This window comes from Kitasatospora sp. NPDC058478 (genome assembly GCF_042720345.1).
In the GTDB taxonomy this organism is placed as follows: Bacteria; Actinomycetota; Actinomycetes; order Streptomycetales; family Streptomycetaceae; genus Kitasatospora.
The window spans coordinates 1-41,631 of the sequence record NZ_JBHXML010000002.1 but is presented as its reverse complement, the minus strand read 5'-3'; the positions used below and the strand labels follow the sequence as shown (position 1 = coordinate 41,631).

20 protein-coding genes are annotated in these 41,631 nt (G+C 71.7%); 13 read left to right on the top strand and 7 right to left on the bottom strand.

Annotated features, from left to right (window positions below):
* Together ACFWPT_RS01280 and ACFWPT_RS01275 are read right to left on the bottom strand one after the other, a co-directional pair.
* Positions 1–1,120 (bottom strand): trypsin-like serine protease (locus ACFWPT_RS01280; RefSeq protein WP_380478590.1); only part of this gene is annotated, 1,120 nt, incomplete at its 3' end.
* Positions 1,121–1,209: 89 nt separating this feature from the next.
* The gene (locus ACFWPT_RS01275) at positions 1,210–1,728 is read right to left on the bottom strand and encodes a hypothetical protein (protein ID WP_380478588.1); all 519 of its coding nucleotides are present in this window, start codon (positions 1,726–1,728) and stop codon (positions 1,210–1,212) included.
* A gap of 535 nt (positions 1,729–2,263) precedes the next feature.
* Between ACFWPT_RS01275 and ACFWPT_RS01270 the strand changes: the two genes are divergently transcribed.
* Positions 2,264–6,301 carry a polymorphic toxin-type HINT domain-containing protein gene (locus tag ACFWPT_RS01270; protein ID WP_380478586.1) on the top strand — a complete coding sequence of 1,346 codons (4,038 nt, stop codon included), beginning with the start codon at positions 2,264–2,266 and terminating at the stop codon, positions 6,299–6,301.
* A 35-nt stretch (positions 6,302–6,336) separates the two neighbouring features.
* Complete coding sequence (locus ACFWPT_RS01265) at positions 6,337–6,630, top strand: hypothetical protein (protein WP_380478584.1); 294 nt, start codon at positions 6,337–6,339, stop codon at positions 6,628–6,630.
* A gap of 989 nt (positions 6,631–7,619) precedes the next feature.
* On the opposite strand, the gene ACFWPT_RS01260 is transcribed toward ACFWPT_RS01265, so the two are convergent.
* The 3 genes from ACFWPT_RS01260 to ACFWPT_RS01250 form a co-directional block, all read right to left on the bottom strand.
* Positions 7,620–8,000: a nuclear transport factor 2 family protein gene (locus tag ACFWPT_RS01260; protein ID WP_380478582.1), complete on the bottom strand. Its 381-nt coding sequence runs from the start codon at positions 7,998–8,000 to the stop codon at positions 7,620–7,622.
* Between the two features lie 85 nt (positions 8,001–8,085).
* The gene (locus ACFWPT_RS01255; RefSeq protein ID WP_380478580.1) at positions 8,086–8,781 is read right to left on the bottom strand and encodes a type 1 glutamine amidotransferase domain-containing protein; all 696 of its coding nucleotides are present in this window, start codon (positions 8,779–8,781) and stop codon (positions 8,086–8,088) included.
* A 166-nt stretch (positions 8,782–8,947) separates the two neighbouring features.
* A complete protein-coding gene (locus tag ACFWPT_RS01250) occupies positions 8,948–10,717 on the bottom strand; it encodes an MOSC domain-containing protein (RefSeq protein ID WP_380478577.1) in 1,770 nt (589 codons plus the stop codon).
* A 304-nt stretch (positions 10,718–11,021) separates the two neighbouring features.
* On the opposite strand from ACFWPT_RS01250, the gene ACFWPT_RS01245 reads away from it, so the two are divergent.
* The 4 genes from ACFWPT_RS01245 to ACFWPT_RS01230 all read left to right on the top strand — a co-directional run bounded on the left by ACFWPT_RS01245 (position 11,022) and on the right by ACFWPT_RS01230 (position 15,245).
* On the top strand, positions 11,022–11,561 hold the full coding sequence (locus tag ACFWPT_RS01245) for a hypothetical protein (protein ID WP_380478575.1): 540 nt from the start codon (positions 11,022–11,024) through the stop codon (positions 11,559–11,561).
* 241 nt (positions 11,562–11,802) lie between these two features.
* Complete coding sequence (locus ACFWPT_RS01240; RefSeq protein WP_380478573.1) at positions 11,803–12,591, top strand: ABC transporter permease; 789 nt, start codon at positions 11,803–11,805, stop codon at positions 12,589–12,591.
* 54 nt (positions 12,592–12,645) lie between these two features.
* Positions 12,646–14,607: a D-glycero-beta-D-manno-heptose 1-phosphate adenylyltransferase gene (rfaE2, locus tag ACFWPT_RS01235; protein ID WP_380478571.1), complete on the top strand. Its 1,962-nt coding sequence runs from the start codon at positions 12,646–12,648 to the stop codon at positions 14,605–14,607.
* Positions 14,604–15,245, top strand: a complete 642-nt coding sequence (locus tag ACFWPT_RS01230; RefSeq protein ID WP_380478569.1) for a D-glycero-alpha-D-manno-heptose-1,7-bisphosphate 7-phosphatase — start codon at positions 14,604–14,606, stop codon at positions 15,243–15,245. The genes rfaE2 and ACFWPT_RS01230 overlap by 4 nt, the downstream gene beginning before the upstream one ends.
* Positions 15,246–15,296: 51 nt before the next feature.
* Here ACFWPT_RS01230 and ACFWPT_RS01225 read toward each other — a convergent pair whose 3' ends face one another.
* Positions 15,297–15,788 (bottom strand): CAP domain-containing protein, encoded by a 492-nt coding sequence (locus ACFWPT_RS01225; RefSeq protein WP_380478817.1) that lies wholly within the window; start codon positions 15,786–15,788, stop codon positions 15,297–15,299.
* A 785-nt stretch (positions 15,789–16,573) separates the two neighbouring features.
* Between ACFWPT_RS01225 and ACFWPT_RS01220 the strand changes: the two genes are divergently transcribed.
* The 4 genes from ACFWPT_RS01220 (at position 16,574) to ACFWPT_RS01205 (ending at position 21,114) form a co-directional block, all read left to right on the top strand.
* Positions 16,574–18,169 (top strand): hypothetical protein, encoded by a 1,596-nt coding sequence (locus ACFWPT_RS01220; protein ID WP_380478567.1) that lies wholly within the window; start codon positions 16,574–16,576, stop codon positions 18,167–18,169.
* A gap of 458 nt (positions 18,170–18,627) precedes the next feature.
* The gene (locus ACFWPT_RS01215) at positions 18,628–19,209 is read left to right on the top strand and encodes a hypothetical protein (RefSeq protein ID WP_380478565.1); all 582 of its coding nucleotides are present in this window, start codon (positions 18,628–18,630) and stop codon (positions 19,207–19,209) included.
* Positions 19,210–19,532: 323 nt separating this feature from the next.
* Positions 19,533–20,024, top strand: coding sequence for a signal peptide protein (locus ACFWPT_RS01210; RefSeq protein WP_380379116.1), 492 nt, complete (start codon positions 19,533–19,535; stop codon positions 20,022–20,024).
* Between the two features lie 715 nt (positions 20,025–20,739).
* Entirely contained in the window at positions 20,740–21,114 is a 375-nt protein-coding gene (locus ACFWPT_RS01205) for a transglycosylase SLT domain-containing protein (RefSeq protein ID WP_244293774.1), read from the top strand.
* A gap of 111 nt (positions 21,115–21,225) precedes the next feature.
* Here the strand turns inward: ACFWPT_RS01205 and ACFWPT_RS01200 are convergent, their stop codons facing one another.
* Positions 21,226–22,509, bottom strand: coding sequence for an amidohydrolase family protein (locus ACFWPT_RS01200; RefSeq protein ID WP_380478563.1), 1,284 nt, complete (start codon positions 22,507–22,509; stop codon positions 21,226–21,228).
* A 534-nt stretch (positions 22,510–23,043) separates the two neighbouring features.
* Here ACFWPT_RS01200 and ACFWPT_RS01195 point away from each other — a divergent pair.
* The 3 genes from ACFWPT_RS01195 to ACFWPT_RS01185 form a co-directional block, all read left to right on the top strand.
* A complete protein-coding gene (locus ACFWPT_RS01195; RefSeq protein ID WP_380380623.1) occupies positions 23,044–23,379 on the top strand; it encodes a DUF5132 domain-containing protein in 336 nt (111 codons plus the stop codon).
* Positions 23,380–23,568: 189 nt separating this feature from the next.
* Entirely contained in the window at positions 23,569–25,866 is a 2,298-nt protein-coding gene (locus ACFWPT_RS01190) for an ATP-binding cassette domain-containing protein (protein ID WP_380478560.1), read from the top strand.
* 103 nt (positions 25,867–25,969) lie between these two features.
* On the top strand, positions 25,970–41,631 hold a 15,662-nt coding region (locus ACFWPT_RS01185), incomplete at its 3' end, for an amino acid adenylation domain-containing protein (RefSeq protein WP_380478558.1).

The following is a 41,631-nucleotide window of genomic DNA, read 5'->3' as shown; positions in this document are numbered from 1 at the left end:
TGGTGTCCGGGTTGTAGACGGTGGTGGGGCTGTCGGTGAACTTCCAGTCGCCGGTCATCGTCCAGGACCCCCAACCGGTGGCACGGGTCCAGGTGGTGCGGTACAGCGATCGGTCCGTACCGATCGCAAAGAGCTCAAGGGCGTTGGTGACCGGGTTGTAGACCACGGCGGGGGTGCCCGTGAAGTGCCCCCCGGCGCCGATCGTGAACCAGCCGGACCAGTCTTTGCCGTCGGTGTTGTAGTGGGCGTTGGTCATGGTGCCGTCGGCGGTCAGCGTGAAGATCTCTGCGGTCTTGGTGTCCGGGTTGTAGACGGTGTTGCGGCCCCCGGTCCGACTGGCCATCACAGCGGACCAGGCGGAGGTGGTCTGTTGGATCCAGGTGTTGAGGTCGTCGGTGCGGGTGTTGTAGGCGCCGGTGTGGGTAGTTTCGGTGGAGCCGAGGCAGTTGTTCTGCCAGGAGCGGCTGTTGAGGGCGGCGAGTTCGTAGTGGTCGCCGACTTGTCGTAGTGCGGGGCCGCCGGTGTCGCCCTTGCAGACGGCGGCGTCTGTGGGGGTTTTGGCGGTGATGGTGAGGCCGGTCGGGTCGACGGCGCCGACGGTGAAGGCGGCGTTGTGGAGCTGGTCGGGCACCCATTCGGTCTTGGTGCGGCCGTAGCCCGCCACCCGTAGTTCCTCACCGGCGGTGGGGGCGGTGGTGGACAGGGTGAGCGGGGTGATGTCGGTGACGGGGTTGGCCAGGCGTGCCATGACCAGGTCGCGGTCGGTGCGGGGGACGAGTTCGGCGACGTCGCGGACCTGGCCCGTGGTGGTGGGGTCGGTGCGGCCGATGGTGGCGGTGGTCTTGAGCGCGGGTGGGCCGGCGGGGACGGTTGCCGGTTGGGCGGGGTTGTCGGCGAAGCAGGAGGCGGCGGTGATGATCCAGTACGGGTCGATCAGGGCGCCGGAGCAGGCGCGTCTGCCATCGCCGATGTCGATCTTGGCGGTGAACGCGTAGGAGCCGGTCGGCGCGGTGTCACCGCTGACGGCGGGCGCGGGCGTGCCGGTGAGCAGGGCACCCGTCAGGGCGGCGGCCGTGACGGCCCCGGTCGTCCAGGCGGTACGTGAGCGTGAGCGAAACATGGGATGACGTTCCTTCGTTGCCGTTGCGACCGGTGGGTGACTCTGTAACGGGTCGGTGCCCGCCCGGCAGTGGCCCGGCGGGCGCGGGGTCAGCCGGTGACGCGGAGTTCGACGAGCATGGTCGACTTCTGGCCGGCGCCCTCGCCGACGCCGGTGATCCCGCCCTTGGGGATGTCCACGGTCTGGGCGACGCCGTCGGCGGTGAGGTTGGCGCGAACCGCGCGGTCGTTGGTCTGGATGAGGAACGTCTGCGGCAGTTCGAGGGTGAGCTGGCCGACGGTGCCGTTCACCCGGAAGCAGACCGAGGGGCCGCCGGCCGGGACGGGGACGGCCCGGCTCCAGAGCTGGATCTGGGTGGCGGTGTTGCAGTCGGCGAGGAGGATGTGACCGTCTCCTCGCAGGAGCTTCAGGCTCGGGAAGGGGCTGGCGCCCGGGTAGCTGAAGTCCTCGACCGCCGGCGGCGGGGTCGGGTCGGCGGCCGCGGCAGCCGGGGCGGCGGCGGGCCGGGTGGCGGAGGAGGAGTCGGCCGAGGCGGCGGCCACGGCGGTGAAGGTGACAACGGCGGCAAAAGCGGCAGCCGTCAGCCGGCTGAGCGTGCGGCGGCTCATCCGATTCCCTTTCTGGGCTGATCATGCAGACAGGTCTGCAGATGCCAAAAGTATCGAGGATACGTCCGTTTTCGCCTGGAAACTCAGGGCGCCGGGACGCGAAGAACGCACCGTCCACCCTGAGGGGATCATCAAGGGAAAGTCAAGAGTCGCTATTGCGCCTCGACCCTGAATATCGCCGGCACGTGCGGAAATCCGCGCATGGCGCCCCATAAGGCCCGATGTCCGGCAAGGTGTGGCCGCCTACCTCATCCGTCCCACCAGGAGAAGTGGCCCCAGTTCTCTGAATCCGGAACTCCTGTCATCGGCCCGGGGGCTGGAGCGGGGAACTCCACTTTCGGGCCCTGGTTCCGGCCGCTCGAAATACTTCTGCCAGGGGTGGACCGGGCCCATGAATTCGTGCTCTTCTTTCACGTAATGCCAATAGCCAGGCCGTGCTCGAACGAGGCCTGAGTGAGATCCGGGGGGTTTTCTCGTGACGCAGGGGTGGGGTGGCTATGCCATGCGCAGAAGGCGACGCCGAGTACTGGCGGGCATGAGCCGGGTGTGGTTGGGGATGTTGCCGCTGGCCCTCGTCGCGGGGCTGCTGGGGACGAACCCCGCCTCGGCGGCCGACGGCGACGGGCAGCCGGTGCCGCTGACGGACCGCGCCCGGGTGGTGATCTTCTGGCAGGAGGGCGGCCCCGGGGTCCAGGCCGCGGCGGAGGCCGCACTCACCGGCTCGGATGCCGACGTGCGCCGCTTCCTGGACAGCGAGCGGGTACTCGCCCAGATTCAGGACGACCAGGTCAGCGCGGCCCAGATCCACTCCGTGGGCGGGAAGGGTGTGCAGGAGGCGGCACGCCGGGCGCTGGCCGGCACGCCCCAGGAACTCGCCGCATTCCTCGACGGGGGATGGCGTGAACCGCTGAAGGCCGATCAGCAGGTCCGGGTCGCCCAGCTGATGAACGGCGCCGGACCGGGCGTTATGCAGGCCGGGCAGGCCGCGCTGAACGGCACCGAGGATGACGTCGACGCGTTCCTGAACAACGGCCAGTACACGGCGCGGGAGGCCGACGACCGCGTACAGCTGGTCCAGATCCTCAGCCAGGGCGGACCCAACACGGTGGCCGCCGCCCGCCTGGCGATCAACGGCACGGCCGACGACGTCCGCGAGTTCCTCGCCGTCGGCCAGCACGTCGCCCGCGCCCGCGACGTGGAGCGCACCACCGTGGCGCAGCTGGCCCAACAGGCCCAGGAGGCCGGGGCCCAGGCGGTCCGTGAGACGGAGGCGGCGAAGGCGTCCGCCGCGCAGGCAGTGGCCGCTTCCGCCCTGGCCAAGGAGGCGACGGCGAGGGCGGCCGCCGAAACGGAGGCCGCGCGCAACGACAGCGTCAAAGCCGGGGCGGCCGCCGCACGGGCGGCCGATGCCGCGGAGCGGGCCGGTCGGGCCGCGCAGACGGCGGTGCAGGCCTCGCGGGCGGCGACGAACTCGGCGCGCGCCGCCGCCAGTGCCGCCTCCCAGGCCGCGTACGCTGCGGCTGGCGCCGCGCAGGCCGCCTCCGCCGCACGGTCGTCCGCGGCAGCAGCCGTCTCCGACCGCTTGCGCGCGGGTGACGCGGCCAAGGCGGCGGCGGACGCGGCTACCGCGGCAGCCGCCGCGGACGTCTCGGCACAAGCGCTGACCCTGACCAAGGCTGCGGCCTCCGCCAGCAAGGACGCGGCAGACGCCGCGGAGAGCGCCAGCGGCAACGCGATGGCCGCCGCCGCCTCGGCCGACCAGGCCGGCGACTTCGCGGGCCAGGCCGGCGCGCAGTCCTCCCGGGCGAAGGCCGCCGCCGCGTCCACCCGCCGCCACGCCCAAGAGGCCGCCCGTGCCGCCGGCGCCGCCAGGTCCCTGGCGGGGGACGCGGCAAAGGCTGCGGCCAGTGCCTGGACGCTGGCCGCATCCGCCGCCGCCCACGCCCGCGCCGCAGCAACGGCCGCCGACGAAGCGGCGCAGCACGCGACCGAGGCGTCCCAGGCCGCCCAGGTGGCCACCGCGCATGCGGACGCCGCGCAGGTGGCCGCCCAGGAATCGAGCGACGCCGTCGAGGCGGCCAGTACGATCCAGGACCTCGCGCGGCGCGCGGAGGCGGAAGACCTCAACTCCCGTACCGCCGCCGCCGTGGAGAAGGCACGGGATGCCAAGGCTTTCTACGAGGACAAGCAGACCGCTGCGGGCGAGGCCGTCCAGCAGGTGCGCCGGGTCAAGGACGAGGCGGATCGTCTGGCCGGCGCTCTCGCGCAGCCGGGCCCCGACACGACGCGCATCGTCACGGACGGGCGCAAGCTGGCCCTGCTGTCGATGCGGATCTCGGACGCCTGGGGCACGGCCGCCGCCGGCGCCGCACTCTCTGGCCCCGACAGTGCCGTCCTGGAGTACCTCACGACCGGACGCCACCGCGCCAGCGAGATGGACGACCGTGAACGCGCGAGTGCCCTTGCCATCGGCTCCGAACTGCCGGCCGTGCGCGCCGCCGCCGCCCATGCCCTCGCCGACGGGCCGAGCGCGGTCACCGCGTTCCTGAACACCGGCCAGTACCAGGTGGCCGCGCCCGACCTCCAAATCAGTGTCGCCCAGCTCGTCGCGAGCAGCGGCCCCGGAGTGCAACAGGCCGCACGCGCGGCCTTGAACGGCCCGGTGAGCGCCCTGCGCGACTTCCTCACCCGCGGCCGCTACACGGCGCAGATCAGCGACGACCAGGTCCAGGCCGCCCTACTGGCCGGCACCGGCGGCCCCGAAGTCCAGGCCGCGGCACACATCGCCCTCGAAGGGCCGCCGACAGTCCTGCGCGCCTTCGTCGAGACCGGGCAGTACACCGCGCAACGCAAGGACCGGCTGACCGCCACCCATGTCGCCGAGATCCAGCGCTTCATCGCCGAAGCCTCCGCCGTCGCCGCCTACGCCCAACAGAGCGCCGCCGAGGCCGCACAGGTCGCGGCCATCGCCCGCCAGGCGGCGGCCGATGCCAACGGCTACGCCGTCCAGGCCCGCCAATACGCCGACCGTGCCGCAGGCTACGCCGCCGACGCCCGTACGAAGGCCCAGCAGGCCGAGGCCAGCGCCAACCGGGCGGCCGCCGCGGCCCAGACGGCGACGGCCGCCGAGGGCACCGCCCGCAAGGCAGAGGCGTCGGCGGCGTACTCGGCCCGGCAGGCCCAGGTCTCGGCTTCGTGGGCGAACACGTCCGCCCACGATGCGTACGAGTCCGCAGCAACGGCCCAGACTGCGGCGCTGGAGGCTGGTCAGGATGCCCAGAGTGCCGGAAAGGCCTGGGCCCGGGCTTTCCAGTCGTACACCGACATGGTTGCGGCCGAACAGGAGGCCGAGCGCCGCGCTGTCGAGAACGCGGGCGCTGAAGCGAAACAGCGGGCCGAACAGAAGAAACAGGACGCCCTCGCCGCCATCGAGGCGGAGCTGCGCAAGCAGGCCAAGAACGACAGCTCAGGGTGGCTCGGCGGCCTGGTCGACAAGATCCTCGACGGTGGACTCGACGGACTTCACAAGTTCCTCGAGGCCGTCGGAGGGGTAGGCGGCTTCTTCTTCCCCGGGTTCGCGGACATCGCCGACCTGATCAACTGTGGCCTCTACGGCCTCCAGAAGGATGTCGAGAACGCGCTGCTGGCCTGCGCCGGTGCTATACCTCTCGCCGGCGACGCGGCAGCCATTGCCAAACTGGCCAAATGGGCCGAGAAAATACCCGGATCAGGGAAAGTCGTCAACTTCCTCAAAAAGCTGTTCGCCAAAGTCCCAGGATCATGCCTGAAGAAGAACAGCTTCCCAGCCGGTACTCGCGTCCTTATGGCCGACGGGACCGGTGAGCCGATCGAACGAGTGTCTGTCGGGGAGCAGGTCCTCGCCACTGATCCACTTACGGGCAAAACCGGCGGACGCCCCATTGACGCAGTCATCTACACACCCGACGACAGGGCGTTCACCGACCTTCAGATCCAAGGCGAGGACGGCACTGCCCACAACGTCACCGCCACCGACAACCACCCCTTCCGGTCGGAAACCGCGAAGGCCTGGGTCGACGCAGCCGAACTCAAAACCGGGGAGCGACTGCGTACCCCGTCCGCCGGCGCAGTGGAGATCGTTGCCACCGACCACCAAGCAACCCTCCAGGCCGCTTACAACCTCACGGTGCGGGATCTCCACACGTACTATGTGCTCGCGGGAGCAACGCCAGTCCTAGTGCACAATGGCAATGGCTGGCGGGTGCCAGACGACTACATTGTCATTCGCGGAGGGCAGAGTCCGATGTCGGGAGCTGGTGTCGAATTCTCTGGCTCAATGGGAACCACAATTGATGAAGCCGGGGCCGGAGTCCCGCATGGCAGCCTTCGCACAACGACGGCAGGGGCAATTCGCGCAGCCGGCGGCATTGTGGAGTATGCGCCCGAGCCGATTGCTGGCGAGGGTTCTCCGCTCAACTACAACCATGTAAACGTCACGCTTGGAAGTAGCAATCCGTTCGGCGCTGTCGAGTCGAATCCTGTGCCGAAGGCTGGTCGATTGGCCCCTGGCGCACTCGGATCGCCGCATTGCTGACCAGCAGGCATGCTAATGGAGAGGACGTCGATTCGGTGGCCAAGACCGTATCGTGGGGGCCGAATGATAATACTGGCGGGCCGGTAGACGAGATATTTGCTGCTCTGAGAGAGGCTTTTCTCGGCCTCCGAATCGAGCGGCTCTCTGTCAGTCGTGCCAGCGATGACGACAATATCTGGTTTATTTCCCGCGAGGACGGCATGGAATTGCAGCTGGATTCTGCATCAAATGGCGAGCCGCCATTTCTGCTTGAATCTGACGTTGCGAGAGAACGGGTGGACGAAGTTGGCACTGCCGTCGAAACTCTGACTGAGTGGTTGCGTGGCTGAATTACGCTCAGGGCCCCGCTGCGAACTCTCGCGATGTCGTTGGCGAATGTGAATGATCGACTGCGGTGAGTGACTCCGGTCTCCGAGACTTGTTCTCGGAGACCGGAGTTCTGTTGTTGTGGGGGTGCGGGGTGTCGATGCGTGCGAGCGAGCCTGGCGGGGTTCCGTTGGAGACGGTGCGGGTGGCGAGGGCCGCCTTCCCGAAGGGCAGTCTGGCGATCCGGATCCGGGACGAGCTGGGCGTGTTGTTCACCGACGGGCAGTTCGTCGATTTGTATCCGTCCAGGGGCAAGCCGGCCGGGCCGCCGGGTCGGCTGGCGTTGGTCTCGGTGTTGCAGTTTGCGAGGGCCTGCCGGACTGGCAGGCGGCTCAGGCCGTCCGGGCCCGTATCGATTCCACCCGTGTGCTGGCCGCGATCCGGTCGCTGAACCAGCTGGAGTTCGTCATCGAGACGCTGCGGACGGCATTCAACGCGCTGGCGGCTTCCGCACCTGCCTGGCTGACGGGTCATGCCGGCCCCGCCTGGTTCGAGCGGTACGTCTCCCGCGCCCCGCTGCCCGGCGAGCACCTGCTCGACACCGGTTACATCGACGGCCCTCGCATCGTTACCGCTCGCCAGCGGCACGGCATCACCCTGACCGGCCCGATCGCGGGCAACACCACCGCCCAAGCGGCCGGCGCCTACAGCCAGGACACCTTCGCCGTGGACTGGGACGACAAGACGGTGACCTGCCCCAACGGGCGTACCACCGGCCAGTGGCGCGACGCGCTGTCCCATCGAGGCACCCCGGTCGTCCGCGTGAAGTTCTCCCAGACCGACGGCCGCCCATGTCAGGCTCGCCCTGAGTGCATCAGCTCGACCGCCGCCAAACATTGGTCGGAACTGGGAGTTCCAGGGACTGCCGGGGGCCGACCTTGCTTGCCGACCAGCGCCAGGGTCAGCCAGATCACGAACTGCAACTGCCGTGACCGTTGGTCCCGGTGGCGGATCACTCCTCGGGTTCGACCCACTGGGACCGCCAGGCCGGCGGGTCGAACGGGTCGGCGAAGTACTGCGTCTCCCGCACCACCCGCCCTGCCGAGAACTCCATGATGCTCACCGTCTGCGTGGGTTTGCCGTCATAGGTGAGCACGAATTCGGTGACCCAGAGGTCGCCGGCTCCGAGGATCCTGCGCACGGTGAAGGTCCGGACCGCGGGATGTTGGGTGCGCAGTGCCTGGATGTTGCTCCTGCCGCGGATGACCTCGCCGGACTGCGGGTACTCGACGATGACGTCGTCGGCGTAGATGTCGTGTTCCGCGTCCGCGTCGCCGCTGTTCGATGCGGCCCAGTGCCGGTCCAGCAGGGCCCGGGCAACCGTCGCTTCCACCGTTATGGCCCTTTCGCTCGGAACACCACGTGCCCGACGTCCTGTGACGCGGGCGCGTGTCTGGGCGGGATCGCTCCCGGGCTGGTCACTTGAGGATCTCCAGCATCCGGTTCCCGAGGACCGCGGCCGAGGCCGGGTTCTGTCCGGTCACCAGGTTGCGGTCCTCGACCATGTAGGGCTCCCAGACCGGACCGCGGCTGAAGTTGACCCCGACCTTCGCTTTCACGTCGGTCTCCAGCAGCCACGGCGCCCTGGAGGCGAGTCCGACGCCGTCCTCCTCCTCGTCGGTGAAGCAGGTGATGTGGTAGCCCTTGAACGGCGACTCGCCGTGGATCCTGGTGGCCAGCATCGCGGCGGGGCCGTGACAGACGATGAACAGCGGCTTGCCCGAGGCCAGTTGCCGGGTCAGCAGCCGCCCCACGTCGGCGTCCCACGCCAGGTCCGCCATCGGACCGTGACCGCCCGGCAGGTAGACCGCGTCGTAGTCCTCCAGGCGCACGTCCGACAACTGCAGCGGTCGACGCAGCACCTCCGCGGAACGGATGACGGCCTCCAGTTCCAGGGCGCTGTCGTTTCCGCCGACCATCTCGGGGCGCAGGCTCATCATGTCGACGGTCGGCGTCACACCGCTGGGCGTCGCGACGACGACCTCGTGACCGGCGTCCGTGAGGATCTTGTACGGGTTCGCGAACTCCTCGGCCCAGTAGCCGGTCGCGTGCCGCGTGCCGTCCTTCAACACCCAGTAGGTGGCTCCGCTGACGATGAAAAGCACCTTTGCCATGGCAGAGATCCCCTCTCGGACGCATGCCAGGAGCGGGTTCGGCGGGATGCCCCACGCAACCACGCTAGGCAGCTGCGCCGACCGCGCGCAACCCGGTGCTCCGTCGGCGCTCTGGCACACGTATCGCGCCGCCGACGGTGGCGCCCCCGGCCACGGACGCATCCGGTCACATGTCGAGGACCACGTCGGCCGGGGGTGTCGAGCAGCAGATGAGCGCGCTTCCCGCGGCGGGGGGCTCCAGGGGCTGCGGGGCGTAGTCGACGTGGCCGGAGAGGAGCGCGGTCTCGCAGGTGTGGCAGATTCCGGTGCGGCAGGACCAGCGCACGGGCACGTCGCACGCCTCGGCGAGTCCGAGCAGCGTCCCGTAGTCAGGGTGCCAGGGGACGATCAGCCCGCTGCGCGCGAAGGCTACGGACGGCCCCGGGCGGCCGCCGGGAGGAGCGGCCGGCTGGTGCGGTGCCCGGGCGGGTCCGGTCACCACGCCGGGGGTGACGGCGGACGTGGCCCCGAAGACCTCGGTGTGGATCCGGGAGGGCGGCAGGCCGCAGGCCTGAAGGGCTCCGGTCATGTCCCGCATGAACGCGTTCGGCCCGCAGATGTAGGCGTCGGCGTCCGGAGGCGGCTCCAGGCCGCGGATCCGTTCGGGACTGAACCGCCCGCTGACGGTGTAGTCGACACCTGGGCGGTCGACGCCGGACGGGCGGCTGTAGGAGATGAACGACCGGCCTGCGGGCAGCTGGGAGAGCAGTGCACGTACTTCGCCGGCGAACGGGTGGTTCTCGCCGTCCCGGGCCGCGTGCAGCCACCACACCGCGCGCTGCGAGCGCTCCGCGGCCAGGGCGTGCAGCATGGCCAGGACCGGGGTGGCGCCGACACCGGCGGACAGCAGCAGGACCGGAGTGTCCGCGTCCGCGAGCAGGAACGTGCCGCGCGGAGCGGCGACATCGAGGACGTCACCCACCTTCACGTGCTGGCGCAGGTAGGTGCTGGCGACGCCGTTCGGCTCCTGCTTGACACTGATGCGGTACGTCTCGGCGCCCGGTCGGCCGGAGAGCGAGTAGTTGCGGATGACCGGGGAGGCCTGTGGGTCCGGCCGCAGGCGGACCGTGAGGAACTGCCCCGGCAGGGCGGCGGGGAGCGGCTCACCGTCGACCGCCGCCAGAGTGAGCGAGAAGATGTCCGCGCTCTCCGGTTCGATGCGGGCGGCTTCGAGCCGACGGAACCCGGGCCAGGCCGGCGGCGGGCTGCTGGTGGTCAGCCCGCGGTTTCCACCCGCGGCGCCGGGGCCGCGGTCCGCGTCGTCGAGCAGGGCTCGCAGCGACGTCTTCCAGCCGGGGCTCAACGCGGTGATGCGCAGGGCCCGTTCGAGCTGCGGCCGGGCGTGGCCGGGCAGGTAGAGCAGCGCGTCGATCTCCGCGACGGTCATCTCCTCGGGGCCCGGGGCGATCTTCACGATCTCGTCGCCGGCCCGCACCGGCCCTTCGGTCAGCACCCGCATGTAGAAGCCCGGGCGGCGATGGGACACCAGCAGGGCGGCCATCTGCGGCTCGCCGAGCCGCAGCCCCACGCGGTAGCACGTCACGCGGGGTTGGGTGACCTCGAAGACCGCACCGCCGATCCCGTAGCGGTCACCGATGCACACCTCGTCGTCGGCGAGTCCGTCCACGGTGAGGTTCTCGCCGAACTGGCCGTACGTGAAGTCGTCCCGCTCCAGGTGCTCCTGCCAGTGGCAGTAGGAGCTCAACTGGTAGACCAGAACTGCTCGTTGCTCGCCGCCGTGCCCGGCGAGGTCACCCTGCCCGTCGCCGTCCAGGTAGAGCCGGCGCGCCATCACGGGACCGGCGACGGGGTACTTCCAGATGCCGGTGCGGGTGGTCCTGCCCTGCCAGGGGACGTCCTTGGGCATGCCGACGTTCACGGCGATCAGAACGGCCATGACCTGTGCTCCTCCCGCACTCGACAGGCCGGTGCCTGCCTCCAGCGTCGTACGGTCGGCCGCCGACCGCACCCGAAGAGCTCTGCGCGGCGCCGGGGCGCGGCGACGAGTAAAGTGAAAACCGGTGGGCGCCGTCACCGGACGAGTACCGCAGGCGCGGGTACGCCGCCGTCGTCGAGGCGATCATGAATCTCGACGATCATGCATCTCGAACAGGCCTCGTTCGTCACCGGCGAGATCCTGCACGTCGACGGCGGCCAGAGCGCGGGCTTCTGAAAGAACTGGGATCGGGAGCGATCGACCTATGCGCACTCGCAAGCAGCTGACCCCGCTCGGCGCTGTCGGTGCGGGCCTGGCGGCGGGAGTGGTCGGCACCGTCTGCATGGACGCCGCGCGGTTCCTGCGCCAGCGCCGGGCAGGCGGCGAACGCGACGCCCTGCACTGGGAGTTCGCCCCGGTCCGCACCTGGCAGGAGGCGCCGGACCCCGGGCAGGTCGGGAAGCGCCTGGTCGAGGCCTTCACCCGGCGCGAGCTGCCGGACAGCGCGGCGTTCCCCGTCAGCACGTTCATGCACTGGTCCTACGGAGTGGGCAACGCGGCCTTCTACGGCATCGCCAGCGCCTCGCTGCGCAAACCCCACGTCCTGTACGGGCTCCCGTACGGTGCGCTCGTGTGGCTCAGCGGATACGTGGTGCTTCCGATCGCGGGACTCTACAAACCCATCTGGAGATACGACGCCAAGACGCTGGGTGATGACCTGACCGCTCACCTCGCCTACGGCCTCGGTACGAGCAGCGCTTTCTGGCTGCTGAGCAGGGTTCCCGTGTTCTCACGACGGCTGTAGTTCGCGATCCGGCTGGTGCTGGCGCACTCCGCCACACTGCGGAGCCGGCCGCTCTGTGTAGCTGGTGCCACCCGTTGAACCGGGTCCGTCCCGCCATGAGCGGTTCGGGTGAGCCGGAGCCGGGCGCCTGCCTCCGTTCACCTGGCGGGCGTGCTGATCCTGACCGTGCTCTACCTCGCCTGTGGGGTGTACGCGTTCAATGCCGTGCTGCGGCGCGGCCGAGTCAAGGGGACCCTTGAGCTTGCCTGAATCCGTCCGAAGTGCGCTCACCGTCGGCCTGCGGATCTGCCGTCTCTCGGGGAAGGACTACCGGGTCGCCTCAGCCGGCTTGGCGGCGTCGTCCAGCGTGGCGATTCGGACGGTCTTCCAGGTCGCCTTCTTCACCCTCCTCGGGCAACTCGCCGGGGGAGCCACCGGACGTGCGTACGCGTTCGTCGGAGCCGTCGTCTTCGCTCCGGTCGCAGCGGTCACCAGCCACGTGTCCACTGTGGTGACCGCCGAAGTCCCCCAAGGGACCATGTACCGGCTGCGCCTCGGGAACATCCCCCTGCTCGCCGTCATGCTCCTGCGGTCGTGGGTGTACGTCGCCGAAGGGCTCGCCATGTCACTCGTGGCCCTGGTTGTCCTTGGGCCCACCATGCTCGGCTGGCGCGCGACGGCCGACGTCGCGGCTGCGTATCCCCTCGTTCTCCTCACCACGATGGGCTGTCTCTGCACAGGAATGCTCTGCTGCGCGCTCGTTCTCCTCGGCCTGGACGAGGGAATGGCCGTCAATTTCGTCGGCTACCTCATACTGCTCTGCGGCGGCGTGGTCGTTCCTGTTGATCCGGACGGAATCCTTCACCTGATCGGCCAGGCGCTACCCCTGGGCGCCGGCCTGAACGCGGTGCGGATCGGTACGACGGGTCAGGTATGGGGGGCGGTGGCACACGAGGTGGCCGTAGCAGCGTCGTGGCTTCTCCTGACCGGCGTCCTCCTCCGGTATCAGGCCCGACGTGTCCGTCATGGCTCCGCACCCGAGTCGGTGTGACCGCGCACCCACCGGCTGCGTCCTCCCCCTCAACTCCCCTTCCGGAGGCACTTCATGGCTCCATCGGGCCAAGAACACATCCGCGCCCTCGTCCAGGCGCTGCACCACCTCGACACCGATGTCCTGGACCGCTGGGGTCGGATCCTCGCCCCTGCCCTGGCCGCCGGGAGGCGACTGCTGGTCGCGGGCAACGGCGGGTCAGCAGCCGAGGCCCAGCACCTGACGGCCGAACTGGTCGGCCGGTTCCGCGCCGAGCGCGCCCCGCTCTCCGCGATCGCGCTGCACGCCGACTCCTCGTCGGTCACCGCCATAGCCAACGACTACGGGCCCGAGGAGGTCTTCGCCCGGCAGGTCCGTGCACACGGGCGCCCTGGCGACGTCCTGCTCCTCCTCTCCACCTCCGGTACCAGTCCCAACGTGCTCGCCGCCGCCCGCGCCGGCCGGGAAGCAGGCCTCACCGTATGGGCCTTGACCGGCCCCGGCCCGAACCCCCTCTCCGACGTGAGCGACGAGGCGGTGTCCGTGGACGCCGCCCAAGCCGCCACCGTCCAGGAATGCCACCTGGTCGCCGTACACCTGCTGTGTGCCGGCATCGACACCCACCTCACCGGACCCGCTCCCTCCGCCGACACACAACCGGACGGCCCGCGTCGACTGGTGGTGGTCGGCGACGTCCTGCTGGACCGCGACATCACCGGGACCGCAGACCGCCTCTCCCCGGAAGCCCCCGTCCCCGTCGTCTCCGGCACCCAGACCGTCAACCGGCCGGGCGGCGCCGGGCTGGCAGCCGTCCTCGCCGCCCGGACCCCCGGCTGGCGCGTCACCCTCGTCTGCGGCACCGGGCACGACGAATCCGGGGCGCAGGTACGCGCCCTGCTGGGCGAAGCCGGGATCGAGGTCATTGATCTGGCAACCGGCGGGACCACCCCGATCAAGACCCGCATCCGCACCGCCGACCGCACTGTGCTCCGGCTCGACACGGACACCTGCCCACTTCCACTCGGACCGTTGCCAGAACTGGCGCATGCCCGGCTGGCCACCGCCGAGGCAGTCCTGGTGTGCGACTACGGGCGCGGCATCACCTCCCACCCGGAACTCCGCCAAGCCCTCACCTCGGCCGCAGCCGGCCGTTCACTGGTGTGGGACCCGCACCCCAGAGGCACAGCGCCGGTTCCCGGCACCGCCCTGGCCGTCCCGAACGCCGAGGAGGCATTCGCCTTCAGCGGACACACCGGACCTCGCGACCTGGCGGGCGACACGGCCCGCGCCGTCCGACTGCTGGCCATCTGGCCCGTGGAGCAGCTGGCGATCACACGCGGCCGCAACGGCGCGGTCCTGGTCACGAATCCCGACGGCCACCCCCTGGCAGTCCCGGCCAGATACGCAGCCGGCGACACCTGCGGAGCCGGCGACCAACTGGCGGTCACCGCAGCTATGACGCTCGCCGCCGAACGGCTGCCCTCCCACGCCGTGGCCGCAGCTGTCGAAGCTGCCACCAGCTACATCGAAGCAGGCGGCCCCGCCTCCCTGGCCGTCGTGCCCGCCCCCTGGTGCACGGGCCCGCTGGAGCACGCCGCCCGGGTACGCGCGCAGGGCGGCAAGGTCGTCGGGGCGGGCGGCTGTTTCGACCTGCTGCACGCCGGCCACCTCTCCCTGCTCGACCAGGCCCGGCGCCTGGGCGACGTTCTGGTCGTGTGCATCAACAGCGACGCCTCCGTTCGCCGCCTCAAAGGCGAGAGCCGGCCGGTCGTGGGCGAACGCGAACGCGCCATGCTGCTGACAGCCCTGAACTGTGTGGACGGCGTGATCGTCTTCGACGAGGACACCCCCGCAAGGGTGCTGGCCGAGCTCCGCCCGGACATCTGGGTCAAAGGCGGCGACTACGCAGGCCGACGGATCGCCGAAGCCGACCTCGTCGAAAGCTGGGGAGGAGAAGTCGTCACCGTGCCGTTCCTCGACGGCCACTCCACCACCGGCCGGATTCACCACGTCGCCCAGCGGGCGGGCGTCAGATGATCCTCGGCGGCAGCATCCCGGTCACCGGCACGGCCGTATTCGTCGGCCGGCACACAGTGACGGCCGTGCGACAGAATGACCCGAGGCACAGGCCGCATCCGGAACGGCGCCGGAAGGCCGTGTTCCTCGACCGCGACGGCACCCTGACCGAACCCCGCCACTACCCCTCCCACCCCGCCGAGCTGGTCCTCCAACCAGGCATCGAGGCACCACTGCTGGCCCTTCAACAAGCGGGCTACGCCCTCGTCGTCGTCACCAACCAGAGCGGTGTGGCCCGCGGGTTCTTCACTGCGGAGACCATGAGCGCCATGCACGACCGGTTGACCCTGCTCCTCGCCCACCACGGCGTTCATCTCGATGCCGTCTACGCCTGCCCTCACCACCCGGAAGGCACCCTTCCCGCGTACCGAAGCGCCTGTCAGTGCCGGAAACCGGCTCCGGGAATGCTCCACCAAGCCGCCCACGACCTCGGACTCGATCTCACCCGATCCTGGATGGTCGGAGACTCACCAAGCGACGTCGCCGCCGGTCAGCGAGCCGGAACCCGTACCGCCCTCGTCGGCCGCCAAGCACTCAACTGCCCACGCCCGGACCTCCAGTCCTCGACCACTTACGACGTGCTCCGCCGACTGGTCTGACGGCCGAGGGCTGCTCGGAGCCTTGTGCCTCAATTCACCAAGACGCTGCCCTTAGTCGATGAAGTCTTGTGTGAAATAGAAGTAAGTAGCCGGACTCCCGTCGGGAGATGTGCCGGGCCCATAGGATGTTCCCAGGCCGGCCCGTGTGTGATTTCGGTCGAGGAGGTTGGCTCTGTGTGCTGGTTCATTCATCCACCAGTTGAACGCATCCTGGGGCGTGGGCGGAGGAGCGTTTCCTGAGGACCATCCGAAGTAGACGTTCTCGCTGCCGGAAATTCCGACGGCTCTCATGATCCGGTCTGGTGGTGTACTGCCGTCCGATCCCATGTGGCCGGGCCATCCGTTCCATATCTGGTCCTTCAGGCCGGGGTGGTCGGCGAGGTCCTGGCTGTGGGCGCGTGTCGCGCCGACGAGCGCCGCGTCTATCGATACGTCTGGGCACCCGTTCTGCTGACGGGCGCTGTTGACGAGGTCGAAGGTTGCCAACTCCTGCCAATCCATGTAGACCTGGGGTTCATCTGGCCAATGATCGATGACGAACACCAAGCCGCTCGCCTGGTGTCCGCCACCCGCAGCGCATAGGCCTTTCTCCGGAAGACCGTCGAAGAACAGGGCGTAGCAATTGCCGCACCGGCGCCAGTTGGTCTGCTGAGTTGGGGTTTCTGTCGCGTCGGATGGGAAGCTGTATGCGAAGCCGAAGGCTTTGTGTCCGTTGCCGGCAGGGCATGCGCCTTTCTCCGGAAGAATGTCGAAGAACAGGGTCTGGCATTTTTAGCAGTAGCGCCAGTCGACCAGATTGGTCATGGGATCCTCCAGGAATTGACGCAAGACCTGTTGGTTCTTGCGGGCCCCCTCGGAGTTGTAGCGGGGTGGGGTGCCGGACGGTGCCACCCCTCCCAGGATGCCGCGCAGGAAGCACCTGCGCATGGCGCCGGTGGGCGTTCGGGGGGAGCTGGAGGAGCAGCTGCAGCTGGGTGTACGGCGGCCGTAGGTGGATGCGCCGCCCCGGTGGCCGCTGCTGGCCCCGCGTGGCCCTTCGCCCAGGCCCGCGCCCAGTCGAGGCCGGCCTCGAAGCGGGCTTCGGAGGCCGACTGGATCATCCCGAGTGCGTCAGAACCAGACGGTGACCTGCTCGGATGCCGGTCCCTCGCCGGCTCGCGCGGGCGTTGCGACACACGGCGTTTCTCATTGTCCCGCTACCTCGAAGTGCTTGGATATGGGCGTCTAATTGTGGTTTGTCATGATTTTTCATCAGGTGTCCTGTGTCGCTTGCGCCTTGTCGCGCGGGGGTGCGGGGCGCTTTTTTGTGAGGAGAGGTGAACCTGCGGATGAGCGCTCGTACTCGTGGACAGGGCGATCCGCCGTGGTACCGGGTCGGCCGTCAGCGGCCCGTGACCGTGTTCAACAGGGCCCTGTCCGGTGAGGCGACCCCGGGCGGTGCCGTCGTCGCATCCGATCCGGTCGGCTCGGGCGGACGGCGTGGGGAGCGCGGTGCGGGGGTGGTGTCGGTGGGGAGCGCGCTGCTGTCCGGCATGGCACTGCTGGCGGCCACGGCTCCACCGGCGACCGCCGCGCCGGTGGGGGCCGTGCCGGTGCGGACGCAGCGGGCTGATCCGTCGCAGACCTTCACCTTCACCGGCGCTTCGCAGACCTTGACGGTTCCGGCGGCGGCGGTGGTGACGATCACCGCGGACGGTGCCGGCGGCGCCGACAACACCGGCACCGCCTGTTCCGTCACGGGGACCGGTGGGGCGGGGGCGCGGGTGGTGACCACCCTGCCGCAGACCACCACATCGACGACCTTCACCGTCAACGTCGGCGGCACCGGTGGCAAAGGCTGCAACGCCACCGGGACGCCGGGTGCCGGCGGGTTCAACGGCGGCGCCCCAGGGGGGGGTTTCCCGCTCACCGGTTTTCATTTCGAGGGCCCGGGTGGAGGCGGGGCCTCCAGCGTCAGCACGGGCGGCTCCCTGCTGGTGGTCGCCGGGGGCGGCGGTGCCGCCGGCGGCACCGGAGCGGGCTCCGGGGGAGGGAACGGGGGCAACGGCGGGACAACGCCGGACGCCACCGGCGGCACCTCGGGAAGTGCCACCGGCCCTGGGGCTTCGCCGGGGCAGGGCGGGGGCGGTGGCAGCACCAGCACGAGCACCGGGGGTGCCGGCGGGGCCGCCGGCACCGTTCCGTCCTGTGCGGTCATGAACGGTGGGCCGGGGAGCGGGTTCTCGGGTGCCACGGTCGGTACCGGTGGCGCCGGGGGCAGCTTCGACGGCGGCTGCGCCGCTTCTGAGATCGCTAGTGGTGGCGGCGGTGGGGGTGGGTACTTCGCCGGCGGGGGCGGCGGCAGCGGCGCTGTCAACAACAGGGGCACCGCAGCAGGTGGGGGAGGGGGTGGTGGGGGCAGCAGCTTCGCCACTCCCACGGGTACCGGCACGAGCTATGCGCTCTCGACGATCGGGACGGCGAACCACAGCGGCCAGGTGATCATCTCCTACACGGTCCCGTCCCTGACCATCACCAAGACCCACGCCAGGCACTTCACCCAGGGGCGGGACGGCACCTACACCATCGCCGTCGGCAACGCCGCCGGGGCCGCCCCGACCGACGGCACCACGGTCACCGTGCACGACACCCTCCCCGTGGGGCTCAAGGCCGACAGCATCAGCGGCACGGGCTGGACCTGTGACCGGGGCACGCTCACCTGCACCCGCAGTGACGCCCTTCCCGCCGGGAGCAGCTACCCGCCCATCACGCTGCAGGTCGATGTCTCCTGCCGGGCCGACGACGAGGTCACGAACACCGCGACCGTCACCGGGGGCGGCGACACCACCACCCACACCGCCACCGACCCCACCACGATCAAGCACCACAAGCACGACGAACACGACGAGTACGACATGCGCTGCGACCACCACGAGCACTGGTAGACCAGCCCGGGGTCCGACGGGACGAAGCACCGGCCGCCAGCACGGTGGCCGGTGCTTCGTGCTGTCCGGTGAGGGCCCGTCCTGCGGAGTTCTTGTTGCCAGTTGAGGCGGTCCTCGGCGAGCCAGATCTCGAGGGCCAGGTGCTCGCTGCGGCGTTCACGTCCCACGCTTCGGCTTCGTCGCGCACCGCCTGGTCACATCAGCTGGGAGAGTTGCCCGGCGTCCCCGTCCCTATCCGTTCGGGACGCCATCCCGGTCCGCGCCGTCCACACCCTGAGCCCGGCCACCGAGCCCGGCCGGGCGTGGCCATCGCCTGCTCAGTCGCAGATCTTGTGATGCTGGGTCGTCCTCGGCTCCCACGGCGATCGACCCCCTTGAGTGGCCTCCCGGAACGCCGTGCCATGCTGGCCGACCACGGGTGACCGTGATCGCCATTGCCGCAAGCGGAAAGAGACACGATGCGAATCCCATGGCGCCGACGGCAGGCCGGGCGATCACGACGGCTCCTCGAACTGGCGGGTGTGAGGCCAGGATCGGTAGATCACAGCGACGACCTGGACGTCTGCCGGCAGGTCGCATTTCGGGCAGCCCGGCGGGACTGCGGCGCGACCGCTGAGGTGATGCTGGTCGTCGAGGAGTTGCTGAACGACGAGGCCGAGTCCGAGTTCGTTGTCGCGCTCCTGGAGAACCTCCAGAACCTCGTCTCCCACGGACTCGACACGTTCCGGTCTCCCGACGAGATGCGCCTGCTGCTTGGACCCCGAAGCGCGATCTGCTGGGACACCGTGGCCGGCTTCTGGACTGCGGTAGCCGACTGGCGGGTTGGCATCGGTGCGCCGCTGGAGCCTGCCGCCACTCTCCTCGACGTCCAGAACGAAAACCTGCGGATGCTTCTGTGGACGGCGAACAGAACCCTCTCCACTGGCGAGAAGCTCGGGATCGCTGACGCTGTTCGCTACGAGAAGGCCGTTGGGTCGCCCATCCCCGGATTCAGCCACATCGAGGTCGCACGGCGCATCACCGGACAGGACAGTCCCTGACCCGCCGACGGGGGAGCGTGCAGACGTCACAAGATCAGCGACGCGGCTCCGCGCGAGGCCACCCCGCCGGCGGATCGGCCCCCCGCGATCTCTGCCGGGCCGGCAGCCTCGCGTCTCCCGGGCCTCGTTCCTGGAGGGTCCTGGGCGGGGCCGCCGGTCCGGTGCGGATGCGCGTTGGGCCATTGGTGTGCAGGGTGGATGGGTACGGTCCGGGCTGCCCGGCGGCGGCAGTCCGTCCAGCCGGGGATGCGCTCGGTGGGTGGGTGATCGCCCGGCCGCCGGTGGACTTCCCGGGAGCGCCGTCGACGACCGAAGGAGACACCATGCCCACCTGGAAGGTCCTCCGCCGGGCTCTGGCCCCGACCGCCCTCGCCGCCGTGTTGGCCGCGCCGTTCACGCTGCCGTCGCCGGCGCTCGCCACGGGGGCCTTCGCCCCGCAGGTGGTGACCGCTGTCGCACCGGTCTCGTTCGTCGGCCTGCCCGACCGGCCGCTGCCGTCCGACCACGCGGCGCACCCGATCACGGTCACCTACCGCAACGACTCGTCGGCGGACCGGACCGTCGCCCCGCAGATCCTCGTCGAGTCACCGGACGACGGGCCCTTCCTCGCGCCGACGGACATCAAGCTGGAGATCCTGAGCGGCGGCCACTGGAAGACCGTGCGGCTGGCCAGCGAGACCGGCACGCTGTACACCGACCTCACCCGGGCGAAGCTGGTCCTCCACAGCCATCACACCCTCACCCAGCGGTACCGGCTCACCGTCGTCAACGCCGGCCCGGGTACGGTCCAGCCCAGGATCGCGCTGTACGCCTGAAATCCTCGGGGCTTCGCCGGCCGCGTGGGCCGCGTGGGCCGCATCGAGATGCCCGGTGACTCGTACACGGTGACGAACGACGCCGGGACGTCTTCGGAGCGGGGGAAGCCGGCGGGACGGGCGTCTCGGTGGCCGGCCGGGGTCCCGTGACGGCTTCGCGCCCTGCCCGCCTGTCGCCGTGCCGACCAGGGGGCCGACAGCCGAGGCGACGCGCTGTGGTGCCGTTCCCGCGTCGGCCGGGTGTGGTGGCGGTCTCAATGGCAGCCGATTGGCACTGACTCAAGGTGATGGCGGTGGGTCGGTCGGTGACGGCTCCGGGGGCGGGGCCGTGAGTGCGCTCACATGCGAATGCGGTGTACGACGACGGATAGTGGTGTCCGTTTTGCACTATTTTGCAACTATTTGGCATGTTATTGGGGGGCGTTTGTGCAGGCCGGGAGGGTTCGGCGCGCTCCGGGCGGCCCGCCTCTCGAATCAGTGCCGGTCTCTTGGCTACGACGGCGGGTCGTAGCGAGGGGGTCTTGGCGAGCGCCGATCCGGTCTGGCAACTTTGCATTCATCGCCAGCCACACCGGCTCCTGTCCCGCCGGTGAACGGCTCACCGCCGAGTCACATCCCGCGACCGTTCGGCCCCTGTCCGGCCACGGTCGAGGCGGGGAGTGACACCGGCCCAACTGATTGAGGTCTTGTCTATATGCCCGCTTTCAAGCTCCGCATGCGTACCTCTGCCGTGATTCTCGCCGGTGCCGCCGGTGTGACCGCCCTCGGTGCCGCGGTGGTTCCCGCCGTCGCCTCGGCCGCGGACGCCTCCCCGCAGGCCCTCGCCGCGCAGATCGTGCCGGCGGACCAGCTGGCCTCGTTCAGCCAGATCATCTCCCACGAGTCGGGCTGGAACGTCACGGCGACCAACCCGAGCTCGGGCTCGTACGGTCTGGGCCAGGCGCTGCCGGCCTCCAAGATGGCCTCGGCCGGCGCGGACTGGAAGACCAACCCGTCCACCCAGATCAAGTGGTCGCTGGACTACATGAACACCCGCTACGGCAGCCCGAACGCCGCCTGGAACTTCTGGCAGGCCAACCACTGGTACTAAGCCGACCATTCGGCTTCCCCTCACCCCGGGGGCCGGACAGGGGCAACCGGAGTGACCCACGAAGGGCCTGTTCCCGCGCATCTGCGCGGGAACAGGCCCTTCGTGTTCGGGTCAGCCGAGCTCGTTCTTGTGGACGACGCCGTCCTTGACGATCAGTCGCAGGTTGCGTTCGGGGTCGGCGAGGACGGACAGGTCGGTGGTCGGGTCGCCGTCGACGACCAGGAGGTCGGCCCATGCTCCCGGCGCGATGACGCCGAGTGGCGCGGCGCGATAGGGGTCTCGGCGGCCGGACAGGCGGAACAGCTCGGCGTTGCCGGAGGTGGCCGTCCGCAGGGCCTCGACCGGGCTGAGGTAGCTGCCGAGCCGGACGAGCATCTCGTTCTGCCGGTGGGCCTTACCGGGGTCGAGCACCAGGTCGGTGCCGAAGGCCAGCCGAACGCCGTGCTTCACCGCCCAGGCGATGGTGCGGGCGACGCCTTCACAGACCTCGCGGTTCTTGCGGTCGCTGTCCGGAGAGGCGTAGTGGTGGTCGTCGACCTCGAACGGCTGGGTGCTCAGCCACACGCTCTGCTCCGCGAGGTAGCGGATGGTGTCCTCGTCGACGAGGTGCCCGTGCTCGATGCAGCGCACTCCGGCCCGCACCGCGCGGCGGACGCCTTCGGAGGTGTAGACGTGCACGGTCACGTAGGTGCCCCAGTCGGAGGCCGCGGCGACGGCGGCCTCCAACTCGGCCGTGGTGAACTGCAGGACGTCCAGCGGGTCGAACTCGGAGATGACCCCGCCGCCGGCCATCAGCTTGATCTGGGTGGCTCCCTTCTTCAGCTGCTCGCGCACCGCGGCGAGCACCCGTTCCGGCCCGTCGGCCACCCGGGTGAACCCGATCTGTTCGGTCCGGGCCGGTGGCCCGCCCAGGGCGGTCGGGGCGTCGTGGACCGTCCCGAAGTCGCCGTGGCCGGCGGTTTGGGAGACGGCCGCCTGGCTCGGGTAGATCCGTGGGCCCGGGAACAGCCCGCGGTCCAGCACGCGCCGCAGCGGCTCGGTGTCTCCGGCCATGTCCCGCACGGTGGTGAAGCCGCGCATCAGCATGTCGCGGGCCGCGGCCAGGGCCTGGTAGTGGAGGGTGCCGGTCGGTGCGAGCTGTAGCTCCGCCATGGTGCCGCTGATCGCGAACAGGTGGACGTGCGCGTCGGTGAGCCCCGGGATGAGGGTGCGGCCGCGGCCGTCGAGCACCGTCGCGCCTTGGGGAATGCCGCGCGGGATCGGGGTGCCGAGGACCACCTCCGCGATCCTGTCCCGTTCCACCCGGACGTGCCCAGGCACCGACTCCGCTCCGATCCCGTCGAAGACACGCACGTTCGTCACCAGCAGTCCGGCACCCGAGTCGTCGATACCCATGCCGTCATCTTCGGCCGGTCACGGGGCCGGGACCAGGGGGCCGGACGGATCGGTCGGTCCGGCGGTGCCGGGTCGTCAGCCGACCGGCCCAACCTCGGGTGCGTCCGGCCACCCGGACTGGTGGGCTGTGGGGGAGTTCTTCCGGGTGAGGGTGCGAGCGGGTGGGAAAGAGACGGACAGGGGTCGGTTGTCGGACGCGCGGGAACTCGGAGATCGCGATTGATCGCTAAATACTATTATCTGCCAAGTTGATTGGCACACATACCTTGATTCGTTGCGGTTGGTGGTTCGGATTGCACTCGCACGAGTGAATCCCGTTGAGAATGTTTGGTTTTGGTGAGCTTGGCTCGACTACGGTGACGGAGGATCGGGCGGTGGGCCCCGGCGGCGAGGACTTTCGGTTCGGCGGGAAATCCGCGACGGGAACCGGTCACCCCGCGAGAGGGGTACTTCCGTCCGTCCTACTGTGCGCGCTCCGGAGTCCCAAGCGCCCGGGTCCCCTGTCATCTGTCTGCGTAGAGAGGTTGGAACACCATGCCGCCCGTAGTTCCGCCGTTCCTGATCGGTCTTGTCGTCGCGCCGCTGGCCAAGCGCCTCCTCAAGCCACTGGTGCGCGGCGTCGTCAAGACGTCCGTCGGCCTCGTCATGGAGGTGAAGAAGGCCGCTCAGGAGGCCGGCGAGAACATCCACGACCTCGCGGCCGAGGTGGCCGCCGACATGGTGGCGGCTCAGGTCACCTCCGGTGACGGCCATCGCGCCGCCGGGAACGCGGCCCCGGTCGAGGAGAAGACCGAGGTGATCGACCCGGGCGAGGCCGAGGCGAGGACCCCGAAGATCCGTGCGACCGTCGGTGCCGGAAAGGCGCACTGACGCACCGGCACGACCTGACCCGCCGCCTGGACGCACACCGCGACCGAGCTCGCGAGCTGTCCACGCGGTGGTCGGCCGCGGGTCTTCCGGCCGCATCGGCCGCCCGTTCATAATTCCCACTCCGTCGCAGTGCTCCGTCGTGCCCGATGACGGATCGCCCGTGACCTCCGCAAACAGGTGATCGTACACATGCCATCTCTGCTGGGTGCCGCAGCCGGATTCCGCTCCGTGGATCTGGACGCGAGCCCGCGCTCGGTCATTCCGGGCCGCCAGCGCTGGGACGTCAGGTTGGTTCTCGGACGGCCCCGGACGGCCGAAGTCCTCGCCGCGGCCCTGCGCCGCACCCCCGGGATCACCGAGGCGCAGGCGAACCCGGTCACCGGTGGGGTCCTCGTCCGGCACGATTCGCGGGTGAGTGCCACGGACGTCGGCCGGATCCTGCGCCGGGCGGTCGCCCAGGTGGCGGCGCGGCCGGTCGCGACAGGACGTCCGGCGCCGACCCGGCCCGCCGCCGAACCGGCTTCGTCTCCGGGTCGCGGTCCCGCGCTGCGACCCGTCCTCGCCGTGGGTGCTGGGGCAGCGGCCGGCATCGCGCTGATCCGCGGGTCGGCGCTGAGCAGGCAGCTGGTGGCGCTCGGCGGGGTCACGGTCGCGACGGTCGCCGTCGTCCGAAGGGCTTGGCGCAGAGCGGTCGAGCGGACCAGGGAACTGTCCGGGGCCGGCACGGGTCTGCACCCGTTGCGGGAGATCGTCGGGCCGCACCGTCGGCGCCTCTACCGGGCCTCCGCGCTCTCGGTCGCCTGCCAGGTCTCGGAAATGGCGCTCGGCACTTTCCTCGGCTGGACCGCCCTGGTTCTCATCAAGGGCGAGGCCGCGCCGCTGGTCCGCTTCGGCCTGACCACCGCGACCGCCCAACTCTGGGGCTTGGCAGGGCTGGTGACCATCGCCTGTGCTGCCGTGGCAGGTCTCTCGTACGCCTCGAACCTCCAGTGGCGCGGGCTCGGCCAGGACATCGAGCACGACTGGCGGAGCCGCACCTACGCCCACGTGCAGCACCTCGAACTGGGGCACCTGGAAGGCGAGCGGACCAGCCGGATCGCCGGCGTGCTCACCGACGACGTCCGGCAGCTGGGCAACTTCTTCGCCTCCTCGGCGAACGACGTGCTGCAACTGGGCACCAGCCTGGCCCTGTTGGTGCCGGCGTTCCTGCTGCTGGCACCGCAGATCGCCTGGATCGCGTTCCTGCCGATCCCGGTCATCGCCTGGCTGTCGCTCCGCTACCAGGACAAGGCCGCGGCCGACTACGCCCTGTCCGGCGAGCGCCGGGCCAGGCTGCACAGCCAGCTGGTGAACACCCTGGAAGCCGGCGCCACCGTCAAGAGCTTCTGCACCGAGGACTACGAGGCCGAGCGCATCGACCGGCTCAGCGAGGAAGCCCAGGAGAGCAACCAGCAGACCGACCGGGGCACGATCCGGCACGCCGAGGTCGTCCGGGTCTGCACGACGAGTTCGATGGCCGGCACCCTGCTGATCGGCGGCCGCTCCGTGCTCAACGGCACCCTGAGGTTCGAGGTGTTCAGCCCGCTGATCGGGCTGCCCCAGATGGTGATGCTGCGGATGAACCGGCTCGGCGGCATCGTCGACCAGTACCAGCGCACGCTCGCGGCCTACGACCGGGTCCACCGGCTGCGGGCCCTGCCCGTCGAGACCGAGGGCACCGGGGGTCCGCTCGACGTCGAGACGGTGAAGGGCGAGATCGTCCTCGACGACGTGACCTTCGCCTACCCCGGCCGGCCGCCGGTCCTGGAGGACCTGTCGCTGACCATCCCCGCCGGGCAGGTCACCGCCCTCGTCGGCGCCACCGGCTCCGGCAAGACGACCATCGCCAAGCTGCTGATGCGCTTCCAGGACGCGGACTCCGGCGGCGTGCTGCTCGATGGTCGGGACGTGCGCGACCTGCGCCGTCGCGACCTGCGCCACGCGATCGGGTTCGTCGCCCAGGACCCGTTCCTCTTCGACGGAACCATCGCCGACAACATCCGCTACGGCAGTTTCGGTGCCCCGGACGAGGCCGTGGTCGAGGCGGCCACAATGGCCGAGGCGCACACCTTCATCGCGACGCTGCCGGACGGCTACGACACGGTGATCGGCGAACGCGGCGCCGCGCTCTCGGGCGGCCAGCGGCAGCGGATCGCCCTGGCGCGGGCAATCCTCAAGGCCGCGCCGGTCGTCATCCTCGACGAGGCCACCTCCGCCGTGGACAACGAGACCGAGGCCGCCATCCAGCGCACGCTCCGGGCCTTCGCGGCCGACCGGACGATGGTCATCATCGCCCACCGGCTCTCCACCGTCCGCCACGCCGACCGGATCTACGTCATGGACAAGGGCGGCGTGGTGGCCGAACAGGGCACCCACGACGGACTCCTCGCCCGGCACGGACTCTACGCATCCCTCTGGCAGCTCCAGGCCGGCGAACTCGCCGCCTGACCGCAGCAGGCCGCCCTGCCCGCCGACCGCGTGACGCCACCGCGGTCGGCGTGGCCCGGCGTGCCCCGCGCGCATGCCCGCCCACACTTCTGGAGGTACCCCCATGTCCCGTCGCGACGGCGACGCCCTTCCCCTGACCGGGGCCCAGCGCGAGATCTGGCTCGCCGAGCAACGCTCCCGGACACCGATTCCCGGCTACCGCGTCGGTGAGTGCCTGGAGATCCACGGGCCGGTCGACCCGGAGCTGTTCGAGACCGCACTTCGCCGGGTGGTCGACGAGGTCGACGCCCTGCACGTGACCTTCGTCGACGAGGGCGAGGGCCCGCGCCAGGTCCTCCGTGAGACCTGGGACTGGGCGCCGGTACACCTGGATCTCAGCGGGGAGCCCGTACCCCGTGAGGCGGCCATGGAGTGGATGGAGCGGGACCTGCTGCGCCCGCTGGACCTCGCGCGCGACCCGCTGTTCGGGCACGCTCTGGTCCGGCTGTCGCCGACCGAGTATCTCTGGTACCTGAACTACCACCACGTGGTGCTGGACGCGATCAGCAGCTCCATGGTCCGCCAGCGGGTCGGCGAGGTGTACTCGGCGCTCGCCGAGGACGGTGCCGTGCCGCCATCGCCGTTCGGCTCGCTACGGGACCTGGTCGACAGCGACGAGGCCTACCGTGCGTCGGCGGACTTCACCGCCGACCGCTCCTACTGGACGGAACGCTTCGCCGACCGGCCGGGACCGACGCGGCTGACCCGCACGGCCCCGGCCGACCCGGACCGCGCGCTCCGGTTGGCCGAGGAGCGGGAACTGCGGCGCCCGGACGCGCTGCGCGCGGCGGCGGGAAGGATCGGCGTCCGCTGGTCCCGCCTGGTGGTCGCGGCGGCGGCGCTCTACGCACATCGGCTGACCGGAACGCAGGACGTGGTGCTCGCCCTACCCGTCACGGCCCGTCGGTCCGCCGACCGCGACCTGATGTCGGTGCCGGGCACGATGTCCAACGTGGTGCCCCTGCGGCTGACGGTACGACCGGACATGCCGTGGCGTGACCTCGTCGCCCAGGCGGCGCGGGAGGTCGAGGCGGCCGTCGCGCACGAGCGGTACCGGAGCGAGGACCTGTTGCGGGACCTCGGGATGCCCGGCAGCATCGGGACGGCGTTCCCGCTGATCGTCAACATCATGGCGTTCAACTCCCGGCCGACTTTCGCCGGACACCCCGCCTCCGTGCACCACTTCGTGTCGGGGTCGACCAGCGACCTGGCCGTCTGGGTGTTCGACTACCGGGACGGCAACCCCCCGCTGCTCAGGCTCCACGGCTCGCCCGAGGCGTACGGTGAGGACGACCTCGCCGCCCATCAGCAGCGGCTGATCTCCCTGCTCGACGCCGTCGCGGACTGGGACCCGGACGAGGTGCTGGGCCGGATCGACCTGCTCACGGCCGAGGAGCACCACCAGGTGGCGGCCCTCGGCACCGGGCCGACGGTGGAACTCCCGGCCGAGACCCTGCCGGAGCTGTTCCGCAAGCATGTGCGGGCGACGCCGGATCTGGTGGCGTTGGTGTGCGGGGACGTTTCCCTGACCTATGCGGAGCTGGACGAGCGGGCGAACCGGCTGGCGCACGCCCTGGTCTCGCGGGGCGCGGGGCCGGAGCGGCTGGTGGCGGTGGCCCTGCCGAGGTCGGCCGAGCTGGTGGTGGCGATCCTCGCGGTGCTCAAGACCGGGGCGGCCTACGTCCCGCTCGATCCCGAGTACCCGGCCGCCCGGATCGCCCTCCTGCTCGATGACGCACGCCCGGCCCTGCTGGTGACCGACACCCTCAGCGAGGGCAGGCTGCCGGGGAAGGGTTCCGTCGACCGGCTGGTCATCGACGACCCGGCGACGGCCGAGCTGGTGGGTGGTCTGTCAGCGGCTGACCCGATGGCGGCCGTCGACCCGGGCCACCCGGCGTACGCCATCTTCACCTCCGGCTCCACCGGCAGGCCCAAGGGCGTGGTGCCGACCCACGGCGGCCTGCTCAACCTGCTCACCGACCTCCGGCAGGCGCACCTCCCGCCGGTGACCGACGAACGGCAGCGACTGCGGATCGCCCTGACCACGTCGGTGTCGTTCGACGCGTCGTGGAACCAGCTGCTCGCCCTGTTCGCGGGGCACGAGCTGCACGTCCTGGACTACGAGACCTGGACCGACCCCGACGCCTTCGTCGGCTACGCGGCGCGCCGCGGGCTGGACTACATCGAAGCCACCCCTTCCTACCTGCACGTCCTGGTCGCCCACGGGCTCCTGGGTGACCAGGGGTGGCGTCCGGGGCTGGTCGCGGCCGGTGGCGAGGCCGTTCCGGAGGGGTTGTGGGGGGAGTTGCGGGCGGCGGCCGGGGTGTCCTGCCTCAACCTGTACGGGCCGTCGGAGTGCACCGTCAACCCGGTGGTCGCCTCCGTGGGGTCGAGTCCGCTCCCGGTCATCGGCCGGCCCGCCGGCAACGTCCGGCTGTACGTGCTCGACGGCGCCCTGCGGCCGCTGCCGGCCGGTACGCCGGGCGAGCTGTACATCGCCGGGCCCTGCCTGGCCCGCGGCTACCTGAACCGGCCGGGCCTGACCGCCGGGCGGTTCGTGGCGGACCCGTTCGGTCCGATTGGCACGCGGATGTACCGCACCGGGGACCTGGTGCGGTGGGGTGCAGACCGGAACCTGGAGTTCCTCGGGCGCACGGACGATCAGGTCAAGGTCCGGGGCTTCCGGGTGGAGCTCGGCGAAGTCGAGGCCGTCCTCGCCGAACACCCGCAGGTCGCCCGGGCCGCCGCCATGGTGCGTACCGAGGACGAGCCCCGACTGGTCGTCTACGTCGTCGCCGAGCCCGGCGCCACGGTCACCGACACCGCCCTGCGCGAACACCTCCGGGAGCGGTTGCCCAAGCACATGGTGCCGTCCGCCCTCGTGCTGCTGGACGCCCTGCCCCTGACTCCCAGCGGCAAGCTCGACCGGCGTGCCCTCCCCGCGCCCGACCGGCAGCCCGCCGACCCGGGCCGCGCTCCGCGCACCGCGACCGAGCACCTGCTCGCCGGGCTGTTCGCCGAGGTGCTCGGCGTGCCGGAGGTCGGCGCCGACGACGACTTCTTCGACCTCGGCGGGCACTCCCTGCTGGCCACCCGGCTGGTCGCCCGGGCCCGGTCGGTGCTCGGCGTGGAGCTGGGGCTGCGCGACCTGTTCGACGCGCCGACGGTGGCGGAACTGGCGGCGGCGGTGGACATCGCCGGCCGGGCGCGGCCCGCGCTGTCGCGACGCGAGCGTCCCGACACGGTGCCGCTGTCCTTCGCGCAGCGCCGGCTGTGGTTCCTGCACCGCATGGAGGGCCCGAGCGCCACCTACAACATCCCGCTGGCGCTGCGCCTCGGCGGAACCCTCGACGAGCGGGCCCTGGAGGCGGCCCTGACGGACCTGGTCGAGCGGCACGAGAGCCTGCGCACCGTCTTCCCCGTGGCCGACGGCGTTCCGTACCAGCGGGTGCTGGAGGCCGACGAGGCCCGGCCGCGGTTGCGGGTGACCGAGGGCGGCGAGCGCGACCTGCCGCAGCGGCTGGCGGAGGCGGCGCGGTACGGCTTCGAGCTCTCCGACGAGCCACCGCTGCGTGCCGAGCTCTTCCGGCTCGGCACCGAGGACCACGTGCTGCTGCTGGTGGTGCACCACATCGCCGGTGACGGCTGGTCGGCGGGCCCGCTCCTGCGGGACCTGCGGACCGCCTACGCGGCCCGTACCGAGGGGGCGAAGCCGGAGTGGTCGCCACTGCCGGTCCAGTACGCCGACTACGCCCTCTGGCAGCGGGAGCTGCTCGGTGACGGCTCGGACCCGGACAGCCTGCTGAGCGGCCAGCTCGCGTACTGGCGGGGGCAGTTGGCGGACCTGCCCGAGCAGGTGGAGCTGCCCTTCGACCGGCCCCGCCCGGCGGTGATGTCCTACCGGGGTGCCCACCTGCCGGTGCAGGTCGACGCCGAGCTGCACGAGGGCCTGCGCGAGCTCGCCCGCGACGGTGGCGCCAGCCTCTTCATGGTGCTCCAGGCCGGTCTGGCCGCCCTTCTGGGCAAGCTCGGCGCCGGCACCGACGTCCCGATCGGCACGCCGATCGCGGGACGCACCGACGAGGCGTTGGACGACCTGGTCGGATTCTTCGTCAACACCCTGGTGCTGCGCACCGACCTGTCCGGCGACCCGTCGTTCACCGAACTGCTGGGCCGGGTGCGCTCCGACGCGCTGGCCGCGTACGCGCACCAGGATGTGCCGTTCGAGCACCTCGTGGAGGCACTGAACCCGACCCGGACACTGGCGCACCACCCCCTGTTCCAGACCATGCTCGCCCTGCAGAACGCCCCGCTCGGCGCCTTCGACCTGCCGGGGCTGCGGGTGACGACCGATCTGGTGCACACCGGCACGGCCAAGTGCGACCTGACCTTCATCCTGGCCGAACAGCCGGGTACGGAGGGGCTGTCGGGCGTGGTCGAGTACAGCACCGACCTGTTCGACGAGGGCACCGTGGCGGGGATCGTCGACCGGTGGCTGCGGCTGCTGCGCGCCGTCGTCGCCGACCCCGGTCGGCGGATCGGCCGGGTGGACGTGCTGTCCGCCGAGGAGCTCCGCGCGCTCCTGCCGGCCGAGGCCGACCGGAGCGGGGAACAGCCGGAGAGCAGTCTGACCGCGCTGTTCGAGCGGCAGGTGCGGGCCGACCCGGCCGCGGTCGCCCTCACGGACGGCGAAGTCAACCTGACGTACGGCGAGCTGAACGCCCGGGCCAACCGGCTCGCGCACGCGCTGATCGGCCGGGGTGTCGGCCCGGAGCAGTTGGTGGCACTGGCGCTGCCGCGCTCGGCCGAGCTGGTCGTGGCGGTACTGGCGGTGCTCAAGGCCGGCGGCGCCTACGTGCCGGTGGACCCGCAGTACCCGGCGGCCCGGATCTCCTACCTGCTCCAGGACGCCCGCCCCGCGCTGTTGCTGACGACTCATCAGATCGGTGACCTGCCCGGCGCGGAGTCCGTGGACCGGCTCCTGCTGGACACCGCCGACCTGGACGGCCTGCCGGACACAGACCCCGCCGTCGCCGTCGATCCCGGTCACCCGGCGTACGTCATCTACACCTCGGGCTCCACCGGGAAGCCCAAGGGCGTGGTGGTCCCGCACCGCAACGTGGTGCGGCTGTTCGGCACCACGGGGGCGCTGTTCGACTTCACCGCCGACGACGTCTGGACCCTCTTCCACTCCTACGCCTTCGACTTCTCGGTCTGGGAACTGTGGGGCCCGCTGCTGTACGGCGGCCGCCTCGTGGTCGTGGACCACGAGACCAGCCGCTCGCCCGGCCGGTTCCTGGAGCTCCTCGCCCGCGAGCGGGTGACGGTGCTCAACCAGACGCCGTCCGCCTTCTACCAGCTGATGCAGGCCGACGCCGAGCACCCGAGCGAACTCGCCATGAGGACCGTCGTGTTCGGCGGCGAGGCCCTGGAGCCCGCCCGCCTGGCGCCCTGGTACGAACGGCACCCGGACGACGCGCCGCGGCTGGTCAACATGTACGGCATCACCGAGACCACGGTGCACGTCACGTACGCCGCGCTCGACCGGTCCGGCACCGCCGCCGGCCGGATCGGCGCGGCCCTCCCGGACCTGCGGACGTACGTGCTCGACGACGGCCTGCGGCCGGTGGCCCCGGGCGTGCCCGGCGAGCTGTACGTCGCGGGCCCCGGCGTGGCACGCGGCTACCTGAACCGGCCCGGCCTGACCGCCGGGCGTTTCGTAGCCGACCCGTTCGGACCGCCGGGATCGCGGATGTACCGCACCGGCGACGTGGTGCGCCGGGCTGCGGAAGGCAGCCTGAGCTACGTCGGCCGGGCCGACCAGCAGGTGAAGGTCCGCGGCTTCCGGATCGAGCTCGGAGAGATCGAGGCGGCCCTGGCCGCACACCCCGGCGTCGCCCAGACCGCCGTCCTCGCCCGGCAGGACCGGGCCGACGACACCCGCCTGGTCGCCTACCTGGTCCCGGCCGCCGGTGCCGCACCGCGCCCGGCCGACCTGCGTGAGCACCTGACCGAGCGGCTGCCGGAGCACATGGTGCCGTCGGCGTTCGTCGAGCTGGACGCGCTGCCGCTGACCGCCAACGGCAAGCTGGACCACCGGGCCCTGCCCGCCCCCGACCTCGCCCCGGTGGTCACCGGTCGCGCGCCGCGCACCCCGCGGGAGCAGGTCCTCTGCGAGCTGTTCGCCGAGGTCCTGGGCGTGGTGTCGGCCGGCGTCGAGGACGGCTTCTTCGACCTGGGCGGGCACTCCCTGCTCGCCACCCGCCTGGCCGCCCGGATCCGTGCGACGCTCGGCGTGGAGATGCCGCTGCGCACCCTGTTCGAGGCGCCGACCCCGGCCGGCCTGGCCGCCGCACTGGCGGCGGCCGGACCGGCGCAGGCGGCGCTGGTACGGCGCGAGCGCCCCGAGCTGGTCCCGCTGTCGTTCGCGCAGCGGCGGCTCTGGTTCCTGCACCAGCTGGACGGCACCGGCGCGAACTACCACATCTCCCTGGCCTGGCGGCTGTCCGGGGACCTGGACCGCCGGGCAATGGAGGCAGCCCTCGCGGACGTGGTCGGGCGGCACGAGAGCCTGCGGACCGTCTACCCGGCCGTCGACGGTGTCCCGTACCAGCAGGTGCTGGGCGTCGTGGCGGCCCGCCCGCGGCTGCTCGTGCGCCGGACCGCCGAGGCCGAGCTGTCCGCCCTGATGGCGGCGGCGACGGACCGGCCGTTCGACCTGGCGGGTGATGCGCCGCTGCGGGCCGGCCTGTTCGAGCTGGCGTCGGACGAGCACGTGCTCCAGGTGGTGCTCCACCACATCGCGGGTGACGGCTGGTCGCTGGGCCCGCTCGCGCAGGACCTGACCGCCGCCTACGCGGCGCGCTGCCGCGGCGAGGCGCCGCGGTGGGATAGCTTGCCGGTCCAGTACACCGACTACACCCTCTGGCAGCATGAGCTGCTCGGCGAATCCACTGACCCGGACAGTCCGTTCGCCCGCCAGGCGGCCTACTGGACACGGCAGTTGGCCGGTCTCCCGGAGCGGATCCAGCTGCCCGCCGACCGGCCCCGCCCGGCGGCCGCCTCGCGCCGGGGCGGCTTCGTGCACGCCGGACTGGACGCCGAGATGCACCGCGGTCTGCGCGAGCTCGCCCGCGAGCACGGCACCAGTCTCTTCATGGTCCTCCAGGCCGGCCTGGCGGCGCTGCTGAGCAAGCTCGGCGCGGGCGACGACATCCCGGTCGGCAGCCCGGTCGCCGGCCGGACCGACCAGGCGCTGGACGAGCTGGTCGGCTACTTCGTCAACACCCTGGTCCTCCGCACCGACACCTCGGGCGATCCGACCTTCGCCGAGCTGCTGGGCCGGGTCCGGGACACCTCGCTGGCCGGGTACGCCCACCAGGACCTGCCGTTCGAGCACCTGGTCGAAGCCCTCAACCCGGTGCGCTCGCTGGCGCACCACCCGCTGTTCCAGGTCATGCTGGTGCTGCAGAACGCGCCCCGGGCCGACTTCGCGCCACCCGGGCTGCACGTCGAAGACATGCCGTTGACCACGACCACCGCGAAGCTCGACCTGATCTTCACCATGTCCGAGCGCCAGGCGCAGGACGGCACCCCGGAGGGGATCGACGGGCTCGTCGAGTACGCCGGCGACCTCTACGACCCGGCCACCGTCGAGACGATGTTCGGCCGTTGGGAGCGGCTGCTCCGCGTCGCGGTCACCGACCCGCAGCAGCGGCTCAGCCGGTTCGGCGTGCTCTCCGCGGAGGAACGCGATGACCTGACGGCACTGGGCACCGGACCGGAGGTGGAGCTTCCGGCCGCGAGCGTGCCGGAGCTGTTCCGGGCGCAGGTGCGGGCGACGCCGGACCTGGTGGCGCTGGTGTGCGGGGACGTCTCGCTGACGTACGAGGAGTTGGACGAGCGGGCGAACCGGCTGGCGCACGCCCTGATCGCGCGGGGCGCGGGGCCGGAGCGGCTGGTGGCGGTGGCCCTGCCGAGGTCGGCCGAGCTGGTGGTGGCGATCCTCGCGGTGCTGCGGACCGGGGCGGCCTACGTCCCGGTCGATCCCGAGTACCCGGCCGCGCGGATCGGGCACATGCTGGAGGACGCCGGCCCGGTCCTGGTGGTGACCGACGCCCGGACCCGGGACCGGCTGCCGGAGGCCGGCCCGGCCGGGTGGCTGGTGCTCGACGACCCGGCGACGGCCGCCCTGGTGGCCGACTGCCCGGCGACGGACCCGCTGGTCGCCGTCGACCCCAGGCACCCGGCCTACGTGATCTACACCTCCGGCTCCACCGGCAGGCCCAAGGGCGTGGTGTCGACCCACGGCGGCCTGCTCAACCTCTTCGTCAGCCAGCGGCCGCTGCTGTTCCCCCGGCGGACGAAGGAACGGCTGCGCATCGGGCTGACCACCTCGGTGTCGTTCGACGCCTCCTGCGACCAGCTGTCCAGCCTGTACGCGGGCCACGAACTGCACGTCCTGGACGAGGCGACCTGGTCCGACCCGGACGCCTTCGTCGACTACGTCACGCGCGTCGGCCTGGACTACGTCAACGCCACCCCGTCCTACCTGCACGTGCTCGTCGCACGGGGGCTCCTGGACGACCCGGGGCGCCGTCCCGCGGTGGTCTCGATGGGCGGGGAGGCCGTTCCGGAGCAGCTGTGGGAGCGGCTGCGGGCGGTCGAGGGCGTGTCCTGCCTGAACTACTACGGGCCGACCGAATGCACGGTGGACGCCGTCGTCGCACCGCTGGGATCGAGTCCGCGCCCGGTGATCGGCCGGCCGCTCGGGGGCATCCGGCTGTACGTCCTCGACAGCACGCTGCAGCCGGTGCCCGCGGGCGTGGCGGGCGAGCTGTACCTCGCCGGAGCGGGCCTGGCCCGCGGCTACCTGAACCGGCCGGCGCTCACCGCGGGGCGGTTCGTGGCGGACCCGTTCGGTCCGAGCGGCACGCGGATGTACCGCACCGGCGACCTGGTGCGCTGGGGCGCCGACCGGAACCTGGAGTTCCTCGGCCGGACCGACGACCAGGTCAAGGTCCGGGGCTTCCGGATCGAACTCGGCGAGATCGAGGCGGCGCTGGCGGAACACCCGCAGGTCGCCCAGGTCGCGGTGACCGTCCGGGAGGACCGGGCCGGGGACGCGCGGCTGGTCGCCTACCCGGTGGCCGTCGCCGGGGCGGAACTCCAGCCGGAGGAGCTGCGGGCACACCTGCGCGAGCGACTGCCGGACCACATGGTCCCGGCCGCCTTCGTGCTCCTGGAGGGCCTGCCGCTGACAGCCACCGGCAAGCTGGACCGGCGCGCGCTGCCCGCACCCGTCCACACCGCCGTGCGGACCGGCAGGGCCCCGCGCACCCCTCAGGAGCAGGTCCTCGCGGAGCTGTTCGCCGAGGTGCTGGGCGTGGCCGGGGTCGGTGTCGACGACGACTTCTTCGACCTCGGCGGGCACTCCCTGCTCGCCACCCGGCTGGTCGCCAGGGCGCGTGCCGCCCTCGGGGTGGAACTGGAGCTGCGCGCCCTCTTCGAGACGCCGACGGTGGCCGGGCTGGCCGCCGGGCTCGGCGGGGCCGGCCGGGCGAGGCTCGCGCTGCGCCGCGCGGAGCGGCCCGAGACGGTCCCGCTGTCCTTCGCCCAACGACGGCTGTGGTTCCTGCACCAGCTGGAGGACGCCGGCTCCGTCTACAACATGCCGCTGGCGTGGCGGCTGACCGGCGACCTGGACCAGGACGCCCTGCGGGCGGCGCTCGGCGACGTCGTCGCCCGGCACGAGAGCCTGCGCACGATCTACCCCCAGGTCGACGGCGTCCCCCGCCAGGAGGTGCTGGACGCCCGAACGGCACCACCCCGACTGGCCGTCACCCGCGTGGGTGAGGCGGACCTGACGGAGCTGCTGACGGCTGCGGCGGCGAACGGATTCGACCTCGCGACCCAACCGCCGCTGCGCGCAGAGCTGTTCGAACTGGCGCCGGACGAGCACGTGCTGCTGCTGGTGATGCACCACATCGCGGGCGACGGCTGGTCGCTGGGCCCGCTGTCCGCCGACCTGGCCACCGCGTACGCGGCACGCCGCCGGGGCGAGGAGCCGCAGTGGGCTCCGCTGCCCGTGCAGTACGCCGACTACACCCTGTGGCAGAACCGGCTGCTCGGCGACGCGGCCGACCCGGACAGCCTGTTCGCCCGCCAGGCGGACCACTGGACGCGGACCCTGGCCGACCTTCCGGAGCAGCTCCGGCTCCCCACGGACCGCCACCGCCCTGCGACCCCCTCCTACGCCGGCGGGCACCTCGACGTCGAACTGGACCCGGAACTGCACGCCGGGCTGGTCCGGTTGGGCCGGGAGCACGGTGCCAGCGTGTACATGGTGCTGCAGGCCGCCCTGGCATCGCTGCTGGACAAACTCGGCGCGGGCACGGACATCCCGGTCGGCAGCCTGGTCGCCGGCCGGACGGACCAGGCGCTGGACGAGCTCGTCGGGTTCTTCGTCAACACCCTGGTGCTGCGCACCGACACCTCGGGCGACCCGACCTTCGCGGAGCTGCTGGCCAGGGTCCGGGAGGGCGCGTTGGCCGCCTACGCTCACCAGGACCTGCCGTTCGAGCACGTCGTCGAGGCCCTCAACCCGGCCCGGTCGTCGGCCCGCCAGCCGCTGTTCCAGGTGCTGCTCGCGCTGCAGAACGTGCCCCGCACCGAGTTCGCGCTGGACGGTCTGGGCTCCGAGATCCTCCTGGTGCGCACGCCCACCGCGATGTTCGACCTCGGCTTCCACCTGCTGGAGCGCGGCGGCACCGGCGGGCCGGCCGAGGGCATCGTCGGGCGGGTCGAGTACAGCACCGACCTGTTCGACCGCGCCACGGTGGAGACGCTGTTCGCCCGGTGGCTGCGGCTGCTGGCGGCGGTGGTCGCCGAGCCGGAGCGGCCGCTGAGCCGGATCGAGGTCCTCACCACCGAGGAGCGGCACGAGCTGCTGGTCGCCCGCAACGACACCGCCCGCCCGGTCCCCACGGCTGATCTGCCCGCGCTGTTCGAGGCGCGGGTCCGGGCGACCCCGGAGGCTCCGGCCGTGGTGTTCGAGGGCACCGAGCTGACCTACCGCGAGCTGAACCGCCGGGCCAACCGCCTGGCCCACGCGCTGATCGCACGCGGCGTCGGACCGGAGCAGGTCGTCGCGCTGCGGCTGCCGCGTTCGGCCGAGCTGGTGGTGGCCGTCCTCGCGGTGCTCAAGACGGGCGCGGCGTACCTGCCGGTCGACCCGGACTACCCGGCCGCCCGGATCGCGTACATGCTGGAGGACGCGGGCCCGGCCGTGGTGCTCGACGACCTCGCCGCCGTCACGGCGGACGGGGACCTGCCGGAGCACGACCCGGCCGTGGCCGTGGACGGGCGCCGTCCCGCCTACGTCATCTACACCTCCGGCTCCACCGGCCGGCCCAAGGCCGTGGTGATGCCCGCCGCCGGGCTGCTGAACCTGCTGGAGTGGCACCATGAGGTCGTCGGCGGTGAACCCGGCACGCGCACCGCGCAGTTCACCGCGATCAGCTTCGACGTCTCGGTGCAGGAGGTGCTCTCCGCACTGCTCTACGGCAAGACGCTGGTGGTGCCGACCGAGGAGCAGCGCCGCAGCGCCGAGCTGTTCGCCCACTGGCTGGACCGGCACGAGGTGGCCGAGCTGTTCGCGCCGAACCTCGTGGTCGAGGCACTCGCCGAGGCCGCGGAGGAGGCCGGGCTGGAGCTGCCGGCCCTCCGACTGGTGGCCCAGGCCGGCGAGGCGATGCGCCTGAGCGGCGCGGTGCGCCGCTTCCAGGCCCGTCGGCCGGGCCGGGTGCTGCACAACCACTACGGGCCCGCCGAGACCCATGTGATCACCGCCTACTCGCTGCCGGCCGACCCCGCCGGCTGCCCGTTGCCGGTGCCGATCGGCCGCCCGATCGCCAACTGCCAGGTGTACGTGCTGGATTCGGCGCTTCGACCGGTAGCCCCCGGGGTGCTGGGCGAGCTGTACCTCGCCGGGGCGGGGCTGGCCCGTGGCTACCTGAACCGGCCTGGGCTCACCGCCGGGCGCTTCGTCGCCGACCCGTACGGTCCGGCCGGTGCCCGGATGTACCGCACCGGCGACCTGGTGCGCTGGCGTGCCGACGGCGAGCTGGAGTTCGCCGGGCGGGTGGACCACCAGGTGAAGGTCCGCGGGTTCCGGGTCGAGCCGGGCGAGATCGAGGCCGAGCTGACGGCGCATCCGGGCGTCGCCCAGGTCGCGGTGCTCGCCCGGGAGGACCGGATCGTCGCGTACGTCGTCCCGGTGGCCGGGAGCGGGGCGACCGCGGCGGCGCTGACGGCGTACCTGCGCGGCCGGGTGCCGGAGTACCTGGTGCCGTCGGCGTTCGTGCTGCTGGAAGTGCTGCCGCTGACGCCGAACGGGAAGCTGGACCGGGCGGCGCTGCCGGCGCCCGAGGCCACGACCAGGGAGACCGGCCGGGCGCCGCGCACGCCGCAGGAGCAGATCCTGTGCGAGCTGTTCGCGGAGGTGCTGGGCCGGGGCCAGGTCGGGGTCGACGACGACTTCTTCGACCTGGGCGGGCACTCGCTGCTCGCCACCCGGCTGGTCTCCCGGGTCCGGGCGACCCTCGGGGTCGAGCTGGAGCTGCGCCGCCTGTTCCGGACCCCGACACCGGCCGGGCTCGCGGCCGGGCTGCACGACGCCGCCACCGCGCGGCAGGCCCTGGTGCCCCGGCCCCGCCGTGAGCCCATGCCGCTGTCCTTCGCCCAGCGCCGGCTCTGGTTCCTCCAGCAGTTCGGGGCACCGAGCGCCACCTACCACATGCCGCTGGCCCTGCGGCTGAGCGGCGAGCTCGACCGGGACGCGCTGAGCGCCGCGCTCACCGACGTGCTGGCCCGGCACGAGACCCTGCGGACCGTCTTCCCGCACATTGCGGGCATCCCGCACCAGCGGGTGCTGGACCCCGCGGAGGTGCCCGTCCCGCTGACCGTGCGGGCGGCCGGCGAGGCGGAGCTGCCCGCCCTGCTGCGCGAGGCGGCGGTGCGCGCCTTCGACCTGACCTCGGAAGTACCGCTGCGGGCGGAGCTGTTCGCGGTCGCGCCGGACGAGCACGTACTGCTGCTGGTGATGCACCACATCGCCGGTGACGGCTGGTCCATGGGCCCGCTGGCCCGTGACCTGGCCACCGCCTACGCCGCCCGGCGGGATGGCGGGTCACCCGCCTGGCCGCCGCTGCCGGTGACGTACGGCGACTACACACTGTGGCAGCACGAGATCCTCGGCGACGAGCACGACGGGGACAGCCTCTTCGCCCGGCAGGTCCGGTACTGGAGCGAGGAGCTGGCCGGGCTGCCCGAGCAGCTGCAACTGCCGGTCGACCGGCCCCGCCCGGCCACCATGTCGTACGGCGGAGACCTGCTGGAACTCCGGATCGACGCCGAACTGCACGCCGCCCTCCTGGGGTTGGCGCGACGGTCGGGGGCCAGCCTGTTCATGGTGCTGCAGGCGGGCCTGGCGGCGCTGTACACGCGGCTGGGCGCGGGCACGGACATTCCGATCGGCAGCCCGATCGCGGGCCGGACCGACGAGGCGCTGGACGAGTTGGTCGGGTTCTTCGTGAACACGCTGGTGCTGCGCACCGACACGAGCGGTGATCCGAGCTTCGGCGAACTGCTGGGGCGGGTGCGGGAGACGGCGCTGTCGGCGTACGCGCACCAGGACGTGCCGTTCGAGCACCTGGTGGAGGCGCTGAACCCGGCCCGGTCGCTGTCGCACCACCCGTTGTTCCAGACCGGGCTGGTGGTGCAGAACGCGCCCGGCGGGGACTTCCGGCTGCCCGGCCTGCGGGTCTCGGGGGTGAGCGTGCTCACCGGGACCGCGCGGCTCGACCTGACCTTCGGGTTCGCGGAGGAGCACGGGCCCGACGGCGCGCCGGCCGGGCTCAGCGGTGCGGTCGAGTACAGCACCGACCTGTTCGACCGTTCGACGGTCGAGGCCCTGGTCGCCCGGTGGACCAGGCTGCTGGCCGCGGTCGCCGCCGCGCCCGACCAGCCGATCGGCGGGATCGAGCTGCTGTCGGCCGAGGAGCGCCGCGAGCTGCTGCCCGCCGTCGAGGGCGGGGCGGCCGGGGTGAGCCTGCCGGAACTGTTCGCCGCGCAGGTGGCGGTGGTGCCGGACGAGGTCGCGCTGGTGTGTGGTGACGCGGAGTTGACGTACCGGGAGTTGAACTCCCGGGCGAACCGGTTCGCGCATGCGTTGGTCGCGCGGGGTGTGGGTCCTGAGCAGGTCGTGGCGGTGGCGTTGCCGCGTTCGGTGGAGTCGGTGGTGGCGGTCCTGGGTGTGCTGAAGGCCGGGGCGGCGTACCTGCCGGTGGATCCGGCGTACCCGCGGGCGCGGATCGACTTCATGCTGGCGGACGCCTGCCCGGCGATGCTGGTCGACGACCCGGCGATGGTGGGCGACGGAGACCGGCCGGACACGGATCCGGTGGTCGCGCTCGACGTCCGGCATCCGGCGTACGTGATCTACACCTCGGGTTCGACCGGCCGTCCCAAGGGCGTCGTGGTGAGCCACGGCGGGGTGTCGGGTCTGGTGGCGGCGCAGGTCGAGCGGCTCGGCCTGGTGCCGGGCAGCCGCGTCCTCCAGTTCGCTTCGCCCAGCTTCGACGCGTCGTTCTGGGACCTGTGCAGCGCCCTGCTGACCGGCGCCACCCTCGTGCTCGCCCCGTCCGGGGCCCCGCTGGAGGCCCTGACGGACCGCCGGCTCGACGTCACCCATGTGACCCTGCCGCCCTCGGCCCTGGCCGCGCTGGACAGCACCGATGTCACAGCCGGCACCCTGGTGGTGGCGGGTGAGGCGTGCCCGCCGGAGCTGGTGGCGCGGTGGGCGCCCGGGCGGCGGATGGTCAACGCGTACGGCCCGACGGAGACGACGGTGTGCGCGACGATGAGCGCCCCGCTGGCGGCGGGCTCCGGCGTGCCGCCGATCGGCCGGCCGGTCGCGGGCTTCCGGGTGTATGTGCTGGACGAGCGACTGCGCCTCGTAGCACCGGGTGTGGCAGGGGAGTTGTACGTCGCGGGGCCGGGTCTGGCGCGCGGCTACCTGAACCGGCCGTCCCTGACGGCGGGGCGCTTCGTCGCCTGCCCGTTCGGGGCGGGTGGTGACCGGATGTACCGCACCGGGGACGTGGTGCGGCGCCGGGCGGACGGTGAGCTGGAGTACGTCGGCCGCGCCGACCAGCAGGTGAAGGTGCGCGGCTTCCGCGTCGAACTCGGCGAGGTCGAGGCCGCCCTGGCCGAGTACCCCGCCGTCGCCCAGGCCGCGGTCGTGGCCCAGGGCGACCGGCTCGTCGGCTACGTCACGGCTCGTCCGGACGCGACCGTCCGTCCGGCGGAGCTGGCGGCACACCTGCGCGACCGGCTGCCCGACTACCTGGTGCCGGCCGTGTTCACGGTGCTGGACGTGCTGCCGCTGACGCCCAACGGCAAGCTGGACCGCGCCGCGCTGCCCGCACCCGACCTCGGTTCGGCCGAGGTCGGCCGGGCGCCGCGCACGCCGCAGGAGCAGATCCTGTGCGAGCTGTTCGCCGAGGTGCTGGGCCGGGGCCAGGTCGGTGTCGACGACGACTTCTTCGACCTCGGCGGGCACTCCCTGCTCGCCACCCGACTGGTCTCCCGCGTCCGTTCGGCCCTGGGGGCCGAGGTCGGGCTGCGCGCGCTCTTCGAGGCGCCGACGGTGGCCGGCCTGGCGGC

Coding starts and splice junctions, on each gene's coding strand:
- ACFWPT_RS01275 (WP_380478588.1), bottom strand. CDS start 1,728: ATGAGCCGCCGCACGCTCAGCCGGCTGACGGCTGCCGCTTTTGCCGCC.
- ACFWPT_RS01270 (WP_380478586.1), top strand. CDS start 2,264: ATGAGCCGGGTGTGGTTGGGGATGTTGCCGCTGGCCCTCGTCGCGGGG.
- ACFWPT_RS01255 (WP_380478580.1), bottom strand. CDS start 8,781: ATGGCAAAGGTGCTTTTCATCGTCAGCGGAGCCACCTACTGGGTGTTG.
- ACFWPT_RS01250 (WP_380478577.1), bottom strand. CDS start 10,717: ATGGCCGTTCTGATCGCCGTGAACGTCGGCATGCCCAAGGACGTCCCC.
- ACFWPT_RS01245 (WP_380478575.1), top strand. CDS start 11,022: ATGCGCACTCGCAAGCAGCTGACCCCGCTCGGCGCTGTCGGTGCGGGC.
- rfaE2 (WP_380478571.1), top strand. CDS start 12,646: ATGGCTCCATCGGGCCAAGAACACATCCGCGCCCTCGTCCAGGCGCTG.
- ACFWPT_RS01230 (WP_380478569.1), top strand. CDS start 14,604: ATGATCCTCGGCGGCAGCATCCCGGTCACCGGCACGGCCGTATTCGTC.
- ACFWPT_RS01220 (WP_380478567.1), top strand. CDS start 16,574: ATGAGCGCTCGTACTCGTGGACAGGGCGATCCGCCGTGGTACCGGGTC.
- ACFWPT_RS01215 (WP_380478565.1), top strand. CDS start 18,628: ATGCGAATCCCATGGCGCCGACGGCAGGCCGGGCGATCACGACGGCTC.
- ACFWPT_RS01210 (WP_380379116.1), top strand. CDS start 19,533: ATGCCCACCTGGAAGGTCCTCCGCCGGGCTCTGGCCCCGACCGCCCTC.
- ACFWPT_RS01205 (WP_244293774.1), top strand. CDS start 20,740: ATGCGTACCTCTGCCGTGATTCTCGCCGGTGCCGCCGGTGTGACCGCC.
- ACFWPT_RS01200 (WP_380478563.1), bottom strand. CDS start 22,509: ATGGGTATCGACGACTCGGGTGCCGGACTGCTGGTGACGAACGTGCGT.
- ACFWPT_RS01195 (WP_380380623.1), top strand. CDS start 23,044: ATGCCGCCCGTAGTTCCGCCGTTCCTGATCGGTCTTGTCGTCGCGCCG.
- ACFWPT_RS01190 (WP_380478560.1), top strand. CDS start 23,569: ATGCCATCTCTGCTGGGTGCCGCAGCCGGATTCCGCTCCGTGGATCTG.